The organism is Nitrosomonas sp. HPC101 (assembly GCF_009833125.1).
GTDB lineage: Bacteria > Pseudomonadota > Gammaproteobacteria > Burkholderiales > Nitrosomonadaceae > Nitrosomonas.
Genome location: NZ_QRCC01000004.1, coordinates 112,990 through 160,432, shown reverse-complemented (window position 1 = coordinate 160,432; position 47,443 = coordinate 112,990). Strand labels below are relative to the sequence as shown.

The 47,443-nt window shown below is 47.5% G+C and carries 42 protein-coding genes (1 of these 42 cut by a window edge); 18 read left to right on the top strand and 24 right to left on the bottom strand.

Translation table 11 applies throughout. The features are described from left to right. Window positions 1–582: 582 nt before the first annotated feature. Window positions 583–1,002 carry a hypothetical protein gene (locus ABO04_RS04170; RefSeq protein ID WP_160809430.1) on the top strand — a complete coding sequence of 140 codons (420 nt, stop codon included), beginning with the start codon at window positions 583–585 and terminating at the stop codon, window positions 1,000–1,002. A gap of 371 nt (window positions 1,003–1,373) precedes the next feature. On the opposite strand, the gene ABO04_RS04165 is transcribed toward ABO04_RS04170, so the two are convergent. The 5 genes from ABO04_RS04165 to ABO04_RS04145 all read right to left on the bottom strand — a co-directional run bounded on the left by ABO04_RS04165 (window position 1,374) and on the right by ABO04_RS04145 (window position 6,835). Next, the gene (locus tag ABO04_RS04165) at window positions 1,374–1,676 is read right to left on the bottom strand and encodes a hypothetical protein (protein WP_160809429.1); all 303 of its coding nucleotides are present in this window, start codon (window positions 1,674–1,676) and stop codon (window positions 1,374–1,376) included. Between the two features lie 19 nt (window positions 1,677–1,695). Beyond that, complete coding sequence (locus ABO04_RS04160; RefSeq protein ID WP_160809428.1) at window positions 1,696–4,023, bottom strand: nitric oxide reductase activation protein NorD; 2,328 nt, start codon at window positions 4,021–4,023, stop codon at window positions 1,696–1,698. A 41-nt stretch (window positions 4,024–4,064) separates the two neighbouring features. Beyond that, window positions 4,065–4,868, bottom strand: coding sequence for a CbbQ/NirQ/NorQ/GpvN family protein (locus ABO04_RS04155; protein ID WP_160809427.1), 804 nt, complete (start codon window positions 4,866–4,868; stop codon window positions 4,065–4,067). A gap of 115 nt (window positions 4,869–4,983) precedes the next feature. Then, window positions 4,984–5,340 carry a ribulose bisphosphate carboxylase small subunit gene (locus ABO04_RS04150; RefSeq protein ID WP_160809426.1) on the bottom strand — a complete coding sequence of 119 codons (357 nt, stop codon included), beginning with the start codon at window positions 5,338–5,340 and terminating at the stop codon, window positions 4,984–4,986. A 73-nt stretch (window positions 5,341–5,413) separates the two neighbouring features. After that, window positions 5,414–6,835, bottom strand: a complete 1,422-nt coding sequence (locus tag ABO04_RS04145) for a form I ribulose bisphosphate carboxylase large subunit (protein ID WP_160809425.1) — start codon at window positions 6,833–6,835, stop codon at window positions 5,414–5,416. Between the two features lie 184 nt (window positions 6,836–7,019). Here ABO04_RS04145 and ABO04_RS04140 point away from each other — a divergent pair, with 184 nt between their 5' ends. Next, window positions 7,020–7,955 (top strand): LysR family transcriptional regulator, encoded by a 936-nt coding sequence (locus tag ABO04_RS04140; protein ID WP_160809424.1) that lies wholly within the window; start codon window positions 7,020–7,022, stop codon window positions 7,953–7,955. Window positions 7,956–8,386: 431 nt separating this feature from the next. Then, window positions 8,387–8,782 carry a chemotaxis response regulator CheY gene (cheY, locus tag ABO04_RS04135; protein WP_160809423.1) on the top strand — a complete coding sequence of 132 codons (396 nt, stop codon included), beginning with the start codon at window positions 8,387–8,389 and terminating at the stop codon, window positions 8,780–8,782. Between the two features lie 383 nt (window positions 8,783–9,165). Here cheY and ABO04_RS04130 read toward each other — a convergent pair whose 3' ends face one another. The 6 genes from ABO04_RS04130 to recA form a co-directional block, all read right to left on the bottom strand. After that, window positions 9,166–9,792, bottom strand: a complete 627-nt coding sequence (locus tag ABO04_RS04130; protein ID WP_160809422.1) for a carbonic anhydrase family protein — start codon at window positions 9,790–9,792, stop codon at window positions 9,166–9,168. Between the two features lie 386 nt (window positions 9,793–10,178). After that, the gene (locus ABO04_RS04125) at window positions 10,179–10,775 is read right to left on the bottom strand and encodes a Smr/MutS family protein (RefSeq protein ID WP_160809421.1); all 597 of its coding nucleotides are present in this window, start codon (window positions 10,773–10,775) and stop codon (window positions 10,179–10,181) included. A gap of 14 nt (window positions 10,776–10,789) precedes the next feature. Continuing rightward, window positions 10,790–11,743, bottom strand: coding sequence for a thioredoxin-disulfide reductase (gene trxB / locus ABO04_RS04120; RefSeq protein WP_160809420.1), 954 nt, complete (start codon window positions 11,741–11,743; stop codon window positions 10,790–10,792). A gap of 39 nt (window positions 11,744–11,782) precedes the next feature. After that, a complete protein-coding gene (alaS, locus tag ABO04_RS04115; RefSeq protein WP_160809419.1) occupies window positions 11,783–14,374 on the bottom strand; it encodes an alanine--tRNA ligase in 2,592 nt (863 codons plus the stop codon). Between the two features lie 193 nt (window positions 14,375–14,567). Then, window positions 14,568–15,008: a recombination regulator RecX gene (gene recX / locus ABO04_RS04110; RefSeq protein ID WP_160809418.1), complete on the bottom strand. Its 441-nt coding sequence runs from the start codon at window positions 15,006–15,008 to the stop codon at window positions 14,568–14,570. A gap of 2 nt (window positions 15,009–15,010) precedes the next feature. After that, window positions 15,011–16,042: a recombinase RecA gene (gene recA / locus ABO04_RS04105; RefSeq protein WP_160809417.1), complete on the bottom strand. Its 1,032-nt coding sequence runs from the start codon at window positions 16,040–16,042 to the stop codon at window positions 15,011–15,013. A gap of 250 nt (window positions 16,043–16,292) precedes the next feature. Between recA and adk the strand changes: the two genes are divergently transcribed. From adk to ABO04_RS04085, 4 genes are all read left to right on the top strand, one after another. Continuing rightward, on the top strand, window positions 16,293–16,955 hold the full coding sequence (gene adk, locus ABO04_RS04100) for an adenylate kinase (protein WP_160809441.1): 663 nt from the start codon (window positions 16,293–16,295) through the stop codon (window positions 16,953–16,955). A gap of 172 nt (window positions 16,956–17,127) precedes the next feature. Continuing rightward, window positions 17,128–18,387 (top strand): 6-phosphofructokinase, encoded by a 1,260-nt coding sequence (locus tag ABO04_RS04095; protein WP_160809416.1) that lies wholly within the window; start codon window positions 17,128–17,130, stop codon window positions 18,385–18,387. Window positions 18,388–18,541: 154 nt separating this feature from the next. Continuing rightward, window positions 18,542–20,599 carry a sodium-translocating pyrophosphatase gene (locus ABO04_RS04090; RefSeq protein WP_160809415.1) on the top strand — a complete coding sequence of 686 codons (2,058 nt, stop codon included), beginning with the start codon at window positions 18,542–18,544 and terminating at the stop codon, window positions 20,597–20,599. Between the two features lie 226 nt (window positions 20,600–20,825). Continuing rightward, the gene (locus ABO04_RS04085) at window positions 20,826–21,617 is read left to right on the top strand and encodes a DUF3750 domain-containing protein (protein WP_240141407.1); all 792 of its coding nucleotides are present in this window, start codon (window positions 20,826–20,828) and stop codon (window positions 21,615–21,617) included. Window positions 21,618–21,894: 277 nt separating this feature from the next. On the opposite strand, the gene azu is transcribed toward ABO04_RS04085, so the two are convergent. Together azu and ABO04_RS04075 are read right to left on the bottom strand one after the other, a co-directional pair. Next, the gene (azu, locus tag ABO04_RS04080; protein WP_160809414.1) at window positions 21,895–22,350 is read right to left on the bottom strand and encodes an azurin; all 456 of its coding nucleotides are present in this window, start codon (window positions 22,348–22,350) and stop codon (window positions 21,895–21,897) included. A gap of 409 nt (window positions 22,351–22,759) precedes the next feature. Continuing rightward, entirely contained in the window at window positions 22,760–23,038 is a 279-nt protein-coding gene (locus tag ABO04_RS04075; RefSeq protein ID WP_160809413.1) for a hypothetical protein, read from the bottom strand. A gap of 355 nt (window positions 23,039–23,393) precedes the next feature. On the opposite strand from ABO04_RS04075, the gene ABO04_RS04070 reads away from it, so the two are divergent. The 6 genes from ABO04_RS04070 (at window position 23,394) to ABO04_RS04045 (ending at window position 28,206) form a co-directional block, all read left to right on the top strand. Further along, a complete protein-coding gene (locus ABO04_RS04070) occupies window positions 23,394–23,843 on the top strand; it encodes an NUDIX hydrolase (protein WP_160809412.1) in 450 nt (149 codons plus the stop codon). A gap of 248 nt (window positions 23,844–24,091) precedes the next feature. After that, window positions 24,092–24,703, top strand: coding sequence for a hypothetical protein (locus ABO04_RS04065; protein WP_160809411.1), 612 nt, complete (start codon window positions 24,092–24,094; stop codon window positions 24,701–24,703). A gap of 162 nt (window positions 24,704–24,865) precedes the next feature. Beyond that, window positions 24,866–25,348, top strand: a complete 483-nt coding sequence (locus tag ABO04_RS04060) for a YbhB/YbcL family Raf kinase inhibitor-like protein (RefSeq protein WP_160809410.1) — start codon at window positions 24,866–24,868, stop codon at window positions 25,346–25,348. Window positions 25,349–25,439: 91 nt separating this feature from the next. After that, window positions 25,440–25,964 carry an adenine phosphoribosyltransferase gene (locus ABO04_RS04055; RefSeq protein ID WP_160809409.1) on the top strand — a complete coding sequence of 175 codons (525 nt, stop codon included), beginning with the start codon at window positions 25,440–25,442 and terminating at the stop codon, window positions 25,962–25,964. A gap of 195 nt (window positions 25,965–26,159) precedes the next feature. After that, window positions 26,160–27,473 carry a serine--tRNA ligase gene (gene serS / locus ABO04_RS04050; protein ID WP_160809408.1) on the top strand — a complete coding sequence of 438 codons (1,314 nt, stop codon included), beginning with the start codon at window positions 26,160–26,162 and terminating at the stop codon, window positions 27,471–27,473. 46 nt (window positions 27,474–27,519) lie between these two features. Next, entirely contained in the window at window positions 27,520–28,206 is a 687-nt protein-coding gene (locus ABO04_RS04045; protein ID WP_160809407.1) for a DUF6781 family protein, read from the top strand. A gap of 320 nt (window positions 28,207–28,526) precedes the next feature. Here ABO04_RS04045 and ABO04_RS04040 read toward each other — a convergent pair whose 3' ends face one another. The 5 genes from ABO04_RS04040 to ABO04_RS04020 are packed head-to-tail and all read right to left on the bottom strand — an operon-like array spanning window position 28,527 to window position 32,834. Further along, entirely contained in the window at window positions 28,527–29,237 is a 711-nt protein-coding gene (locus ABO04_RS04040) for a 2,3-bisphosphoglycerate-dependent phosphoglycerate mutase (protein WP_160809406.1), read from the bottom strand. Window positions 29,238–29,272: 35 nt separating this feature from the next. After that, entirely contained in the window at window positions 29,273–30,340 is a 1,068-nt protein-coding gene (locus ABO04_RS04035) for a fatty acid desaturase (protein WP_160809405.1), read from the bottom strand. Between the two features lie 20 nt (window positions 30,341–30,360). Next, on the bottom strand, window positions 30,361–30,804 hold the full coding sequence (locus ABO04_RS04030; RefSeq protein WP_160809404.1) for an HIT family protein: 444 nt from the start codon (window positions 30,802–30,804) through the stop codon (window positions 30,361–30,363). Between the two features lie 15 nt (window positions 30,805–30,819). Then, on the bottom strand, window positions 30,820–31,629 hold the full coding sequence (locus ABO04_RS04025) for a phosphocholine cytidylyltransferase family protein (RefSeq protein WP_160809403.1): 810 nt from the start codon (window positions 31,627–31,629) through the stop codon (window positions 30,820–30,822). Between the two features lie 44 nt (window positions 31,630–31,673). Then, entirely contained in the window at window positions 31,674–32,834 is a 1,161-nt protein-coding gene (locus tag ABO04_RS04020) for a cysteine desulfurase family protein (RefSeq protein WP_160809402.1), read from the bottom strand. Between the two features lie 768 nt (window positions 32,835–33,602). Here ABO04_RS04020 and ABO04_RS04015 point away from each other — a divergent pair. From ABO04_RS04015 to mutS, 5 genes are all read left to right on the top strand, one after another. After that, window positions 33,603–34,067, top strand: coding sequence for a low molecular weight protein-tyrosine-phosphatase (locus ABO04_RS04015; RefSeq protein ID WP_345852848.1), 465 nt, complete (start codon window positions 33,603–33,605; stop codon window positions 34,065–34,067). Window positions 34,068–34,127: 60 nt separating this feature from the next. Then, window positions 34,128–35,345 (top strand): polysaccharide export protein, encoded by a 1,218-nt coding sequence (locus ABO04_RS04010; RefSeq protein ID WP_160809400.1) that lies wholly within the window; start codon window positions 34,128–34,130, stop codon window positions 35,343–35,345. Between the two features lie 124 nt (window positions 35,346–35,469). Further along, complete coding sequence (locus tag ABO04_RS04005) at window positions 35,470–37,692, top strand: polysaccharide biosynthesis tyrosine autokinase (RefSeq protein ID WP_240141406.1); 2,223 nt, start codon at window positions 35,470–35,472, stop codon at window positions 37,690–37,692. A 61-nt stretch (window positions 37,693–37,753) separates the two neighbouring features. Further along, complete coding sequence (locus ABO04_RS04000; RefSeq protein ID WP_160809398.1) at window positions 37,754–39,298, top strand: MraY family glycosyltransferase; 1,545 nt, start codon at window positions 37,754–37,756, stop codon at window positions 39,296–39,298. A 558-nt stretch (window positions 39,299–39,856) separates the two neighbouring features. After that, complete coding sequence (mutS, locus tag ABO04_RS03995) at window positions 39,857–42,478, top strand: DNA mismatch repair protein MutS (protein ID WP_160809397.1); 2,622 nt, start codon at window positions 39,857–39,859, stop codon at window positions 42,476–42,478. Here the strand turns inward: mutS and ABO04_RS03990 are convergent, their stop codons facing one another. The 6 genes from ABO04_RS03990 to rseP all read right to left on the bottom strand — a co-directional run. Continuing rightward, complete coding sequence (locus ABO04_RS03990) at window positions 42,479–42,958, bottom strand: peptidylprolyl isomerase (protein WP_160809440.1); 480 nt, start codon at window positions 42,956–42,958, stop codon at window positions 42,479–42,481. It abuts the gene before it with no gap. Between the two features lie 47 nt (window positions 42,959–43,005). Further along, window positions 43,006–43,623 (bottom strand): ribonuclease HII, encoded by a 618-nt coding sequence (gene rnhB / locus ABO04_RS03985; protein ID WP_345852867.1) that lies wholly within the window; start codon window positions 43,621–43,623, stop codon window positions 43,006–43,008. Between the two features lie 23 nt (window positions 43,624–43,646). Continuing rightward, on the bottom strand, window positions 43,647–44,081 hold the full coding sequence (fabZ, locus tag ABO04_RS03980; protein ID WP_160809439.1) for a 3-hydroxyacyl-ACP dehydratase FabZ: 435 nt from the start codon (window positions 44,079–44,081) through the stop codon (window positions 43,647–43,649). 42 nt (window positions 44,082–44,123) lie between these two features. Next, window positions 44,124–44,636, bottom strand: a complete 513-nt coding sequence (locus tag ABO04_RS03975; protein ID WP_345852843.1) for an OmpH family outer membrane protein — start codon at window positions 44,634–44,636, stop codon at window positions 44,124–44,126. 71 nt (window positions 44,637–44,707) lie between these two features. After that, the gene (bamA, locus tag ABO04_RS03970; protein WP_160809394.1) at window positions 44,708–46,984 is read right to left on the bottom strand and encodes an outer membrane protein assembly factor BamA; all 2,277 of its coding nucleotides are present in this window, start codon (window positions 46,982–46,984) and stop codon (window positions 44,708–44,710) included. 2 nt (window positions 46,985–46,986) lie between these two features. Then, a protein-coding gene (rseP, locus tag ABO04_RS03965) for an RIP metalloprotease RseP (protein WP_160809393.1) crosses the window boundary here: on the bottom strand, window positions 46,987–47,443 show its end. It continues 911 nt past the right edge of the window; only the last 457 of its 1,368 coding nucleotides appear in the window; its start codon lies off the right edge, out of view; the stop codon is at window positions 46,987–46,989.

Sequence of the window (47,443 nt, the reverse complement as noted above, 5' to 3'; positions counted from 1 at the left end):
AGTAAAGCTCTCAAAATGTTTGGTATGGATATGGTCATCAATGGCAAATAAGTGTTTGTTTAATAAACAATATCCGGAGGTTCAAATCCTCTCACCCCGACCAAATAATCCGGAAGCCCGGCTTGAAAATCACAACTTGTGCCTGCCGGCGGCACAGCATCGATGCTACAAACACCGCAGCATACTGAATTTACAGGTTAAAATGGGTGCTTCGGCTATCTGGCAGAAACTGAAACATCCATAAAACATGATTCGCTCAGCATAAGATTTAGCGTTCACATTCAAACGACTTTCTCAAAGTAAGTCCCGCCAAAACAATCTGAAATCGCGATACAATATTTTTGAAGATCTGGCAATTATTAAGAGTATTGACTGTCGGGATTTCCGGTTTCCTTAAAACACGCAGACAGAAAATTAAAACTCGAGCAGCAAGCGCGGATGTCTGTCAGCGGCCCATTGAAGACAAAGGCCACTTTTTCCCGGTATATTCAGAATATTCCACGATATCCGCTGAAGAATTGTCATTATTCTCCAAATTACTTGGATGACGATTATCAAACTACTTAATTAAGGATATTAAAAATGGAAATTACTTGTTATCGCGACCCTGAAGTTAAACGGGAAAAACGGACATTACCAGCGACCACCTACAATCTGGCTATTCAATTGTTCGCTCGCTGTGGCGCAAAAAGCTTGTTCATCCCTATCCGAAGCATGCAATATCTGGCCATCATCGATCACGAGGAATTTGTATTTGTCGATGGCCAGCGCAAATGCTGGGTAGATATCGCCTGGCAGAATTTCCATTCACATGCACGTGAATCACTTGATCAGCCCATCGAATACGAGGCGGTTTATTATCAAGAAGATCAAGCAGCAATTATGCGCCGCCTGCAAAGAGAGTTTCCGCTCGCCCTGTACGCAATGATGGCAAAGCAGGCCCCTCACAATCCAGCAAAAGTAATCAAATTCCGACCAAAAACATCTGCAGATCATTCCTGATGACAAATTGGAGACATATACAGTGAAGTATATTTCTTCAAATCTATGCATTCATGTTGTCGGGAGAGGATAAACCAGAATTCATTTGCTGAGCGTTTAACTACAAACCATAGTAATCGTAACGTTAGCTCCGAGATGCTCGCGAAGGAAAAGGTTGAATTTAACCACAGGAAACAGCTACACAGACAATCGGCGTGGGTATGAATAATGAAAGTCATACTGTTTATCAGCAGCTTTCAACCACACAACCACCATTCAGATATTTATAGAATCGTTCCCAGGCAACAAAAATCACGCAATACCCAGCACTCTCGAGATCCTTTCAACAAGACGCTGCTGTTCAAGTCTGGAACAGTGCACCAGCATAACTGTCAGGATTCATCACTAAGATCTGTATCCCAGCCGCTATTTCTTGCAATAACGATTCTCTTTTCATATAAAGCAGAATGTCGCTGCTGCAATTCTGGCGGCAAGAGACTGGGAAGATGCGAGTAAGGCTCCCACGCAACGTAAACTTCTTCATAGAGCACCTGCATCCGTTCCATACTCCATCCCGCACAAGTTTCACTTTCAGGCAGTATGTCAAACAACCATGCGTCAATCACCATACGCCCAAGCGGAGTCAATCCCCCATCAGCGTCCTGATCTATTCCAGAATAAGTTTTATCTTCCATAAAGATTCAGTACATAAATTTAGCGTGTCAGACCAGCGTAAAGCAAAGGTAGTTTTTCCGGCAAACGCTCAACCCGATCCACCACCATATAGTTACGCATACCAAAAATCCTGGAAACATACTGGTCTGCGCTGGGATCCAGGCTCATACAGTAGGTCATAATTCCCGATCGCCCCGCTTCCTCTACCGCCTTTTTCGTATCAAAGCGCAAATACTGCGGATCCCGTACATCTACATCCGCCGGCTCCCCATCAGTAATGACTAACAACAGCTTCTTCGCAGATGCCTGCAGCTTAAGATAATAACTCGCATGGCGTATCGCCGCTCCCATGCGTGTAGAAAGCTGCCCGGTCATACCAGCCAGTCGCATTTTCGGAATTTCGCTATACGGTTGATCAAAATCCTTAAAACGGAAATATTCCACATCATGCCGGCCATCGGAGCAGAAACCGTGTATTGCGAACGGATCACCGATCCGATGGATTGCATCTGCTAACAGAACAGTCGCCTGCCGGGTCAGATCCAGCACCGAGAATTCCTGGCCATTGACCATATTATTGGTAGATTCAGACAGATCCAGCAATACCAGCACCGAGATATCTCTGACTTTACGCACCGAACGCATCATGACACGCGGATCAGGGAACTGTCCCATGCGAATATCGATCAGTGAAGAAACGGCGGCATTAATATCAATTTCATCACCGTCTTCCAGTTTGCGCATTCTCTGTACACCTTGTGGTTGCATAGCGTCAAACAGAAATTTGATCCGCTGAATTTCCTTTTTGTACTGCGCAGCAATATCATCAATAATCTGGATGTCTCCCAACTCCGCACGCTTTTCCTGAATCGTTGACCATTCAGGTCGTTCCAGCTGAATCTTGTAATCCCACTCGGAATAATAATGAGGTGAAGCAATCTGTTCCTTGCCCCACATGGTGTTATAGGAAATACCATTATCTTCATAGGGAAAAAGTTCAGAATCCAGTATCCATACTTCGTTGGCATCATCACCAGCAAATTCGCATTCTGTTTCATTAATGAATTCCATCAAACTGACTCGTCTGCGAACCTGCTTCGGTGCACCATATCCGGCAGCAATTGAACGTTCGAAATCAAACTCCTCAAACTCCCAGAAGTAGCGGTTATCGTCACGATAAGGCGCTGATAGAATATCGGTTCTGGGATTAAATGGAATTCTTTTACTCATCAGCTCATGCGCAAGTTGCACACCAATATCCCAGCTTATCTGGTTATCTTCCAGATTATCTTGTGCTCTGGCAAACAACAGGCGTCCCTGAACAACCCATTCATCCATATCCGGATAATCCGGATCAAGCAGCGCGTGAGCGAGACGGTTCAGATAATCTCCAATGGTTGTTTCCATCGCAGGCGTTGCTGTATGCAGTGCTGACCAGGTCTGACGCAACCCGGGAAAACGGCGAATGGATAGCGCCTCCACTCGTGCATCTTCAATAACAGCAATAACTGCCATCTGCAGCGGGTTCAGAGATTCCGCAGAAATCGGTTTTTTCGTTTCCACCAGATGTGCGGCTGAGTGAGCAGCGGCTGCCCGATACACCTCAACTGCGGAAACATCGCCATATGCATCAAAAGCATCAGGCAAATGAATAATGTAATCATCGATAAACGGACGGTAACCTTCCCGGTTTTCAAAATCTCCTGAAGTCGGACGCATATAGAAATCACGCGCCCAGAGTGCACGCAGATAAATATTAATACGTCGCTGCACATCAACGAATAATGTACCTTTTCGCTCTTTCTTCAGTACAGCTTGCGACTCTTTAGAACCAAGACTGAAATACTGGAGCTGTGCCTCGTAATCCGTCCGATGAGCATGCGCGCCCCACAATGCCCAGCGCCGCAAACCTCCCAGCGTAAGCTGATTGAACAGAACATCCAAATTGTCCAGCATAGGACGAATACCACGAGGTGCTTGCGCGATAAATGTATTTAAAAACTGTAAGTAATTGCGGAATAGATCCGCGTCACCCAACCTGCCAGCTGCGATAGAAGATGTTGCGATAATCAGCTCTACGACAGACCCTGATGTTTTGGATGAAAGTTTCAGACAGGCAGTCGCCAGCTCACTGATTACATCATCCCCCACTTCCCGGACCACCTTGGGAATTTCATTGATCCAGACATCAACCAGGGAACGACCACGTCCAAGCGCCTGTAAAGCAGAAGCACCCTTCAGATAATTGTCGATTCCCCTCGGAGAGAGGTCTTTTGTTGCGTCGCGCCAGTTTTTCTCCAGTAAAGCTCTGGATTCAAACTGTAGTGATTCCAATTCTTCACTGTAATCTGTCAGATTTATACTCATGATCTGTCCTGAAAAAATTACTTCCGGAAAAATTCAATTTTTTAAAAGAAAGTTGTTACTGCAGCATCCAGTGCATCGCGCATATCCGGATCGTCGGTAATCGGGCGTACCAGAGCCATCCGACAGGCTGCATGAATATCAACACCCTTCGCAATCAGATTTCCGGCATAAATCAGCATGCGGGTGGATATTCCTTCATCCAGACCATGCCCTTTAAGGTTACGTGCACGCTCAGCAATTGAAACCAGTTTTCCAGCTGTAGCAATATCCACCTTAGTTTCATGCGCAACAATTTCAGTTTCAATATCATGTTCCGGATAATTGAAATCCAGCGCACCAAAACGCTGCTTAGTTGATTGTTTTAAATCTTTCATCAGGCTCTGGTAACCCGGATTGTAAGAAATCACCAACTGAAAATCAGGGTGTGCGCTCACCAGCTCCCCTTTCTTTTCCAACGGCAACACCCTGCGATTGTCCGTCAGTGGATGAATAACAACTGTGGTGTCCTGCCGCGCTTCAACCACCTCGTCCAGATAACAAATTGCACCATAACGTGCTGCGGCTGTCAGCGGGCCATCCTGCCAACGAGTGCCCTGAGCATCAAGCAGAAATCGACCAACGAGATCCGATGCCGTCATGTCTTCGTTACATGCTACGGTAATCAGTGGTTTTCCCAGTTTCCACGCCATATATTCGACAAAACGGGTTTTCCCACATCCAGTAGGGCCTTTCAGCATCATAGGCATGCGAACAGAATAGGCCGCTTCGTACAGTGCCACTTCATCCGCGACCGGGCGGTAATATGGCTCATTTTTAACAAGATACTGTTTGATAACGTCGCTCATTTCTTCTCCAGCATTGAAAACGTAATTCAGTCATTAAACAAAAAAACCCTCCGCTACCTTGCAGCAACGGAGGGTTTGCTATCCAGAAACCCTTACTGCGTACTCAGATTGATTATCAGACCGTTTTACCGCGATAAACCACCATCGCTGCACCCTGACTTTGATTAAAGTTGTTATAACCCATTAAACGCACATGATTATTTGGGTTGGCTTTATGACAAGCTTCTGCTTCGGCGAGAACACGTTCTACATCAGTCTCTCCAAACATTGGCAACTTCCACATATACCAATAATTACTCATTAGAAACTCAGGCTCAGTATGCTCAATAGCCGGATTCCAGCCCTTGCTTACAATATATTCAGCCTGTTTTCTGACTTGCTCCTTATCCATCGCCGGCAGATAGGAAAATGTACCAAACTTACGACTCGCCGGATCAGACAAACGGCTTTTATAATCAATTACTTCTGACATACATTTAACTCCATGTGAGTGATCGCATTCCTCGTGCACACTTGATGCGTGATGCACGAAGAGGGTTACTAAATTATCTGTGAGCTACATCCAGCTTATCCACTGTATCGAACTCAAATTTGATTTCTTTCCATGTTTCCATGGCAATTTTGAGTTCCGGACTGTTTTTAGCGGCTTCAGTCAGGATCGTTTTTCCTTCTTTTTCAATTGCCACACCGCGGTTACGTGCTTCAACACATGCTTCAACTGCAACACGGTTAGCAGCAGCGCCGGCAGCAGCGCCCCATGGGTGACCTAATGTACCACCACCAAACTGGAGACATGAATCATCACCAAAAATGGTTACCAGCGCAGGCATGTGCCAAACGTGGATACCGCCAGAAGCAACAGGTATTACGCCGGGCATGGAACCCCAATCCTGGTCAAACATGATGCCGCGAGCACGGTCTTCTTTAATGAACTTATCGCGCATAATGTCGATCCAGCCCAGTGTTGCTTCACGGTCACCTTCCAACTTCCCAACCACTGTACCGGAGTGAAGATGGTCACCACCCGACAGACGCAGCAATTTTGCCAGAACACGGAAGTGGATACCATGATGCGGATTACGGTCAATCACAGCGTGCATCGCGCGGTGAATATGCAGCAGAATGCCATTGTCCCGACACCAGTTAGCCAGACCCGAGTTTGCACAGAAACCGCCGGCAATGTAGTCGTGCATGATGATTGGCGCACCAAGCTCTTTGGCGTGCTCAGCACGTTTGTACATTTCTTCCGGGGTTGGTGCGGTTACGTTCAGGTAGTGACCTTTACGTTCGCCTGTTTCACGCTCAGCTTTGTGAATAGCTTCCATCACAAAGTCAAAACGTTGACGCCATCTCATGAATGGCTGGCTATTGACGTTTTCATCATCTTTAGTAAAGTCCAGACCACCACGCAGACATTCATACACAGCACGGCCATAGTTTTTAGCTGACAAACCCAGTTTTGGCTTAATGGTACAGCCCAGATACGGACGACCATATTTGTTGAGCAAGTCACGTTCAACCTGAATGCCATGAGGTGGGCCGCCACAGGTTTTCACATAAGCTATCGGGAAACGAACGTCTTCCAGACGCAGCGATCTGACAGCTTTAAATCCAAATACATTACCCGTCAGTGAAGTGAGTACGTTAACAACTGATCCCTCTTCAAACAGATCAATCGGATATGCAATAAATGCATAAAAACTACTATCATCTCCCGGCACGTCTTCAATCTTGTATGCACGACCTTTGTAATAATCCAGATCCGTCAAAAGGTCAGTCCATACTGTCGTCCACGTTCCGGTTGAAGATTCAGCAGCTACAGCAGCAGCCGCTTCTTCTCTATCGACTCCCGGCTGAGGAACAATTTTAAAACAAGCTAGAATATCCGTGTCTTGCACGTTGTAATCTGGCTCCCAATAGGTTGATCGATACTCTTTAACACCAGCATCGTATTTTTTAACAGCCATTTCTACAATCTCCTTGTAAAATTCATCCATTACTTGAAACCACATGGATGTACAGCGTTAATGAAATTAATCTAAACTGCGAAAAAGACTATATCACGACACAAATCATAAGTTAAAATTAATAATTGTAATCGTTACAATATAGTTTTCTTTATACAAGAAAATAATGACGCGTCAATAAACCATGCTACACATCACATTCCACCAGCTTAAGATTTTTGAATCAGTAGCACGTCTCCTGAACTTCACACACGCAGCCGAAGAGCTTCATTTAACCCAGCCGGCCGTTTCTATTCAAATCAAACGACTGGAAGAAATGGTTGCGCTACCGCTATTCGAGCAAATTGGCAGGCGTGTTCATTTGACAGAAGCAGGCAAGGAGCTTTTTCATTACAGCCGCAGTATCACGCAGCAACTGGTCGATATGGAGTTGGCGCTCGATGAACTCAAAGGACTGGAACGAGGAAAGCTAAGCATATCAGTTGTCAGCACCGCTAATTACTTTGTTCCGAATCTTCTGGCCAAGTTTTGTCAACGTTATCCCGGCATTACCATTAGTCTGCATGTTTCCAACCGTGAAAGCGTTCTCAGGCAACTGGCAGATAACATGATGGATCTGGCAATCATGGGACAACCACCGGAGGGATTGGATATTACTTCAGAATCATTCATGGAAAACCCGCTTGTCATTATTTCTCCACCAGGACATCCACTCTGCAATCAGAAGCAGATCCCGGTCAAGCGACTGGAACAAGAAATTTTTCTTGTCAGGGAACCCGGCTCCGGCACAAGAAACGCAATGGAACGTTTTTTTGCCCGCGAAAAAGTCGATATTCATAAGGGAATGGAAGCAGATACAGCAGAAGCCATCAAACAAGCTATCCAGGCTGGAATGGGATTGGGAATCATGTCATTACATACCATCAGACTGGAAATTGAAGCCAAACGTCTAGAAATTCTTGATATACAGGGCTTTCCAATCATACGACATTGGAATGTCGTACATCAGAAAAACAAGCGTCTCTCCAAAATATCAAGCGTATTCAAGCAATTTTTGCTGAACGAAGCATCTGATCTTGTGGCACTTGAATACTCACACCGTAATACCGCAACTATTTGATCAAACGGACTGACCCAGAATCAATACTTCTAGCTACCAGATAAACAAGGCAACAATAATCCTGGTGATCACAATCCAGTTTATACAAATGATTGTTATCAAATAAAAATTTTACAGCGTTACCATTGAACCTGAATCCGGCAGTTGATCACTTCTGACCATCTCAGAGTCCGCGTAAACACCGGCCTTCTCCACTTTGATCAGGCGCACCCAGGCCGGGATTCAGATTAAAAACTTACTCAAGTATTTTCCTGCCAGACCGTTTATTGGAAAGCAAAATTCTGAACTCGATAAATAAAACGGATAAGCACGCGTTTGATTTGTGAAAATCGGATTATTTATTCCGCAGAGAGAATAATGCCTTGATTCTTTCACAGCAAACAATTACAAACACCTGGGCACAAGGCAAAGTTACTTAAGGGGATAATGCAATGACAGATAAAAATCTTAGATTTCTGGTAGTGGATGATTTCTCAACAATGCGCAGAATTATTCGCAATCTGCTCAAGGATCTTGGTTTTAATAACGTCGAAGAAGCTGAAGATGGCGCTATGGCTTTGAAAAAATTACGTGACAGTAGCTTCGATTTCATCATCTCGGACTGGAACATGCCTAACATGGATGGACTAACCATGCTGCAAAATATCCGTGCAGATAATGCACTGAAAGACATTCCTGTGCTGATGGTCACTACCGAATCAAAAAAGGAAAACATTATTGCCGCTGCTCAAGCTGGAGCAAACGGGTACATCGTCAAACCTTTTACAGCTGTTACGCTGGATGAGAAGCTAAACAGGATCCTCCAGAATATGACCGTACACGCCTGAGCTTTGCCTCTCTTCTGACAAACAGATACAACCCATAAAGATGAATAATAGCTTGGCCTATGTTGCCAACAAAACAACACAAGCCACCGAATGCTCTCTGCTGGCAATAGAAAACGCCAAGTCCACTCTGGAATGATCTTGCAGCAAACGCTACCAGTTTATGCAGGCTATGGCAGACGCCAAGGCAGCCGCCGCCCTCATTACAAACATCCTGCTCTAAATAACATGCTCAAATAAACCCTCAATTTTTTGAGCAATATTCCTGAGCAAACCAGCTCCATACAGGCTGATCTCACGGAAATCATGGTGACACAGAACTTTCAACTGACCAAGCCGGGTCTCTAAAGAAAACCGGCTACAAAGGTCATCTGGCCGCAAAAATCTTACCTATCATAAAACGTAACTCCTCCTGTATCCACATCATACATACCACCAATCAAGGCAATTTCATTATTAGCCAACATCTTCGCGAGAATCTGGCTGCGTTTAGGTATTTCATTCATGACATGGTGCACATTCAAACGCCCAACCTCCTTCATAAATGCTGGATCCGACGTATCAGCGCCGACTTTCTCTGATAATGCAGTATTTATGGCAGGACTCAACTTATCCAGCAAAGCTGTCAGATTACCCAATTTAACGCCATGACATGCACCTTTGACAGCGCCGCATTTACTATGTCCCAGTATCATGATGACTTTTGAACCTGCAATGTGGCAAGCAAACTCCATACTTCCAAGGATATCTTCATTCAGAATATTACCGGCTATTCTGCAACTAAAAATATCGCCCAATCCCTGGTCAAATATCAATTCGGCCGAAGTACGCGAATCGATACAGCTCAGAATCACAGCAAACGGAAATTGTCCTTCGCATGTTTCATTCACTTGCTGCAGCAAATTCCGCCCCAGCTTCAGATTGCCTATAAAGCGCTGATTGCCATCTTTCAGCAGTTGTATCGCTTGCTCAGGCGACAGATGCGCCTGTATTTCTCTGGTAAGAGTTCTCATATGACCTGTTCATTGAAGGATTGATAAGAAGCTTTTTCAGCTTCTTGCAGCAAAGAAACCAGCTCGCCCATATCAGGTCTCATAATAAGCGACATTTGTTCTTTGTTTCCAAGTAGGGATGCCGCTAATCTCAACCTTGGTATCACGTATTGAGCACGTTGCTGACACTGTTTTTGTTAAGAAATAAAATGTAAGAATTTCCACATGTTAGGCGCACCACCTGGCAAAGCGCGATGAAGTACAGCATGGTTATTCCCTGCAACAAAGAACAACACAGCCAGATAACGTATCTGGGCGCAGTCGGGTTCGCAGCAGTTCATCTGCCAAGTTAGCATGTGCGGGCAGCAGGCTCACTATCCATCCAGCTTCCAGAAGTTGGTAAGCAATCAACTGCGATTTCCAGGCTTATCCGCATTTTTCAGAAGAATCAATACAGCTCCACTTCCCCCATGTTCAGGCAGTGCCTGACAAAAAGCGAGCACATCATCATGGCGCATCAGCCAGCTGCCCGTCAGGATTTTTAGTACCGGTTTGCGGTTCTTTGAACTGAGCCCTCTGCCATGAATAATGCGTACACAGCGATATCCCTGCGAAATAGCCGTATCCAGAAATGTCACCAATATCCGATACGCCTCAGCCCGATTGAATCCATGCAGATCAAGTTCATCCTGAACAGACCAATATCCACGCCGCAACTTTCTCAGGGTATATCGCTGCAGACCAGGACGGGTAAACGACCATTCATCACCCTCTCCTATCTCCTGCTGATGACCGCCGGACAAGTCATAGTCAACACAAGACAGGATTGGTGCATGAGGTTGAATAAACAGCCGGCGTTTTGATTGAGAAAGTGTCACTTTCCTCCCGGTCTTGACGAGGGGGCTGACACCTTGCACAGCCTCACGGAACAAGGCAACATCATCATTGCTGATCTCCTGGCCGAGCGGCTGGCTATCCTCTTCCACACGTAAAGGCGCGGACATAAAATTCATAACACTCAGGTAAGTGTTTCAAGATATCTTTCTGCGTCCAATGCAGCCATACAACCACTGGCGGCACTGGTAACTGCCTGACGGTAAATATAATCCTGTACATCGCCAGCCGCGAATGCACCCGGGATACTGGTCGCCGTTGCATTGCCCTCGTTTCCGCTCTGCGTAACGATGTAACCATTTTTCATTTCCAGCTGCCCCTGAAACAGATCGGTATTGGGATGATGCCCGATTGCAATGAACACACCCTGCAAATCCAAATCACGGATTGCATCGTTGCGGACATGACGAATGCGCGCTCCGGTAACGCCACTGTCATCGCCTTTCACCTCTTCCAGAACATGATCAAGTGCCAGTTCGATCTTGCCGCTTTGCACCTTCTCCATCAGCTTATCGATCATGATCTTTTCTGAACGGAATTTATCGCGCCGATGTACCACGGTGACCTTCCGGGCAATATTCGACAGATAGAGCGCTTCCTCCACGGCGGTATTTCCTCCCCCAATTACGGCGACATCCTGATTTTTATAGAAAAACCCGTCACACGTCGCGCAAGCCGAAACACCTTTCCCCATAAATGCTTCCTCAGAGGGCAGCCCAAGATATTTAGCAGAAGCACCGGTCGCAATGATCAGGGCATCACAGGTATAAGTACCCTGATCACCAATCAGTTCAAACGGCTTTTTCGTCAAACGGGCGGTATGAATGTGATCAAATATGATCTCAGTCTGGAAACGCTCAGCGTGTTTCTGAAAACGTTCCATCAGCTCCGGTCCCTGCACACCTGCTGCATCAGCCGGCCAGTTGTCCACATCGGTTGTCGTCATGAGCTGGCCGCCTTGTGCCATTCCCGTGATCACCACGGGATCAAGATTGGCACGGGCAGCATAAACAGCCGCTGTATAGCCGGCAGGGCCGGAGCCGAGAATGAGTAATTTGCAATGTCTGGTTGTTGTCATAATTAAATAAGAAAAATGTCAGAATAGTTTTGGTACTTGTTAAAGATTGCGCTCCACCCAATCCGCCACACTGGCCAGTGCTTGCGGCAGCTTTTCCGGCAGTGTGCCACCGGCTTGTGCCATATCTGCACGCCCACCGCCTTTTCCACCCACCTGTTGCGCAACGAAATTGATCAGGTCACCTGCTTTGAGTTTTTTTGTCAAATCATCTGTCACACCGGTAATGAGCATTACTTTATTGCCTTCGATCGTCCCCAGCACAACAACACAAGGCTTCAACCGGCTCTTGAAATTATCCAGCGTTTCACGCAGCGTCCTGATATTTACATTTTCCAGCGCAGTTGCCAGCACCCGAACACCTTTGATTTCCTGCACCTGTTCAACCAGGGAAGCGCTTTGCATGCTGGCAAGTTTCGACCGTAAGGTGACGATCTCCTTCTCCATCTGCCTGATATGATCCAGCATCTGGGATAACTTCAAAGCAGCTTCGTGTGGTGCTGCCTTGAGCACATCGGAAACCTGTTGTAACTGTTGCTCCTGCTGCTGTGTATACGCCAGGGCAGCCTCACCCGTCAGTGCTTCAATCCGGCGAATGCCTGCCGCCACGCCAGATTCCGCGACAATCCGGAAGAAACCGATATCACCACTGTAGCCCACATGCGTTCCGCCACACAGCTCGGTTGAAAAATCACCCATTGATACAACGCGTACCGTATCGCCATATTTTTCACCGAACAATGCCATGGCGCCCTGTTTGACAGCTTCATCATAGGCCATCGAGCGTGTTGCAACTTCATGGTTCTTACGTATTTGTGCATTCACGAGATTTTCAACCTGGTCAATCTCGTTTGCCTGCATCGCACTGTTATGAGAAAAATCGAAGCGCAATCTGTCAGCATCCACCAGCGATCCTTTTTGCGTGACATGCTTGCCCAGCACCTGGCGCAATGCAGCATGCAGCAAATGTGTTGCGGAATGATTATAGGCAGTATTGATCCGGGCAATCGGATCGACCCTGGCGATCACCTGGTCACCTGTCACCAGCCGACCACTGGTCAGTACGCCTGTATGGCCGAACACCTTGGCCTGAATTTTACGAGTATCTTTTACGGTGAAAGTGCCTCCTCCCGACAAAAGCTCTCCACTGTCGCCGGCCTGACCGCCCGATTCTGCATAAAAGGGAGTCTGATCCAATACAACCACAGCTTCCTCACCGGCTTCTATGAAATCCGCACGACTACCTCCCTTGTACAACGCCAGAATATGGGCTTCGTGCTGCAGTGTTTCATAGCCGCAAAACTCGGTGGGCAATCCGATATATTCAAGGCCTGTCTGCATGGTGAATTTGCCACTGGCACGTGCACGATCCCGTTGTTGTGCCATACATACTTCAAATCCGGCCAGATCAATTCCAATGCCGCGTTCACGAACAATATCTGCTGTCAGATCAACCGGAAAACCAAAGGTATCGTACAGACGAAAAACAATATCACCCGAAAGCGTATCGCTTTCCCGCGATAATGCAGCTTCCAGCACTTCCATGCCATTATCCAGCGTTTCGGCAAAACGCTCCTCTTCCTGTCTGATAACACCGGCCACATGCTTTCTGGCAGCCATTAATTCCGGATAGGCCTGCCCCATGACATCAGCCAGATCATCCACCAGCAAATAAAAAAATGGCTGTTTCTGCCCCAGCCGGTATCCATGCCGAATGGCACGACGCAGAATGCGCCGTAATACGTAACCGCGCCCTTCATTATCCGGAATCACCCCATCTGCAATCAGGAAAGCACAGGCTCGGATATGATCTGCAATAACCTTCAACGAATTGTTTGACAGATCCTGTTCACCGGTCACTCTGGCAGCTGCTTCAATCAGGTAGCGAAACAGATCAATTTCATAGTTACTATGCACCTGTTGCATAACCGCTGCAATACGCTCCAGCCCCATACCGGTATCCACCGATGGCTTGGGCAATGAATGCAATTCTCCGCTGGCATCACGGTTATATTGCATGAATACCAGATTCCAGATTTCAACGTAACGATCACCGTCCGCATCCTCCGATCCGGGTGGCCCCCCTGCTATTTCCGGACCATGATCATAAAAAATTTCAGAACAGGGGCCACAAGGCCCTGTATCTCCCATCTGCCAAAAATTATCTGATGTCGCGATACGAACCATCCTGGAAGGAGTAATTCCCACTTCATTCAGCCAGATATCCGCCGCTTCATCATCCTCCGCATACACGGTTGCCCACAACCTGTCCTTGGGAATATTCAGTGAGCCAGTCAGAAACTCCCAGGCAAATAAAATAGCGTTACGCTTGAAATAGTCTCCAAAACTGAAATTACCGAGCATTTCAAAAAAGGTATGATGGCGCGCGGTATAACCCACATTCTCCAGGTCATTATGCTTGCCACCAGCGCGTACACAACGCTGAGCACTGACGGCACGAACGTAAGAACGCTTGTCCTGGCCAAGAAACACATCCTTAAATTGCACCATACCCGCATTGGTAAACAATAAGGTAGGATCATTTCCAGGCACCAACGGGCTGGATGGCACAACGACATGCCCGTATGCTTCAAAGAAATCAAGAAATTTCTGTCTGATCTCGCTGCTTTTCATATCAATATTTTATGTAACTGTTATATGGAATAAACCCATTCAACAGAACATTTCCAGAAATTGGTTTTTCAGATTGCATAACGCTCACTCCCTTGTCTGCTCATTTGCGATTTCCCATTACCGACACACCCCGTGCCTTGCACTTCATCCTACGTAACCTGGTGTTAGAAGGACCCCACAAAAAACGCATGATTCAGTTTTCCGCTTCCCGGGTATCGGACAAGACTTTGCTTATTACTTCGGAAGGAAACCCTTTTCCTGCCAGATAACGAATCTGCCTTCCTCGCTCTTCCGGAGTAGAGGGAACAACACCAAATTTTTTGCCCCAAAGCGCTTGCGCACTGGAAAATTCTGTTTGCTCGAAATCTTTCATGGCGGCGTCAACCAGATGATCGGCAATTCCCTTCATCCGCAGCTCATAGCGTATCCGCCTGCTTCCATATTTACGACGACGTGCGTGCAGGAGCTGCTCGGCAGCTCTTTCGTCCGACAGCAGTTTTTGTTGTTCAAGTCTGTCAAGAACATTTTTCAGTTCACTGAGCGTATGCTCATGACGTGACAATTTCTTTTCCAGCTCTTGCCGTGAATACTCCCGTCGCGCGAGATAGCTCAAAGCACGCGCATATAAACTCATCTTTATTCACCGGCTGATAAGGGAACAACCCGATTATCCCGCTCAGCAAGCCCGACAGCGGCACGGATTTTCTGCTCAATCTCGCGCGCAAGTTCCTTGTGTTCTTTCAGGTAATCACGCACATTATCCCTGCCCTGTCCGATTTTTTCCCCATTACAGGAATACCAGGCACCTGCTTTTTCAATCAGCTTATGCAACACACCCAGCTCGATAATCTCACTCTCACGTGAAATACCCTCGCCATACAAAATATCAAAATCCGCCTGTTTGAAGGGTGGAGCAACTTTGTTCTTGACAACTTTGACACGAGTCTCGTTACCGACTATTTCCTCACCACGTTTGATTGACCCGGTACGCCGAATATCAAGGCGTACAGAAGCATAAAATTTCAACGCATTACCGCCTGTAGTCGTTTCGGGATTACCAAACATCACCCCGATCTTCATGCGTATTTGATTGATGAAAATCACCATAGTATTGGTACGCTTGATATTGGCGGTCAGCTTGCGCAAAGCTTGTGACATTAATCTTGCCTGCAATCCCATCTGAGGTTCGCCCATCTCTCCTTCTATTTCAGCGCGGGGCGTCAGTGCCGCAACCGAATCAACTACAACAATATCAACCGATCCAGATCGAACCAGCATATCGGTAATTTCCAGTGCCTGTTCACCATTATCCGGCTGGGAGATCAGCAACTCCTGCACATTAACGCCGATTTTTTGAGCATACTGTGGATCCAGAGCATGTTCCGCATCAATAAAAGCAGCGGTCCCGCCCAGCTTCTGCATTTCTGCTATGACCTGCAGTGTCAAAGTAGTTTTACCCGAAGATTCCGGGCCGTAAATCTCGATAATGCGCCCGCGCGGCAACCCTCCCACACCCAGTGCAATATCCAGGCTCAGCGAACCCGTAGATACCACTTGGATGTCCTTGGCCACATCACTGTCACCCAACCGCATGATTGAACCCTTACCATATTGCTTTTCAATCTGAGCAAGTGCAGCCGCAAGTGCCTTGTTTTTGTTTTCGTCCATAGTTATCCTCAAAAAAGATAGCTGAAATTATCGCATATTCAATCTGCAAAAAAGCGCCGCCCGGTGGCAGCCATTATGCCAGCACGTCCAATATCTCCAAAAACTTCAAGCCACTGGCCGGCCTGAGATATAATTCACGTCAAAATCTACAGAAGGGAATGTCGATCTCGATTACTCACGAGACATTTTATGGCACATACTGCTTCAGAACGGTCAAGTTAACCCCTGATAAAAACAAAGGAGGCCAATCATTCGTATCATATTACTGGGCGCACCAGGTGCGGGCAAAGGCACTCAGGCAGGCTTCATCCGCAAGCATTTCTCAATTCCACAAATTTCTACCGGCGATATACTCCGTAGTGCTGTAAAAGCAGGGACCGAGCTGGGCATAATGGCAAAAAAAATCATGGAATCCGGCGGGCTGGTGCCGGACAAAATTATCATTGATCTGGTACGTAACCGAATTGAGGAACCTGATTGTGCCAACGGTTTTTTGTTCGATGGTTTTCCTCGCACCATCCCCCAGGCCGATGCACTTAAAACAGCCAATGTGCATATAGACTACGTCATCGAAATCGATGTCCCTGATACTGAGATCATAAAACGTTTATCAGGACGTCGTGTACATCCATCCTCAGGCCGGATTTACCATATCGAATTTAATCCGCCAGCAGTCACTGATCGAGATGATGTGACCGGCGAAGTACTGGTTCTGCGTGATGATGACCGGGAAGAAACCGTACGCAAGCGTCTGCAGGTTTATCATGACCAGACCCAGCCATTGGTTGGATACTACCTCGAATGGTCAAACAGCAGCGATTCCAATGCGCCAGATTACGTCAAAATCGCCGGAACTGGTAACGTGGAAACCATACAGGAGAACATTATTGCAGCGCTTAAGCAGGCAGGATAAGCACTCCCTAGCGCTCCCCGTCCCGATCATTCACTGGAGATGATTAAAGCAAATGACGAGCAGACTGTAACGACCTGATCAGGCAGCCGGTTTTCAGGAGCCACTGCCAGTTGACACTTATTTAATATGGTATGCGGATGAGAAACAGGTTTTGATCAACCAGGAGTGGAGTATGACTATAAAAAATGCATTTTATGCCCAATCTGGCGGTGTAACAGCTGTAATTAATGCTTCGGCGGCAGGTGTGCTGGAAACAGCACGCGCGCACCCGGATAAAATCGGAAACGTCTACGCCGGCCGTAATGGCATTATTGGCGCTCTCACTGAAGATCTGATCGACACCAGTGCGGAATCCTCTGAAGCAATCCAGGCATTACGCCACACACCATCCGGGGCATTCGGCTCCTGTCGCTATAAACTGAAAAGTCTGGAAGACAACCGACGAGAATATGAACGCCTGATTGAAGTATTCAAAACCCATAATATCGGCTATTTCTTCTATAACGGCGGTGGTGATTCGGCCGATACCTGCCTGAAGGTTTCACAACTGGCCGACACACTCGGTTATCCGATCCAGGCGATTCATGTACCCAAGACAGTTGACAACGATCTGCCTGTCACGGATTGTTGCCCGGGGTTCGGCTCGGTTGCCAAATACGTGGCTGTCTCCATGCTGGAAGCCAGCTTTGATGTCGCCAGCATGTCCAAAACATCAACCAAGGTATTCATTCTGGAAGTGATGGGCCGCCATGCCGGATGGATTGCAGCTGCAGGCGGTCTGGCTTCCAGTAAAGGACTTGAGGTTCCAATTATCATCCTGTTCCCGGAAATCACGTTTGATGAAGAAAAATTTTTGGCCAAAACAGATCGTTACGTCAAAGAATACGGCTATTGCACAGTAGTGGTATCAGAAGGCGTAAAAGGCACTGACGGCAAGTTTCTGTCTGACCAGGGATTACGCGATGCCTTTGGGCACGCGCAACTAGGCGGAGTGGCTCCGGTAATCGCAAATATCGTCAAAAATGGTTTGGGGATGAAATACCACTGGGGTGTCGCTGATTATCTGCAACGTGCAGCGCGGCATATTGCTTCCAGAACAGACGTGGAACAAGCCTACGCCATGGGCAAGGCTGCCGTGGAATATGCGCTGGCCGGACATAATTCCGTTATGCCTACCATCGAACGTCTCTCCAGCTCACCCTATACCTGGAAAGTCGGTATGGTCGAGCTTTCCAGAGTCGCTAATGTGGAAAAGATGATGCCTGCCGATTTTATTAGTGAAGATGGTTTCGGCATTACCGATAAATGCCGCGAATATCTCAGCCCGTTAATCGAAGGAGAAGATTATCCACCGTATAAAAACGGATTACCTGATTATGTTAGGCTGAAAAATGTCGCGGTAGCGAAAAAACTGGCTGAGTTCAAAATTTAATCTGTTTTGTTTTTTGACAGCAAGAGCATATAAAATATGTATTTAAGCTATATATGCTCAAGCTGTTCACGATTTTGATTGTGGATTGATGCGGGGCCGTCAGGCCTGGCTCCGTATATATATTAGGGTGGTCTGATTTTAACTGGAGTTCTTTATGGCACACGGTTTAACGATTGCAATCTGCAGCGCGATACTTGCCCTGATTTTTAGTGGCCTGTGGATTCGGCGTATTTATGCACAATCCGCGGGCGATTCACGTATGCAGGAAATTGCAGCCGCCATACAGGAAGGTGCGTCGGCCTATCTCAAGCGGCAATACCTGACAATTGGCATGGTGGGTACGGTTTTATTCCTGATTATCGGCCTGACTCTTTCCTGGAATACAGCCATTGGCTTTGCGCTGGGCGCTATACTGTCCGGCTTGGCCGGTTTCATGGGCATGAACGTCTCCGTTCAGTCCAATGTCCGGACAGCCGAAGCCGCACGCAGCGGTCTGAATGAGGCACTCGCCATTGCATTTCGCGGCGGCGCCGTAACCGGAATGCTGGTTGTGGGGCTCGGTCTGCTTGGTGTGGCAAGCTATACCGCCCTGCTGCTCAGTGGCGCAGATGAAAGCAGCAATATCAGCAATCTCATCCACCCGCTGGTTGGTTTCGCCTTTGGCGGTTCGCTGATTTCGATTTTCGCACGGCTGGGGGGTGGCATTTTCACCAAAGGTGCCGACGTCGGTGCCGACCTGGTGGGTAAAGTTGAAGCTGGAATTCCTGAGGACGATCCACGCAATCCTGCAGTCATTGCAGACAACGTAGGCGATAACGTGGGAGATTGTGCCGGAATGGCAGCTGATCTGTTTGAAACCTACGCGGTCACCATCATTGCGACCATGCTGCTGGGCGCGCTACTGTTTCAGACCGAAACAGGCAATGCAGTGGTTTATCCGCTTGCACTGGGCGCAGCATCCATCATTGCATCAATCATCGGCTGCTATTTTGTCAAGATGCGTGAAGGCGGCAAAATCATGAACGCCCTGTATCGCGGACTGGCCGTTGCCGGTGGCATCGCTTTCTTCGCCTATCTGCCCATTACCGTATGGTTTATGGGGGGAGCTACCCTATCACTGGATGGTGTCGAAGTCGGTGGGGGTGAGCTGGCCTTGCGTCTGTTTGCCAGCACAACAGTCGGCCTGGTCTTAACCGGTCTGCTGGTTATCATCACCGAGTATTACACTTCTACTGAATACCCACCGGTACAGCATATCGCCAAGGCTTCCACCACCGGGCATGCCACCAACATCATCGCAGGACTTGGAGTGGGCATGCGCGCTACTGCAGCCCCTGTGCTGGCAGTCTGTGCAAGTATCATGATTGCCTACTCACTTGCCGGTCTTTATGGGATCGCGATTGCTGCCACCGCCATGTTATCCATGACCGGAATTATCGTTGCACTGGATGCCTATGGCCCAATCACTGACAATGCTGGTGGTATCGCTGAAATGGCAGGTATGCCTGAGTCCGTGCGCGCTATTACCGATCCGCTGGATGCGGTAGGCAACACGACCAAGGCTGTTACCAAGGGTTACGCGATTGGTTCAGCTGGCCTGGCCGCTCTGGTGCTGTTCGCCGACTACACTCACGGACTGGAACATGCTGACAAACTGCTTACCTTTGATTTATCCAATCACCTGGTAATTATCGGGCTGTTTATCGGCGGGATGGTACCTTTCCTGTTTGGCGCAATGTCAATGGAAGCGGTGGGGCGCGCAGCTGGCGCTGTTGTTCTTGAAGTACGCCGCCAATTCAAGGAAATTCCGGGAATCATGGAGGGTACGAGCAAACCTGATTACTCCCGTGCAGTCGATATGCTGACTAAGGCGGCAATCCGCGAAATGATCATCCCATCCCTGCTGCCCGTACTGATACCGGTGCTAGTCGGAATTTTCCTCGGCCCACAAGCTTTGGGCGGTGTATTGATGGGCTCAATCGTTACAGGTCTGTTCCTTGCGATCTCCATGACTGCCGGTGGCGGAGCATGGGACAACGCCAAAAAATATATCGAGGACGGAAATTACGGCGGCAAAGGCAGCGATGCTCATAAGGCCGCAGTAACAGGTGATACAGTTGGTGATCCCTACAAAGATACCGCTGGCCCGGCTATTAATCCGTTAATCAAAATTATCAATATCGTAGCGTTACTGATCATTCCACTGTTGTAACCGGAAATCAGGCACCTTGTCTAAAAAAGCCCACTCAATTTGGTGGGCTTTTTTACGCACCGAGCATAAACGTATCTGACGCGTACTTTGACATCCACGACCTTGCCATCGATAATGACATTGCTCTTGTATTGAATCTCCCCCGGTCGAAATGAAGACATCTGGCAATACACGATTCCCCTATCCCAGCAGATAATCCAGCCTCGGAATTTATTTTGGACAAGTAATGTCTGTCAAAATTGGTAATTATGCAATTGTTATTGCCCTTCTCACTATTGTGGCAAGCTGTCATTTTGGAAGTTCTGATTGGAGAACAGCAAGTCGTGCACAAATGGGCCTTGCGCCCGACCCGGCTGAAACACCGGAAGCGATTATTCAGGTATATGCCGCACGTGCCTACAGCTGGCGGGGAATTTTTGGTGTACATACATGGTTTGCTGTCAAACCTGCTCACGCTGAATCATTTACAGTATATGAAGTCGCTGGATGGTATGCCCGCTGGGGCGGTTCAGTTGTTGCAATTCATGACCAGGCGCCAGACAGGCGCTGGTTTGGCAACGCGCCGATGCTACTTGTGGAAAAGCGGGGAGAAGGTATAGATGAACTGATCAAACGTATTGACAAAGCGGCACAAACTTACCCTTATTCAAAAGAGTATACAGTCTGGCCAGGTCCAAATTCGAATACGTTTACTGCATGGTTATCCCGAGCCGTGCCGGAAATCGGTCTGGATCTGCCACCGACAGCCATCGGCAAAGATTATCTGGGAGAAAGTATGACAGCCACGGCACCCAGTGGAAGTGGCTGGCAGCTGTCTGTACTCGGTCTGTTCGGAATTATTGTCAGTGATGTGGAAGGTTTTGAAATTAATATACTTGGATTGACTTTTGGAATCAGACCGGATCCATTTGCCATTAAATTACCTTTAATCGGCCGAATTGATTTGTCTGTAGATGAAACAACCTCTGCGAAAACTGCACAAGGTGTGTTCTATCAGGATCGTCAAAATATGCGCTGACGACAGCAAAACGTTCACCGACAGACGTTTATCAGCCCGTTCAGACGTAAAAGTCTGTACCAGTCATGAATGACTGGTACATCTGTTCCCCATCTCTGTTCTGTTTCACAGAAGCCCTGATAATCAGGCAGAATGTGGCATGCGTGCCTCCTCAGCAACTCACCGCATCCTACGGATACATTGCCACTCAGTTTGGAATAATTGATGTGGATTCATATCATGGAATAAAGCGAACGCGCGCCGGCAAAAACCGCCGGGCGCGCTCTCACGACAGGACTCAGAGCTTGAGATGTCCCTTCATCATCATGTGATGTCCGGGGAAAGAACAGAAGAACTCGTAACTTTCACCGCTTGTCAGCTTGCTGGTCTCAAAAGTCACTGAATCTTCCTCACCACCCCCTAACATTTTGGTATGTGCAATCACCCTCGGATCATCGGCTTTGAGATAGCCGTTGCTCGCGCCTGCTGCAATCGCATCCTTACTGATGGCTTCGACATCAGCAGCCTTGCTCAATACCCAGTTATGCCCCATGGACGCCACAGGGAGTTTTCCAACATGCTTAAGATGCACCGTAAATTCCTGGCAGCTTTGATCGATAGTGATTTCAGATGTGCTGTACTGCATCGCATCGTTGGCCTCGACGGTAACCTCGCAATCCGCAGCGGTAGCTGATCCAGCAGCAAAGGCAACGGATGCAATCAGAACGGCACTTCGAAACAAGTTCTTGATCATAAAAACTCCTCAAAGATTGATAAAAAATGACGGGGCTGTTCAAGTGACGATCAGCTGTCCCACGCTCCTGGTGTAAGTCGTAGCCACCGAAAAAAACAACTGGACATAAAACTCTCCCAGGTAACTGGCAAAGGCCAAAATGACATATACCCCGCACTCTGGAGAACCTGTGGAATGTTTTGTCATGGGCCTCAATGAGCACTCAGGTGATCCACAAATTACCAGTACACCCAAGCAACCTGTATCTGCGATTGTGAAAGAATTCATCCTGGCTACCAGAAACATAAATACAAACGAGTCTCATTATGAGTGTAACAGGATCCACAATCAAACACAGCATGCTCACATTTCAGCGTGCTGCCTCTAAAAACCCAAAATAACTTTAGCTTCCATCTCTTTTCCTCCTCGTCTAGGATACGTCTATTCCAGACAGGAGTTCAAGCATAGAAAAAATGGAGATTGCTAAATTATCACTGCAGCAAACACATAAATCCTCATCATTGCACAATCCATCAGGATCCAATGCTTGCACTATCATTTCTCTGGATTGCTTCACGTCCCCTGCCGCAGACAGGCGGGCAAAGATGGAAATCAATAAATTACCATTGCGATATAAAAATCTTCCCAACAAAAAGAGCCCAGTCATGGCATGCAGTAAGAAACAGAAATGAATTTCTCCACGCTTCATCTCACAAACCGACAGTCACCTGTACAAGTTTCTATTAACCACGACTGCAATCGCAGTCCGGACAGCTCTGTTGAATCAATCGATTGTTACGTTTTTCAGGGACAAACAATTATTAACAAGTAGAATACGGCGAGACTCGAACTGTGGCACAAGCAAGCAAAGACCATCGAGCATAAAACAATCCAATCATTCCATTTCTATCCGCCGTGAAGATTGATATTCATGAAACGGGATCCTGTTCATAGCTCTACTGAAGAGCGTATTGCGGTATTAACATCGTAAAACAGATACAGCTGACCGACTTCTGGATTCATTCGATCCCGACTTGCATTTTTAAAAACTAACTTTACAACCCATGACCTGGAAACCGAATGTTACCGTTGCCGCTGTTATCGAACAGGACGACAAATATCTGTTAGTGGAAGAGATTCCTAGAGGCACAACAATCAAACTCAACCAGCCGGCCGGTCATCTGGAGCCTGATGAATCCATCATCCAGGCATGCAGCCGCGAAGTGCTGGAGGAAACCGGTTACAGTTTCCAGCCTGCAGTGTTGACCGGTATTTATCATTGGACTTGCGCCTCGAACGGAATCACCTACCTGCGCTTCACTTTTTCCGGCCAGGTTGTTTCTTTTGATCCTGACAGAAAACTGGATAACGGTATCGTACGGGCAACTTGGTTCAGTATCGATGAAATCCGTGCAAAACAGGCAATGCATCGCACACCACTGGTGATGCAGTGTATCGAGGACTACTGCGCCGGGAAAAGGTATCCGCTGGATATCCTGCAGTATTACGATTAAGCATCCGCCGGACATGCGCACGGATACAGTGGCAACGAACAGGCTTTCTGAACTATTATCCGGCAGGGTAGAAGTGACGCCTCGGCTGCACGCAAATCACGATGCTGCCTGACTTGCTTTTTGTTATACAATCCGGTGGTGGTTGCGTTCTAACCCGAATCAAGAAAATCAGGCTGATATCAGCAAGCCTGATAAAAAGGAAATACACTTAAACAGCATCAAGGTTCGAAATCTAAAGTGGAGGAAATATGAACAAGGTTTTTAGAAACAGATACGTTGCGGGGCTATGCCTCGCAATCTCAATATCTCTGGCATCGTTGCCCGCATCGGCTCAGCTTATGCTCGCTCATGAGGGACATCACGATTCCGAGGGGTGCAAGATTGACAATGGAGATTTTCCCGTTTCGATCAGCGTCTATGAGGTTCCTGAAGGAAATATCCCCCCCATGCACTCGTACTGCAACCATGTTCCCAATGCAGGCAAAATCAACATGACGATCGAGCTTTCCGACGCCAAAACGCGCGAAGTTCCCATTGCTGTCAGAGTACTTATGGAAGGGCATGAAGGCAGCGAGCACGGCGCGCATGAAGTATTGTACATGCCTACTGAGAAATACTCATCCGGCATTATTGTGGTTGCAACCAATCTTGAGCAAGTCGGACAGTACAATGTTCAACTGGAAACAGATGATGGTGCCGGCAATGTCAAAACAGCTGTCAGTATCCCACTGCATATCGGAGAGGGTGGCGGTCATGATCACGGATCCAGTTTTGGCACGATAGAGCTGATTCTGTTGATTGGTGTGGGTATAGCAGGAGCTTTTATCTTCCTGCGCAAAAAAAATCCCGCAAAAGCTTAATCAGGATAGTATCAATTAAATATGAAAGCATGCAGCATTGTATTATTGAATATAGAGTTGCATGCCTGATATACTTAAAGTAATCAAGAAAAGGAAGTGGCACAAGTTATGCGTTATGCGTGATGAAAACGTATTCCCAACCACTTTCTTACAGCAAAAATCATGACACTCAGTCTGACATCCCCATCATTTTCTCATCAAGGTTTGATTCCAGTGCGTCACACTTGTGACGGCAAAGATTCTTCACCGGAGCTTATCTGGGCAGGTGTACCGGAAAACGCAAAAACTCTGGTTCTGATCGTTGATGACCCGGACGCACCCGATCCACAGGCACCCAAAATGACCTGGGTACACTGGATTCTTTACAACATTCCATCTGCCATCCGCAAATTACCGGAACAAGTAACCGTTGCCGAATTACCCACCGGCACACTGGAAGGCATCAATAACTGGGAACGAACCGGCTACGGTGGGCCTTGTCCACCTATTGGGATTCACCGCTATTTTCATAAGCTGTACGCGCTGGATATCGTATTGCCCGATTTGAACCGGCCAACCAAAGCAATTCTGGAAAAGGCCATGCAGGGACATATTCTTGCCCAGGCTGAATTAATCGGACTGTATCGCCGTACAGGTAACACCTGAAATACAAGTCGTCCACGTTCCAAATGTGTTACGTTGCGGCATTTCGCCGATTCTGTCTGCTGATTCCAAAACTGCTATCATCCCAACTTATATGTCTATCAAATCACATATCCGCACTATCCCGCATTACCCTCATGAAGGCATCATGTTCCGGGATATCACCACACTCCTGAAAGATCCGGTTGGGTTACGCGCGACAATCGAGGAAATTACGCAACGTTATCGGTCAAAAAAAATTGATAAAGTCATCGGGATTGAATCGCGCGGCTTTATTATTGGCGCACCGGTTGCTTATGCGCTGGGAGCCGGGTTTGTTCCTATTCGCAAACAAGGCAAATTACCGGCCGAGACCATAGGTTGCGATTATCAGCTGGAATATGGCTGCGACAAGGTTGAAATCCATGTAGATGCGATTGACAAGGGAGATCGGGTGTTATTGATCGATGATCTGATCGCAACAGGAGGCACGATGGAAGCTTCGATCAAACTGGTTCAGGAGATGGGCGGCAAAATAATCGAATGCTGCTTTGTCATCGATTTGCCCGACGTCGGCGGGAGCACACGGTTGCGTCAGCAAGGCCATCAGCTGTATTCCTTATGCAGTTTTGATGATTGAATCCGTTGACTACTACACCTTTGCAGCCTTCTCTACCACTCTGAGGCTCAGTGTTAATATCTGTGGATTGTGCTCGGTGGTAAATCTGCCTATCCGTTAAGAACGACAGCAATACCCTTTATCAACCACAAAAAATACTTTATATCCGCCCGGTACGGTTGTCTGCCGGTTGCCGATCTCTGGAGCCTTATTCACATGCTGGATATTCAACAATTACGCAATAACCTGCAAAACATTGTCACTCGCCTTGCCCAAAGAAGTTACAACTTTCCTGTAGCAGATTTTGAATCTCTGGAAAGTCAACGAAAATCTGTTCAAACTTTGACCCAGACCCTGCAGGCAAAACGTAATTCAGCTTCCAAGCAAATTGGAATCGCCAAACAGCGAGGGGAGGACACCAGTGCAATCATGGCTGAAGTAGCGGATACGGGTGATGCGTTAAAACAGGCGGAAAACGAGCTCGAATGCATCCAGACAAAATTGCAGCAGCTGCTGCTGGAAACTCCCAATCTACCGCACGACAGCGTTCCAACCGGTAACAATGCGGACAATAATCTCGAAATACGGCGCTGGGGAACACCCAGGAATTTCGATTTCACGATCAAGGATCATGCCAGCATTGGTGAACATCTCGGGTTGATCGATTTTGAAACGGCAGCCAAACTCAGTGGAGCACGCTTTTGTTTGCTGAAAGGTGGTATAGCTCGACTCCATCGCGCCCTGGCGCAGTTCATGCTTGATACCCACACACAAGAAAATGGTTACAGCGAAATTTATGTGCCCTACCTGGTCAATGCAGACTGTCTGCGGGGCACGGGGCAGCTGCCAAAATTCGAGCAGGATCTTTTTTCTGTGCAAGCCAGTATGCAGGATGAATCGAACAATCCGGATAAAACAGGATCAACCGGCTTGCATCTCATTCCCACTGCTGAAGTTCCACTTACGAACATCGTACGCAATACGATTGTTCCGCTTGAAAATCTTCCACTCAAGTTTGTCGCCCATACCCCCTGTTTTCGTTCCGAGGCGGGCAGTTACGGTAAAGATACACGCGGACTCATTCGCCAGCATCAATTCGACAAAGTCGAGCTCGTACAAATTACTCATCCGGAAAAATCCTATGAGGCACTGGAATCATTGGTGAATCATGCCGAAGGAATTCTCCAGAAACTGGAACTCCCCTATCGGGTGATGCTGTTGTGCACCGGCGATATGGGATTCTCTGCAGCCAAAACTTACGATATCGAAGTGTGGCTGCCTGCACAACAAACCTACCGGGAGATATCATCATGCAGCAATTGCGAGGCATTCCAGGCACGGCGCATGCAGGCACGCCTACGCAAAGGCCAGGAAAAGCCGGAGCTGCTGCATACACTCAATGGCTCTGGATTGGCAGTCGGACGCACACTGGTAGCCATTCTGGAAAATTATCAGAATGCAGATGGCAGTATCACCATCCCTGAAATCTTGCAGACTTACATGGGCGGCATCCGGCAGATCAGTCTATAATGCAACCGTATTCGCCTGTATTAACCACTGAAAATGGAGGATTTTGATGCAAAATGACAATCATGATACCGCCCGTACTGACAAGGATGTTGCCCAGCTTACTGCAGAAGTCAGGGAAGCAATAGAGCATGGTGGTGATGTAGAAGATGCTGTCAGAAATCTCACGCTCAAGGCGATGCATTCCAATGGCCTGGATATAGAATCCCTTAAACAGATAGCAACCGCTGTGATGGAGGGCATCCAGGCTGGTGCACAACAAAAAATAACACATGCTGAGGGACAATCCCAGGCGGCCCGATCACAAATTACTCAGGCAGTCAGCGGACTGGATGATGCCTTTGCTCAATTGGCTGGTGCTTCCAAGTTGGCTTTAGAGGAAGCGGCCGGCAAGGCAAAAAAATTCTCGGACAGCGACCTGGCTAAAGCCCGGGAAGATCTGGAAGATCTGGAAGATGTTCTTCTGGATACCCTTAAACATACGGCTTCCGCCACACAAGGTCTGATCGCTGAAACGCTGCAGGATCTATTAACACATGCACAACACAATGGCACCGCAGTAGGTAGACAAATCAAGGATACACTGGCAATTCTGGCACACCAGGTTGCTTCAACCGGACGAGCCCGACTTGAAGCGGGCATAAAACTTACCCAGATAACGGCTGATCTTCTATATAAAATTTCCACTGGTGTATTATCCAGCATGACCAGCCAATCCGACCGGGATAAAAAATAATACGTCTCTACACTATTTCAGTTGAGTGTGTTTGCCGGCCTATACAGGTGATTTGAAATGCCACGTACTGAATCAAAGTAGAAAAATTTATTGCAAGCACCTCTTCTGGCGACCTTCGTCCTTGCGAATCGTGTCAGTGGCACGGCAATCCAGTGCCTAAGCTACCCTTGTTGCTACTGGATTGCGTCACACGCGTTGACGCATCGCAATGACGGAGCATACTGTTATCTCTGATAACATTACTGAAAATGATGCGAAGATATAAAAAATAATCATTTTCCCGATTCAGGCGATCTGTCGCAGATCCCAATACTCTTTCTTCAGCCTAACAAACAGTAACGGTTAACCGGTTTGAGCAGGCTATCCAGCTCATAACAAAGCGGACGGCCGGTCGGAATCGACAGGCGCATCGCCCGCGCACTTGTCAGCCCCTCCAATTGCATAATCAGCATTTTCAAAAGCCCCTTATGCGAGACAACCAACAATCGTTTTCCTTGTTTTACCTCGGAAAGAATCGTTTCCTGCCAAAAAGGCAGCACACGCTCCAGTGCCTGCTGCATGCTTTCCGCCAGAGGAAGCTGAGAACGATCAATTGCCACATAACGCTGCTGACCACCCGGTGCACGCGGATCATTCAGCATTAATGCTGGAGGCCTTGCAGTAAAAAGAAATTGACTTCCCAATGCCGGCCAGATACCGAATTTCCGGATAGCCGCCCAAGGGCGCATGCCCTCCAGAGCACCGTAATGGCGTTCGTTCAATCGCCAGCTCCGGTGAACCGGAAGATGATTCAGGCCCATCACTGTCTGCACAGTGGCTAGTGTATCCCGGGCGCGCTTCAGCTCCGAGCTGTAACAAACATCAAAGGTAAAACCAGCCTGTATAAGCAGTCGGCCAGCATTGTCCGCTTCCGCTTTACCTTGCGGGCTCAGCGCAATATCACTCCAGCCCGTAAAATGTCTATCCTGATTCCAAACACTCTGCCCATGACGCAGCAGCACCAGTCGGGTTGTTTCTTGTATTTTGCTCATAAGAAAACTACTGAAGCCTCTTAACCGGGAAAACTTTATATTTTACCCCGATGCTGTTTTTTATTTGCTGTTACAGCAGCAGCTTCCTGCCAGATTTGTTTCAGCGCAGACCACAATCCATTACGGCTGGTTTGCAAAATCAGTTTGTTATCTCCCAGCTTCTGTACAAGCCGTCTGTGTGCCTTGCCAAGATTATGATAAGGCATGCTCATGAAAAGATGATGCGTGGCATGGTAACGCAATCCGACAGGCGCCCATAATACAGTCAAAAAATTACCGGGAACATTGACGGAATCAAGATATTGCTCAACCAGGGTAAGACTGTGATCTCCCTCATGGCGATAAGCATGTGCAGCCAGGGTACGCAGTGAATTCAGCATGAAAATTGCGATAGCGACAGCGTACCAAAGTATCAATACTTGCCAGGATAATTTCCCCAGTATCACGCTGGCCACGATAATTGCTGCAAATAAAAACGTGGCCAGCTCCTGCACTCGCCAGTCATGATCATTACGAACTGCGTTTTTCCGGCGAATATAGGCTGAATTGATTGTCAGTGAGGAAGCACGTTCCCAGACAACTCTCCGCAAGGGCGAAATCAGATACGAAATCGGGGTCAGCAATAAAAACCGAATCACCAGCAACAGTGGCAAAATCAGCGAAAGCAGCACATAACCTGCCAACCCTGCCGGATGTCGTGTTGCAAAAGGAAAATACTCCCCATCCTCGGAAGTACCGTAAATAGCCGGCTTATGATGATCGTAATGCACACTGTCATAAGTGAAGGATGGAACCATCAACGGAATACCGCAAATCAGATTCCATACCAACCGGAATAATCTGAACGTTCCACGCTCAAGATGAGCAAGCTCATGAATGAAAATCACAGCGCGATAAAACGCAAACACCGCCACCCAATAAGACAGAATTTGCCAGATAGAAAGCCACGGTACATGGAGTGCTGTCGCAAAAGCTGCCCAACCCAGCACGATATGGAACAGAAAATCCACCCAGTAAACTCTGGGATCCGGGGTCATCAGATCGCGCACCAATGCACGTGCTTCATACAAGGGGAAATTGGCTTGTATCGTGTTATCCGCCATGAGAGGAATATTCTTCAGATTCACTCCCAGCAGGAAATCAGATGCTTTATTACCTGCTGGTTGATACTTGCATCGGTTTCGTTGATTTTGCTGAAATCAGGCGCGCCGGGCCAACCAGCATCAAAAAAGGTTTTGCCGAAAAACTCCCTGGCCTGTGCATAGCGGGGAATGACGTGAAAATGGACATCGGGATCGACCATCATCAACATCAGATAATTCAATTTGTCGTACTGAAAGGCTTTTTTCAAAGCGGTATCCATTTTTCCGGTCACAATTTGTAACTCTGCGAAACTGACGCCACTCAACGCAGAAAAACTTTGTACTGGCTCGTGCGCAATCAATACCAGTGCCCCCAGAGTCAACTGAGCCGGACGTAGCAGTACACTCCAGTGCTGAAACTGGCAGATAACTGTATCAGGTGCACCAAATTTCTGCATAGTGCCATTGAATATTTCCACACTCATCGTCTTTCCTCTGGATCACCCTGGCAGATGTAACAGTTGATCAGATCGGGACTGATCTGCGGCATCGGCTTCTTTGCAAGAAAAATAGCTTTCTGCCTTCTGCAAATCCTGAATGAAATCGATTTCACACCAACGGTTCCCGGAAACTGAATGGCTGCTCACCACGTTTTGTTTAGCCAGCGCACTGATAATTGCCAGATACCATGAACCCAGTTTTTCTGGTTCACGCAAGGCCTGCTCCACGGCATCACGAAAAAGCCGGGCACCTTGCTTACTGAAACGAATCAATCCAATCGATTCCGCATCGGTTTCCTCCGCAGGTAATTTTTTACTCACCTGTTTTACCTGGCCCTGCGGGCCAAGCTGCACTTTCATATCATCATCATCGAACGTTCCCTTGAAATCGATACACAGGGTAATCGGTGCTACTGGGGCATGTAACATGCCCGGCAATAAATTGTCTCCCAGCAACGTATCGCCATTTAGCAGCAGGAAACCGGCATTCATCTCTTCACGCACAATCCAGCAACTGGCCAGATTATCTGCCACCTCGTAAAAGGGATTGAATACGACCCGGATATCTGGACGATCAGGGTAACGTTCCGCTATCAGCGCTGCTACTTTGCCAATTTGAAAGCCGGCCACAATTACGATTTCCCTGATGTTATTGGCCAGTAACGTATCAATCTGCCAAGCAATAACCGGCTTCCCCGATACCGGCAGCAAGCATTTGGGAGTATCTTCAGTCAGAGGCAACAACCGTCTGCCCTGCCCTGCACTCAAAATGATTGCCTTAGCGGGAAAATCATCAATTTGGTCAGTCATTTTTATACTTGGCCCTATTCAACTGCAAATTTCTCTCTGTATATTCATATATTCAGCAATGCACTCATTTTTCTCAGTTCACCAGCAATATGCCTGGTGGAAGCAAGGAAAGTGTCAACCTCTTCAATTGTATTATCCGGCCCCAGACTGACCCTGATCGCGCATCGCGCCAGAATAGGTGGCACATCCATGGCTTCCAGCACATGACTTTTACCTGGCGTAGCGCTGGAACAGGCCGCCCCGCTGGCAACTGCAAAACCTTTTTTATCCAGCCGAACCACCAGCGTATCTCCCTCGATATCCGGCAATGCAAAATAGCAGGTATTGGGCAAACGGGAAGCATGCAATCCAAATATCGTAGCGCCCATCTCCAGCAAACCCTGTTCCAGACGATCACGTAACTGTAGCGTGCGTGTCTTTGATTCATTTAACCTGGACATAGCGAGCTCACAGGCAGCACCAAACCCGACAATGGCCGGCACATTCTCAGTTCCAGAACGCAAGCCATTTTCATGCCCCCCCCCATAAATAAGCGGTTTTAGCGGTAAGCGTGGATCTATAATCAGTGCCGCCGCCCCTTTGGGTCCGTAAATCTTGTGTGCGGATAACGTCATGGCGTGTACACCTAGTGCATCAAAATTTACCGGAATTTTACCAAATGCCTGTACTGCATCGGTATGTATCCAGACGCCTTGATCCTTCGCAACCCCGGCAATAGAAGCAACATCCTGAATCACCCCCGTTTCATTGTTTGCCAGCATTACTGAAGCCATGGTCGGGTTTTTCACAGCCAGCACTTCCGCTGCATCATCCACTCTTATCTGACCCTCTTTATCCACAGCCAAGTAATGTAGTTGCCATTTTTCATTATTCTTTCTTGCCAATGCCTGTGCAGTGCGTATGATGCATGGATGCTCGATTGTACTTACAACCAAAGCAGAGGGTTTCAGACTATCCGACACACCTCGTACAAACAAATTGTTTGCCTCGGAACCGCCGCTGGTGAAAATAACCTGTGCAGGCCGGACACCAACAGCTCGAGCCACCTGCTCACGCGCATTATCAATAGCTTTGCGTGCAATCAGCCCGAAGGTGTGATGACTGGATGCATTCCCATAATTTTCACGAAAATAGGGCAGCATGACGTCTAGAATCGCATCATCCACTTTGGTTGTGGCATTATGATCAAAATAAACTTGGGTCATGAAATGTATGAACCGGTTGGTACGTCAAGTAATTTGCATCTGGCAAATATCCGATACAAAAACAATCAAGAATGAGATGAAGTATAGTCAAATTTGCAGGTTACGGATATGATCTTCCGAATATCCACTTAATATCTATCTCAATAGACAGCTGCCAGGCACTCACCAGATTCAAATGCAGAGGTGTGTTCATACCCTTTATATGCCTTTATACATCTTTATATGTCAGCATATACTGTGCGCAGTCTCAACCCTTATATGATCTGTTCGAAACCCCGAAATTGCACAAACAAACACAAAAGAAAAAACAGAGAAAACAATCACTTCATACAATATAGTTGGAAATTCCGCATACGAGCGACTAACTCGGGTTAGAATAGAGGAATGATTATCTTTACCAAAGATACTTCAAAGAACTGGATTTATACTAGGCAACCTCTGATTAAATCCTCCATGCACTGCATTGCAAGAAAAATCATGATGATCGTAAGAAGCACGACGCAGGTCGTAGCTATTCTACGATGTCAAGGAACGCGACATAGTGAGCACATAATTTTGTCGCAACCCTTCAGGACCCTGATTTTGCAGACGAACTGCTGCATTGAGTTCGTTGTGAAAGGGTCAGCCATTCGCTGCCTCACATGCCACCTGCAAAACACAGTGTGCGACCATGTGAGATTTAATCAAAGGCTCCTTAGTAAGTACGCAACTGACAAAATCGAGTCATGCCCTAACATACTCTAAAACAACTACTGAAAATCTCCAGCTTTGCTTTCACACAGAAAATCAGGATTGTTCAACAATATACTCATCGTCTGCACAGGAAATATATGCAGAAGCCCAATGGCGGAAGTGTTTTTACGCGCTGCTCTTACCCAGTCGGGCAAAACAGGACACACTGTCAGCTCCGCCGGCCTGGGTGCATTGCCAGGTCATCAAGCTGATCCCGCAGTCCACCAGTTAATGGCAGAAACAGGACTTGATATTTCCACTCACCGCGCTCGGCAAATCACCGATGACATGATTCACAGAGCGGACATCATACTGGTCATGGAAACGTGGCAAAAGACTGCAATTGAAGCGCGCACTCCCAGCGCAAAAGGTAAAGTGTTCCGCCTCGGGGAATGGGAGAAAATTGATATCAGCGATCCATACAAAAAAAATCTATGCGCATTCAAGCACGCAATGATGCTCATCGAACAAGGCGTGTCCCAGTGGGTAGCAAAACTATAAATCCTTTGCAAGCACCTGGCGCTGTCAACTCTCCATGAAAATAATCCATTTCACTCCAATATGAACGTACAACAAGTAAAAATCTGTATTGTTCTTCTGATGTTATGCCCGCTCGCAGCCTGCACCATTGTTCCCGGCCAGCATATGAGTCCATTCTCCCGGAAATCCAGCACAGAGATACCGACCCGGGAAAATGACGAAACCATTCTGAAGAGACTCAACATTCAGACAATTAATGCTGAACTGATTATTGAGCTCGAAAAAAACTATAAAAACTTCAGTCTCGCCCCTGATAACGTTGCTAATCACTATTTCAATTACCGTATCGGCTCAAATACCATCAAAGGTGTTCCTGTAGAAAATGCCCCCTACTCGCAATACCAGGTAGGCCCGCGGGATATTCTTAGTATTACGGTCTGGGATCATCCGGAACTGACCATTCCTGCGGGTGAATTCCGTTCTGCAGAATCTGCCGGAAATGTCGTGGGTGAAGACGGAACCTTTTTTTACCCTTACGTTGGTGTTGTGCAAGCTGCCGGGCGGACTGTAGAGGATATCCGCGCAGAGTTGACCAGCAGGCTTTCAAAATATATTGAATTCGTGCAACTTGATGTACGCGTGGCAGCTTACCGCAGCCAGCGGGTTTATGTAGTCGGCGAGGTTGCCCAACCCGGCGTGCAACTGGTCAAGGATATTCCTCTGACAGTATTGGAAGCCATCAATAATGCCGGCGGAGTAAATTCTGATGCGGACTTGCGCAACATCATCCTGACCCGGAACGACAAAACTTACAATATCAACCTGCTCAACCTCTATGAAGGAGGTGATATCACACAAAATGTTCTGCTTCAACATGGAGATGTATTAAACGTGCCCGATAGTGCACTGAATAAGGTGTTTGTGCTGGGTGAAACCAATCATTTCGTCGCAGGTGGTGCCGTAGGTCGGTCACGCAGTCTGGTGATGAACAAGGCGCGTATGACATTGACTGAAGCGCTGAGTGAAGCGGGTGGTTTCGATCAGGGAACCTCTGATCCATCAAGAATTTTTGTTTTTCGTGGAGGGTTGGGCAAACCCGAAATATACCATCTGGATGCAAAGTCACCTGATGCCCTGCTTTTGGCTGATCGTTTTCCACTGCAACCACGCGATGTCATTTATGTTGATCGGGCAGAAGGCATACGCTGGAACCAAATCATCGGACAGATTCAACCAACGATCAATCTGCTGAATGCATTCGACGGCGCACTTAGAGTCCAGCCGTTTTTGAGGCACTAACAAATTTTATCGACACACGCTGGCAACGCAGAAAATTTTGCCGAGCACCTTCAAAAAAAGGTCATCTCCAGATTTTATAATCTATTTGTAATCTGATATGCCATCTGACTTACCTAAAACCCATATGGATCAACCATCTGATCAGGCCAATGACGAAATCGACTTGGGCGAACTACTGGATACCCTGGCAGATAATAAAAAGCTGATTCTCGTCATTACGTTTGTCGCCTGCATCATAGGTGCTGCCATCGCTTTCCTGAGCCAGCCCATCTATAGGGCAGACAGCCTGTTACAGATCAGCGAAAGCAGCCAGTCCATGGTAGAACAACTGGATTCTCTGTCGAGTTTTTTCGAGACCAAAACGCCAGTACAAACCGAAATCGAGCTGATCAAGTCCAGAATGATTCTAGGACAAACCATCAGGAATCTTCATCTCGATATCATTGCAGCCCCCAAGTTCTTGCCTCTTATCGGTCATATAGTGGCCAGGCAGCTGCAACGATTCAACGAGGATGACACACTATCAAGCCCGATGCCTGGATTTTCCCATTACGCCTGGGGAGGGGAAGCCATTCAGGTGGATACACTCGAAGTACCCGATAGCTGGAAAAATAAGGAAATCGTGTTACAGGCAACCGATGGTAACCGGTTCAAGCTCATCTACCAGGATGAGTTCATTCTTGAAGGCGAGGTAGGCAAGTTGATCATTCAGCACTTGGAAGGCTATCCACATCCCGTCAAGATTTTTGTTACCCGCCTGCAATCACGCCCGGATACTTTATTTACACTGACACGCCGCTCCATCGGGGGAGCAATCCAGCAGTTGAGGGAAGATCTTTCCATTACAGAAGTTGGCAAGAACACCGGCATTCTTGGACTCTCCATTGAATCAGAAAATCCGGAAGAAGCAGTACGAATCATCAATGAAATTTCCAACACCTATCTTCAGCAGAATGTTGAGCAGAAATCAGCAGAATCCCAGAAAACACTTGAATTTCTTGAGAAACAATTACCGGAGCTCAAGGAACAGCTGGAAGCAGCCACCAGCGCACTGAACGACTATAGAATTCGCAAAGGTTCGATCAACCTTGACATTGAAACCCAGAATATACTGACAAGCACGGTTGAGATCAACACCCAGGTTACGCTACTGCAACAGAAGCGGGATGAATTACGTCAGAAATTCACGGAATTTCATCCCAATGTCGTTGCAATCGATAAACAGATCAGCCGGTTGCAGGCCCAAATCAACGCTCTGGATAAGAAAATCGGTGTACTGCCTGAAACCCAACAGATCATTCTGCGATTATCCAGAGACATGGAGGTAAATAGCGAGCTTTATACCACGCTGCTCAATCACGCTCAGACCATACGTGTTGCCAAGGCAAGCACGATAGGCAATGTCAGAATCATCGATTACGCCATACCACCTGATTTGCCGGTCAAGCCCAAAAAAATACTGGTCATGGCTATTGCACTCATGGCGGGATTGATGTTGGGTATCGTAACGGCTTTTGTCCGAAGATCGCTTCACCACGGCATAAAAGACCCGAGTGTAATTGAGAAAACGTTAAATATCCCGGTCTATGCCACCATTCAGCATAGCAACTCTCAAAAACTGATTGAAAAGAAACTGAAAAACAAATCCATGCCGGACGGCCCTCCTCTCCTGCTTGCTCTGGAAGATCCGGAAGATCTCGCAGTAGAAAGCCTGCGTAGTCTGCGTACCACGCTGCATTTTGCTTTTCTGGAAGCAAGCAACAATATCATTATGATTACCGGGCCAAGCCCGGGAGTGGGAAAGAGCTTCGTTTCAATGAATCTTGCGGTTGTAATGGCGGATGCAGGCAAGAAAATATTGCTGATTGATGGCGACTTACGCAGAGGAGCGATCCACAAACCATTACGCATGAATAGAGAAGGAGGTCTCTCTGAATTGATCAGCCGTCCTATCGGACTGCATGATGCAATCAAGCGGGTTCCACAGGCAAATATAGATTTCATTCCAACCGGTGAAATACCGCCCAATCCGTCAGAATTGCTGCTGCACGAACGATTTGGGCAACTTTTGGAAACTGTCAGCAAGCAATATGATCTGATCATCATTGATTCGCCGCCAATTTTAGCCGCCACAGATGCTGCCATCATTGGTCGTCTGGCCAGCGTAAGCCTCATGGTTATCAAAGCTGAAGCACACCCGGTACGGGAACTTGAACAGAGTGTAAAAAAGCTTGTACAGGCAGGTGTGAATCTGAAAGGCGTGATATTCAATGACATTTTCGCAATCTCATCACGTCACAAATATGGTCAGTATATCTATCAGTATGATTATCGCAGCAAGAAATAGTAAGCAGGAATACAGCCCCGACCTTCCCCTATCAATTAACCGGATATGAGACAACGAGCCTGTGAACCCTAATCTTCCAGAACAAATCACACTATTTGTTACCAGCACAATACTATCCGGACTTACCATCCGGCTGGCAATTTCTCTGGCACATACCTACGGTATCCTGGATCGTCCAGGAAAACACAAACAACACAAACACCTCACACCTTTTGTGGGAGGAACTGGCATCTTTGCCGCTCTACTTATTGCCCTCTGTTTCCTGATCAGCTGCTGCCCGGAACAGTCAATAAAATGGCTGGGGCTGAGTATCAGTTCCATTGCCATCTTTGCCGTAGGTTTTGCCGATGATATCCTCCAGCTTCACTATAAGATACGCTTGGCTGTGCAAACCATAGTCGGGCTGATCATGGCTCTGGTTAGTGGGGTAGTTCTAACCGACCTTGGTCATATTTTGCCTGGCGGAGGAGTGCTGTCGCTAGGAGCTTTTGCCATCCCTGTCACGCTTTTTGCCACTATTGGTGGCATCAACGCGCTGAATATGATAGATGGAATGGATGGGTTATCCGGATCTGTGACATTAACAAGTCTGGTACTACTTGGCTCAACAGCTCTGGTCGTCAACGACTCACCTGGCATCATTATCACGACTGCACTTTCCGGTGGAATCGTGGGTTTTTTGTTTTTCAATCTCCGGCACAAGCTGCAACCGCGAGCAAAAGTATTCCTCGGTGATAATGGCAGCATGCTGCTGGGGTTTCTGGTTGTCTGGCTTCTGATAGATCTTTCTCAGGGAGAAAATCGCGCCATAACACCAGTTACAGCACTTTGGCTATTTTCCGTTCCTCTGATGGATACTATCAGCATCATGTTACGCCGGATCTGGCAACACAAGTCGCCCTTTGAACCTGATCATAACCATTTTCACCATATCCTTCTCAATGCAGGTTATCGTGTAAATGATGCGGTATTTACAATTGTTTCCATACATCTGCTGTTTGGTGTAATAGGACTCACCGGGTTGTATCTGGGAATACCCGAAGCAATGATGTTCATCGGATTTTTGCTACTCTTTTCCGGGTACTTTTATTTGTCTCTCCATCCTTGGTATCTGATCACGGCTTTACGTTATCTGCATACACTTTGGGGACTCATTCCGACACAAAGTCACGGTTTTTTTTTGGGCAGCTACACCCCAGAGGAAGCAGAAAATCTGGTTCGTACGCTTTCACAAGAGCTAAGACCCAGCATAAACTCACTAATACATGTCATTAAAAACAAACCTTCATCGAATAATGAAGAAAACCAGTACGCTGTCGTTGTGAATATACGTTTGCTGGATGTAGATGCCAGGACAATGAAAAACGAGATTGAAAATTTCGTAACTTCCGCTCAAAAACACATAAACAAACACAGTGGTATCCAGCTGCGTCCATTTGTGGAACGTAACCCACGAAATGACAGAAGGATACAAAACCAAGGCAATTCCCCAGGAGACCGGCGTATAGCAGATCGACACAAATCCAATCAGAAATTGCTGGTATTCGAAGCAATGTTTGATCAGGATTCGATAACTCACGCTGAGCGACATTCAGATCATTTATGATAAAAAACCTGATGATCTGATGACTTTCAATCAGCTTTCACCCCCAAAGAGCAGGAAATTAAACTTGAGAAAAATTTAAAACCGGGCGGCAATAGACTGGATACATTGATAATCTTCCCGAGTTCGACAGCCAAATTTATAATTCTTTCTGATTAGCAACAAGCCTCATCCAGCTGGATCACCCACAAAACATAGTTGCGACCATGTGGGCTTGCTCAAACAGGACAATCGCTACCGGCGAGATAAAAAATGTGCTGCGATCGAACTCATTAGTCATATGAAATCGGATTACCACACGGCAAAAATTACCTGAAAGGTACAGTCGGTAATCACATCAACCTTCTGATATTGCTTGCTCCTGAAATCTGAAATAATGGCTGCTGGCCATTTTGGGAACTGTTTTCCCATATGGAAAATACATTAATCACCCCATTTCCTGATAAAACTCCCTGTCCGTGCAGGTTGATTTTCATACACAACAAGAAAATTCGATTCGTCTCCTCCAAAAAAATAGCAAGCAGCAGGCGGTTTTCATGGGGGACGAATTAATTGATTCATATGAATGAAATAGATCTTTCTTCGCACACACCCATGATGCAGCAGTACCTGCGTATCAAAGCGCAGCATGACGACAAGTTGCTGTTTTATCGCATGGGCGACTTTTATGAGCTGTTTTATGAAGATGCTGAAAAAGCAGCCAGGTTGCTGGATATTACTCTGACTCACCGCGGATCTTCTGCCGGGGATCCCATCAAAATGGCAGGTGTACCGTTCCACGCTGCCGATCAATACCTGGTCAGATTGGTGAAACTGGGGGAATCTATCGCTATTTGTGAACAGATCGGCGATCCCGCCGCCAGCAAGGGGCCGGTAGAACGTCAGGTTGTCCGCATCATTACCCCTGGTACCCTGACCGATGCCGGACTGCTGGATGAGCGCAACAACAGTGTTGTACTCACGCTGGCACTGCATCACGGTGTAATCGGTCTGGCCTGGCTCAACCTGGCAGCCGGGGATATGCGTGTACTGGAAACCGCTCCGGATAATCTGGCAGGTGAGCTGGAACGCTTGCATCCAGCAGAAATTCTGTTGCCGGAATCACTTGATCTGCCGATGGCATTAAACAGTTGCGCTGCATCCAAACGCCTACCGGACTGGCAATTCGATTATGAGCACGCCATGCAGCAGCTTACCCGGCAATTTGGCACCCGTGATCTGCATGCGTTTGGTTGCGAGGAGCTGCATGCCGCAATCATGGCAGCCGGTGCGTTATTTGGATACATCAGGCTGACACAGCAAACCGCAGCAGATGAGTCAGCGGAACAGCGGCTTGGCCATCTGCACACATTACAAGTGGAACGACCAGAAACCTATTTGCGTATGGATGCTACCACCCGCCGCAATCTGGAAATTACGTTGACATTGCGTGGTGAAGATACGCCCACATTATCATCTCTGATGGACACCTGCTCAACCAGCATGGGTAGCAGGTTGCTACGGCACTGGCTACATCATCCGTTGCGTAACCGCATCACCTTGCAGCAACGGCTAGATACCATTTCTGACTTGATTGAGACAAAACCGGAACCCCTCTATGCGGACATTCGGGAACAGTTTAAACATATTGCCGATATCGAGCGCATCACCAGCCGGATTGCTTTAAGAACGGCCAGACCTCGCGATCTATCCGGTTTGCGCGACAGTCTGACAGCCCTCCCGGAAGTTATCAAACTGATCTCAACTTCGACGGCCACATCTGTTCATCGCTTTATTCCGGGTATAGCGCCGGATACCACACCCACGCAATTACTCGTTCGCGCCTTGCAACCGATGCCCGGCACAGTGATCCGTGAAGGAGGTGTAATCGCCGATGACTATGATGCCGAGCTGGACGAACTACGCGCTTTGCAGAAAAATTGTGGCGAATTCCTGCTGCAACTGGAAACACGGGAACGCGAGCGTACCGGTATTCCCAATCTCAAAGTGGAATACAATCGGGTACATGGTTTTTATATCGAAGTAACCCGTACCCATGGCGAGAAAATCCCATCGGACTACCGTCGCAGACAAACTTTGAAAAATGCAGAACGCTACGTCATTCCAGAGTTACAGGCATTCGAACACAAGACACTGACCGCACGCGAGCAGGCATTGGCTCGGGAGAAAGCGCTGTACGAGCAATTACTGGAGCAACTGGCTGATTTCATTATCCCCTTACAGACAATCGCCCGCTCTGTTGCTGAACTGGACACCCTGTGCGCTTTTGCCAGACACGCAGATTTATTTGGTTATACCAAACCGGTATTCACTGATGATCCGGTTCTGGTCATCGAAGCCGGTCGGCACCCTGTAGTGGAAAATCAGGTGGAGCACTACATCACCAATGACGTACAGCTTGGCGCTGTCACGCGGGAAGGACGGCAAATGCTGATCATCACCGGACCGAATATGGGTGGCAAATCCACTTATATGAGACAGACAGCGCTGATCGTCCTTCTGGCACATTGCGGTAGTTTTGTCCCGGCTGAAAATACCCGGATTGGGCCAGTCGACCAGATTTTTACCCGGATTGGTGCAGCGGATGACCTGGCGGGCGGGCGTTCCACTTTCATGGTGGAAATGACGGAAGCTGCCAGTATCTTACGTAACGCAACCGCACAAAGCCTGGTTCTGGTTGATGAAATTGGCCGGGGAACTTCAACGTTTGATGGACTTGCACTGGCTTTTGCCATAGCTCGCCACCTGCTGACCCAGAACCAGGGCTATACCTTGTTTGCTACCCACTATTTTGAACTGACCCGGCTGGCAGAAATATTTCCGCAGGCAGCCAACATCCACGTCACTGCAGTAGAACACAAAAGGCATATTGTCTTCCTTCACCGGATAGAAGAAGGGCCTGCCAGCCGCAGTTATGGACTGCATGTTGCCGCGCTGGCAGGCGTACCCGATAAAGTTATCCGGAATGCCGCAAAAATTCTGGCGGAGCTGGAGCAGGAAACACCCGGCCAAAGCCCTCAGCAGACTTTATTTGAAATAATCAGAGAAAACGAGGCAGCTGCTCCTGCTTCCATACACCCGGTACTCGCTTACCTTGAGCGGGTTCGGCCTGACGAACTGACCCCACGGGATGCATTGGAACAACTTTATCTGCTCAAATCGATGCTCAATCAAACGAGTTGATCAATGCTCATGTCCGTGCGGTCCATGCACATGCCCGTGAGACAATTCTTCAGCCGTAGCCGGACGTACTTCCGTTACCGTACATTCAAACTGAAATGTTATACCGGCGTACGGGTGATTACCGTCCACCACCACGACATCACCCGTGATCTCCCTTACGGTATAAATACAAAAATCATCAGAATCTTCTTCGCCTCCCTCAAACTGCATCCCGACTGCGACTTCCTCCGGGAATGCGCTACGTGGCTCGACCCGCATCAGCTCCTCATCGTATTCACCAAAGGCATCATCGGGTTCCATTTGCAGGGATAAGGTTGCGCCGGTTTCCTTTTCATGCAGCGCCTCTTCCACTAATGGAAATATTCCGTCATAACCACCATGCAGGTAGCTGATGGGTTCATCCGTTTCTTCCATCAAATTTCCTTCCTGGTCAGTCATTTTATAGTGGAGTGATACCACCATATTTTTTACTATGCGCATGTTTTCTGCCTGAGTCAGGCTTCCTTGTGGTTGATAAAACTCATTGTTCAGGCTCCCGATCGGGATCGTTCGGCACATGGCGCGAAGCTCCTGCGATGAATAGCGGTTATGCCATGTAAACGAATCGCTTCCAAGTGAGCCTTGGTGGGATAACCCTTGTGTCGGTTGAAACCGTAGGCTGGATAAACTGCATGCAGCCGCAGCATTTCAGCATCCCGTGCAGTTTTAGCAAGAATTGAGGCTGCCGAAATTTCGGCTACCAGACGGTCCCCCCTGATAATTGCTTGAACTTCATCATCCAGCCGCAGTATATGATTACCATCCACCAGAATCAATACGTTAGAGATCGGCAGCAGGCTGGCTACGGCTCTTTGCATCGCAAGCAGACTGGCTTGCAGAATGTTCAGGCGATCTATCTCCTCTACCGAAGCTGAAGCAATCGCCCATGCACGAGCATGTTGCTTGATCTGATTGGCCAGAGTGATTCGCTTTTTTTCACTCAACTGTTTGGAATCCGCCAGCCCATTGATAACGTAGCCGGAATCCAGCACTACACATGCAGCATAGACCGGGCCGGCCAGCGGCCCTCTTCCAGCTTCATCCACACCACAGATAACTTTTCCCTCCGGACGAATCCATTCCCGTATGGGATCAAAAGGTGTGATCTCCGGATTCCCAGCCAACTGAATCAGATGGCTCGAGCAGTACACATCAGCTGGGCTTCGGTAACCAGCCGGTCATCCACTTCTGCACAAGCGGTATATTTCCAGATGCCTTTGACATGACGGGTAATCTCCACCTTCAATACCAACTGATCACCCGCGATGACTGGCTTCTTGAATCGTACAGCATCGATACCGACAAAATAATATACCTTCCCGGTATCTTTCTCCATATTTTCAGATTTGATAGTCAACAGCGCAGCAGCCTGTGCCAACGCTTCAACGATCAGTACGCCAGGCATGACCGGATGATGCGGAAAATGTCCGGAAAAATAGGGTTCATTGATGGAAACATTTTTATAGGCATGAATCCGTTTGTTTATTTCAAGTGCAACTACCCGATCAACCAGAATCAACGGATAACGATGCGGCAGGTATTTCAGTATTTCATGGATATCCATCACGGCCGTTCTGTCTCTCTGTTATACAAAAACTATTAATTACTATTTTTCGGAAGCTGATTCCTGTGCGTTCAATGCCCTGATAACCTGATCAGTAATATCAATACGCGCACTTCGATAGACCGAATCCTGCAGTTGCAGGATCAAGTCATAATCCTGTTGCTCTGCAAGTTCTCCGATCACCCTATTGGTACGTTCCAAAATCAGACCGTACTCTTCATTCTGGCGTAAACTCAAATCTTCTCGCATCTGCTGCTGAGCGCGCTGGTAACGTCGGCTGAGTCCAGCCAGTTCGCGCTCCTTCATGCGCCGTTCTTCTTCACTCACAAGATTTGTCCCTTTTTCCAGCTCCCGCTGTAAAGTCCTAATCTGTACAGAAAATTCTTTTATTTTCGCATCACGTGTTTGAAATTCATTTTCAATCTTTCTTTGAGCAGCTACCGCAGGCATTGATTCTCGCAAAATTTTCTCGGTATTGACAACTCCGATCTTGATCTCCCCAGCCAGTAAACAAGGCGACAAAACAAAGGCTACTAGAATAATGAATCTCTTCACAAATCGGGCAGCAGTCATCTAACTGAATTATCCAATGTATCTTGCATTTTCTTCTAAGACCATTTTCGGATTTAGAAAGTCTGTCCAAACTGGAACTGAAAACGTTGTATCTTGTCACCCGATTTATCATTAAGTGGCTGGGCGACACTGAATTTCAGCGGTCCCATCGGAGAAATCCAGGTTGCAGCCAACCCGGCGGAATAACGAAAGTCATCCAATCCCAGTCCGGAAAATGAATTAATGATTGTACCTCCATCCGCGAATGCGCTCAGACGCATTGATTTATCTTCCTTCATAAACGGTACCGGGAACAATACCTCGATATTTCCCACAATTCGCTTGCTACCGCCCAGCACCCGGCCGTCACTGTCACGTGGCCCCAATGTATTGATATTGTATCCACGAACAGAGTTGAACCCCCCTGCAAAGAAATTTTTGAAGAAGGGAAGCGGCTTGTCAGAATAGCCATCTCCAACACCCACCTCACCATTCAGCATCAAGGTGAACATTTTAGAGACCGGAAGGAACCAACGATGCTCGTAACTGACCTTGTAATAATTCAGATCACCAAACGGCATACTGAATTCTCCGAACAGACGTTGTGTCATCCCGGATGTCGTCCAGATGGCGCTGTCACGGCGGTCACGCGCCCAGCTCAGGGTAATTGGAAGATTATTGGAAGTCTTGCCAAATTGACTGACGAAATCCTTGTAACGTTGCGGACTGTCATCACGCAGATCGATTTTGGTGTGCTCATAACCCAGCCCTAGTGAAACGATATCATTCTCTGCAACAGGAATACCAAACCGTATATTGGCACCCGTTGTATCGGTATTGAACACTCCCACTGCACTCAGGGAGCGGGTGTTGATATCGCGTTTGAATGCTTCCAGACCGAGACTTATGCCATTAATCGTATAGTAAGGATTTCGGAATGAAGCCGAAATAACTTTATTAACGCTACCGGTATTGACTTGCAAGCTTAAAAAGTTACCCGTTCCCAGAATATTGTTCTGAGCAATCGATCCATTCAGAATAATCCCTTCGCGATCAGAGTAGCCTGCACCAAACATAATCGCTCCGGTCGGCTTCTCAACCACATTGACGTTGATATCCACCTGATCCGGAACATCTGCCACCGGAGGCGTTTCAACATTCACGCTGGTAAAGTAATCGAGTTTGTCCACCCTTTGACGGGAACGGTTGATCTGTTCGGTTGAGTGCCATCCCCCTTCCATCTGCCGGAATTCACGACGGATCACCTCATCTCGGGTACGTTCATTGCCACTGATATTGATACGCCTGACATAAATCCGACGCCCCGGGTCGATAAAAAAAGTAAAGGCTGTCTTACGGGTTTCCTTGTCCAGTTCCGGTGAGGCATTGACATTGGCAAATGCATAACCATCATTCCCTAATCTGTCGCTGATCAGCTTGATCGATTCGGTCAGCTTCTCACGTACAAATATTCCACCTGGTTCGAGTTTGATCAGCTTACGCAACTCTTCCTCCGGCACGAGCAACTCGCCAGCAAGCTTGATATCGGATACCGTGTATTGAGGACCTTCCGTTACATTGATCGTAATGTAGATATCCTTCATATCCGGTGTGATCGAAACCTGAGTGGATTCGATATTGAACTCAAGATATCCTCGATCAAGATAATAGGAGCGCAGTGTTTCAAGATCTGCCGATAATTTCTGCTTTGAATACTGATCGTCCTTGGTGAACCAGGTCAGAAAACCCGGTGTTTTGAGACTGAACAGATCGACCAGATCATCTTCAGGAAAAACATGGTTGCCAACAATATTGATTTGTTTGATACGAGCAGTCTTACCCTCCTTGATATCAAAATTGATACCGATACGGTTACGCTCCAGTGGAGTAGTGGTCGTGGTGATTCTGACTGCGTACTTACCGCGACTGATATATTGGCGCTTTAATTCCTGTTCAGCCTTTTCCAGCAGTGAGCGGCTGAAAATACGAGATTCTGCCAAACCAGCCTGTTTCAGGCCTTCCTTGAGCTTATCCTTATCAAACTCTTTTGCGCCGTTGATGCCGATTTGTGCAATCGCTGGACGCTCCTGAACCTGCACGATCAACAACTCACCTTCAGATTTCAGCTTGACATCACTGAAGAATCCTGTGGCATACAATGCCTTGATTGCTGCACTGGCTTTTTGACTGTCGAGCACATCACCAACTTTAACCGGCAGATAACTGAATATTGTTCCAGCCTCGGTACGCTGAATACCTTCCACTCGTATATCTCTGACCACAAATGAATCACTTGCCACACAACCTATTGAATACAGGAAAAAAAATAATACAGAAAACCTGAATTTCATGTCTACTCAGCAGCCAGACGAAGTAGATCGTTATGTATTGCGAACACCATCAGCATGATCAGCAAGATCATACCAATCTGATTACCGACATACATGATTTTTTCGGATAGTGGGACACCTCGTACCATTTCGATCAAGTAATACATCAGGTGTCCACCATCCAGCACTGGAATCGGCAGAAGATTTAACACACCGAGACTAATACTGATCAGGGCCAGGAATCCCAGGTAGGCAGCGAACCCCATTTGGGCCGACTGGCCGGCATAATTCGCGATGGTAATCGGTCCGCTGACGTTTTTCAGCGAAACATCACCCGTGATCATTTTTCCCAACATGCGCACAGTAAAAGAAGACATTTCCCAAGTCTTAGTAACAGCCTTAACCAGAGCAGCCAACGGAGGATAGCTGTTCTTCACCAGCAGATTTTCCAGTATCTCATGCTGAATTCTAGGCGTAATT

Coding starts and splice junctions, on each gene's coding strand:
- ABO04_RS03990 (WP_160809440.1), bottom strand. CDS start 42,958: ATGCGCATAGTAAAAAATATGGTGGTATCACTCCACTATAAAATGACT.
- recX (WP_160809418.1), bottom strand. CDS start 15,008: ATGAGTTTATATGCGCGTGCTTTGAGCTATCTCGCGCGACGGGAGTAT.
- ABO04_RS04025 (WP_160809403.1), bottom strand. CDS start 31,629: ATGACTGACCAAATTGATGATTTTCCCGCTAAGGCAATCATTTTGAGT.
- ABO04_RS04070 (WP_160809412.1), top strand. CDS start 23,394: ATGACCTGGAAACCGAATGTTACCGTTGCCGCTGTTATCGAACAGGAC.
- ABO04_RS04020 (WP_160809402.1), bottom strand. CDS start 32,834: ATGACCCAAGTTTATTTTGATCATAATGCCACAACCAAAGTGGATGAT.
- ABO04_RS04045 (WP_160809407.1), top strand. CDS start 27,520: ATGCAAAATGACAATCATGATACCGCCCGTACTGACAAGGATGTTGCC.
- ABO04_RS04130 (WP_160809422.1), bottom strand. CDS start 9,792: ATGAGAACTCTTACCAGAGAAATACAGGCGCATCTGTCGCCTGAGCAA.
- ABO04_RS04035 (WP_160809405.1), bottom strand. CDS start 30,340: ATGGCGGATAACACGATACAAGCCAATTTCCCCTTGTATGAAGCACGT.
- ABO04_RS04150 (WP_160809426.1), bottom strand. CDS start 5,340: ATGTCAGAAGTAATTGATTATAAAAGCCGTTTGTCTGATCCGGCGAGT.
- ABO04_RS04155 (WP_160809427.1), bottom strand. CDS start 4,868: ATGAGCGACGTTATCAAACAGTATCTTGTTAAAAATGAGCCATATTAC.
- ABO04_RS04030 (WP_160809404.1), bottom strand. CDS start 30,804: ATGAGTGTGGAAATATTCAATGGCACTATGCAGAAATTTGGTGCACCT.
- ABO04_RS04075 (WP_160809413.1), bottom strand. CDS start 23,038: ATGAAGCGTGGAGAAATTCATTTCTGTTTCTTACTGCATGCCATGACT.
- ABO04_RS04055 (WP_160809409.1), top strand. CDS start 25,440: ATGTCTATCAAATCACATATCCGCACTATCCCGCATTACCCTCATGAA.
- ABO04_RS04145 (WP_160809425.1), bottom strand. CDS start 6,835: ATGGCTGTTAAAAAATACGATGCTGGTGTTAAAGAGTATCGATCAACC.
- ABO04_RS04085 (WP_240141407.1), top strand. CDS start 20,826: ATGTCTGTCAAAATTGGTAATTATGCAATTGTTATTGCCCTTCTCACT.
- ABO04_RS04090 (WP_160809415.1), top strand. CDS start 18,542: ATGGCACACGGTTTAACGATTGCAATCTGCAGCGCGATACTTGCCCTG.
- serS (WP_160809408.1), top strand. CDS start 26,160: ATGCTGGATATTCAACAATTACGCAATAACCTGCAAAACATTGTCACT.
- recA (WP_160809417.1), bottom strand. CDS start 16,042: ATGGACGAAAACAAAAACAAGGCACTTGCGGCTGCACTTGCTCAGATT.
- azu (WP_160809414.1), bottom strand. CDS start 22,350: ATGATCAAGAACTTGTTTCGAAGTGCCGTTCTGATTGCATCCGTTGCC.
- ABO04_RS04140 (WP_160809424.1), top strand. CDS start 7,020: ATGCTACACATCACATTCCACCAGCTTAAGATTTTTGAATCAGTAGCA.
- ABO04_RS04170 (WP_160809430.1), top strand. CDS start 583: ATGGAAATTACTTGTTATCGCGACCCTGAAGTTAAACGGGAAAAACGG.
- trxB (WP_160809420.1), bottom strand. CDS start 11,743: ATGACAACAACCAGACATTGCAAATTACTCATTCTCGGCTCCGGCCCT.
- ABO04_RS04010 (WP_160809400.1), top strand. CDS start 34,128: ATGAACGTACAACAAGTAAAAATCTGTATTGTTCTTCTGATGTTATGC.
- ABO04_RS04060 (WP_160809410.1), top strand. CDS start 24,866: ATGACACTCAGTCTGACATCCCCATCATTTTCTCATCAAGGTTTGATT.
- alaS (WP_160809419.1), bottom strand. CDS start 14,374: ATGAAAAGCAGCGAGATCAGACAGAAATTTCTTGATTTCTTTGAAGCA.
- bamA (WP_160809394.1), bottom strand. CDS start 46,984: ATGAAATTCAGGTTTTCTGTATTATTTTTTTTCCTGTATTCAATAGGT.
- ABO04_RS04165 (WP_160809429.1), bottom strand. CDS start 1,676: ATGGAAGATAAAACTTATTCTGGAATAGATCAGGACGCTGATGGGGGA.
- cheY (WP_160809423.1), top strand. CDS start 8,387: ATGACAGATAAAAATCTTAGATTTCTGGTAGTGGATGATTTCTCAACA.
- ABO04_RS04065 (WP_160809411.1), top strand. CDS start 24,092: ATGAACAAGGTTTTTAGAAACAGATACGTTGCGGGGCTATGCCTCGCA.
- ABO04_RS04160 (WP_160809428.1), bottom strand. CDS start 4,023: ATGAGTATAAATCTGACAGATTACAGTGAAGAATTGGAATCACTACAG.
- ABO04_RS04095 (WP_160809416.1), top strand. CDS start 17,128: ATGACTATAAAAAATGCATTTTATGCCCAATCTGGCGGTGTAACAGCT.
- ABO04_RS04040 (WP_160809406.1), bottom strand. CDS start 29,237: ATGAGCAAAATACAAGAAACAACCCGACTGGTGCTGCTGCGTCATGGG.
- ABO04_RS04125 (WP_160809421.1), bottom strand. CDS start 10,775: ATGTCCGCGCCTTTACGTGTGGAAGAGGATAGCCAGCCGCTCGGCCAG.
- mutS (WP_160809397.1), top strand. CDS start 39,857: ATGAATGAAATAGATCTTTCTTCGCACACACCCATGATGCAGCAGTAC.
- fabZ (WP_160809439.1), bottom strand. CDS start 44,081: ATGGATATCCATGAAATACTGAAATACCTGCCGCATCGTTATCCGTTG.
- ABO04_RS04005 (WP_240141406.1), top strand. CDS start 35,470: ATGGATCAACCATCTGATCAGGCCAATGACGAAATCGACTTGGGCGAA.